Annotated in this window: 45 protein-coding genes (2 of these 45 only partly in view); 32 read left to right on the top strand and 13 right to left on the bottom strand. The window is 67.2% G+C overall.

What is annotated here, in order from left to right; translation table 11 throughout:
- The 8 genes from gspK to AC5P8J_RS05680 all read left to right on the top strand — a co-directional run.
- Positions 1 to 25 carry the 3' portion of a type II secretion system minor pseudopilin GspK gene (gene gspK / locus AC5P8J_RS05715; protein ID WP_031270524.1) on the top strand. 881 nt of this gene lie to the left of the window's left edge, so the window shows 25 of its 906 coding nt (coding positions 882-906); its start codon lies off the left edge, out of view; the stop codon is at positions 23 to 25.
- The gene (gene gspL / locus AC5P8J_RS05710) at positions 22 to 1,185 is read left to right on the top strand and encodes a type II secretion system protein GspL (RefSeq protein ID WP_227853841.1); all 1,164 of its coding nucleotides are present in this window, start codon (positions 22 to 24) and stop codon (positions 1,183 to 1,185) included. The genes gspK and gspL overlap by 4 nt, the downstream gene beginning before the upstream one ends.
- Complete coding sequence (locus tag AC5P8J_RS05705; protein ID WP_021203914.1) at positions 1,182 to 1,709, top strand: type II secretion system protein M; 528 nt, start codon at positions 1,182 to 1,184, stop codon at positions 1,707 to 1,709. Before gspL ends, AC5P8J_RS05705 begins: the two co-directional genes overlap by 4 nt.
- A complete protein-coding gene (gspD, locus tag AC5P8J_RS05700) occupies positions 1,706 to 4,087 on the top strand; it encodes a type II secretion system secretin GspD (RefSeq protein WP_021203913.1) in 2,382 nt (793 codons plus the stop codon). The genes AC5P8J_RS05705 and gspD overlap by 4 nt, the downstream gene beginning before the upstream one ends.
- Positions 4,084 to 5,517: a type II secretion system ATPase GspE gene (gene gspE / locus AC5P8J_RS05695; protein ID WP_021203912.1), complete on the top strand. Its 1,434-nt coding sequence runs from the start codon at positions 4,084 to 4,086 to the stop codon at positions 5,515 to 5,517. Before gspD ends, gspE begins: the two co-directional genes overlap by 4 nt.
- Positions 5,518 to 5,524: 7 nt before the next feature.
- Complete coding sequence (gspF, locus tag AC5P8J_RS05690; RefSeq protein ID WP_111098541.1) at positions 5,525 to 6,724, top strand: type II secretion system inner membrane protein GspF; 1,200 nt, start codon at positions 5,525 to 5,527, stop codon at positions 6,722 to 6,724.
- Between the two features lie 409 nt (positions 6,725 to 7,133).
- Positions 7,134 to 8,330, top strand: a complete 1,197-nt coding sequence (locus tag AC5P8J_RS05685; RefSeq protein ID WP_227853842.1) for a substrate-binding domain-containing protein — start codon at positions 7,134 to 7,136, stop codon at positions 8,328 to 8,330.
- Positions 8,331 to 8,536: 206 nt separating this feature from the next.
- Positions 8,537 to 20,929: a filamentous hemagglutinin family protein gene (locus tag AC5P8J_RS05680; RefSeq protein ID WP_494539921.1), complete on the top strand. Its 12,393-nt coding sequence runs from the start codon at positions 8,537 to 8,539 to the stop codon at positions 20,927 to 20,929.
- 344 nt (positions 20,930 to 21,273) lie between these two features.
- Here AC5P8J_RS05680 and AC5P8J_RS05675 read toward each other — a convergent pair whose 3' ends face one another.
- The 3 genes from AC5P8J_RS05675 to gspH are packed head-to-tail and all read right to left on the bottom strand — an operon-like array spanning position 21,274 to position 22,690.
- A complete protein-coding gene (locus tag AC5P8J_RS05675; RefSeq protein ID WP_134729060.1) occupies positions 21,274 to 21,888 on the bottom strand; it encodes a prepilin-type N-terminal cleavage/methylation domain-containing protein in 615 nt (204 codons plus the stop codon).
- Entirely contained in the window at positions 21,885 to 22,247 is a 363-nt protein-coding gene (gspI, locus tag AC5P8J_RS05670) for a type II secretion system minor pseudopilin GspI (protein WP_494539920.1), read from the bottom strand. The genes AC5P8J_RS05675 and gspI overlap by 4 nt, the downstream gene beginning before the upstream one ends.
- Entirely contained in the window at positions 22,244 to 22,690 is a 447-nt protein-coding gene (gspH, locus tag AC5P8J_RS05665; RefSeq protein ID WP_049409494.1) for a type II secretion system minor pseudopilin GspH, read from the bottom strand. Before gspH ends, gspI begins: the two co-directional genes overlap by 4 nt.
- A gap of 115 nt (positions 22,691 to 22,805) precedes the next feature.
- On the opposite strand from gspH, the gene AC5P8J_RS05660 reads away from it, so the two are divergent.
- Positions 22,806 to 23,255, top strand: coding sequence for a general secretion pathway protein (locus AC5P8J_RS05660; RefSeq protein ID WP_197575918.1), 450 nt, complete (start codon positions 22,806 to 22,808; stop codon positions 23,253 to 23,255).
- 90 nt (positions 23,256 to 23,345) lie between these two features.
- On the opposite strand, the gene AC5P8J_RS05655 is transcribed toward AC5P8J_RS05660, so the two are convergent.
- Positions 23,346 to 23,681, bottom strand: coding sequence for a hypothetical protein (locus tag AC5P8J_RS05655; protein ID WP_029550783.1), 336 nt, complete (start codon positions 23,679 to 23,681; stop codon positions 23,346 to 23,348).
- A gap of 201 nt (positions 23,682 to 23,882) precedes the next feature.
- Between AC5P8J_RS05655 and AC5P8J_RS05650 the strand changes: the two genes are divergently transcribed.
- The 6 genes from AC5P8J_RS05650 (at position 23,883) to AC5P8J_RS05625 (ending at position 30,666) form a co-directional block, all read left to right on the top strand.
- Positions 23,883 to 25,499: a ShlB/FhaC/HecB family hemolysin secretion/activation protein gene (locus AC5P8J_RS05650; protein ID WP_494539919.1), complete on the top strand. Its 1,617-nt coding sequence runs from the start codon at positions 23,883 to 23,885 to the stop codon at positions 25,497 to 25,499.
- A gap of 38 nt (positions 25,500 to 25,537) precedes the next feature.
- Entirely contained in the window at positions 25,538 to 27,322 is a 1,785-nt protein-coding gene (locus tag AC5P8J_RS05645; RefSeq protein ID WP_494539918.1) for a DUF2341 domain-containing protein, read from the top strand.
- A gap of 10 nt (positions 27,323 to 27,332) precedes the next feature.
- The gene (locus AC5P8J_RS05640; protein WP_005409874.1) at positions 27,333 to 27,746 is read left to right on the top strand and encodes an ExbD/TolR family protein; all 414 of its coding nucleotides are present in this window, start codon (positions 27,333 to 27,335) and stop codon (positions 27,744 to 27,746) included.
- A gap of 39 nt (positions 27,747 to 27,785) precedes the next feature.
- The gene (gene tolA, locus AC5P8J_RS05635) at positions 27,786 to 28,451 is read left to right on the top strand and encodes a cell envelope integrity protein TolA (RefSeq protein ID WP_021202284.1); all 666 of its coding nucleotides are present in this window, start codon (positions 27,786 to 27,788) and stop codon (positions 28,449 to 28,451) included.
- Between the two features lie 42 nt (positions 28,452 to 28,493).
- Positions 28,494 to 30,239, top strand: coding sequence for a putative porin (locus AC5P8J_RS05630; protein WP_021202285.1), 1,746 nt, complete (start codon positions 28,494 to 28,496; stop codon positions 30,237 to 30,239).
- 97 nt (positions 30,240 to 30,336) lie between these two features.
- The gene (locus tag AC5P8J_RS05625) at positions 30,337 to 30,666 is read left to right on the top strand and encodes a hypothetical protein (protein ID WP_005416760.1); all 330 of its coding nucleotides are present in this window, start codon (positions 30,337 to 30,339) and stop codon (positions 30,664 to 30,666) included.
- A gap of 110 nt (positions 30,667 to 30,776) precedes the next feature.
- Here the strand turns inward: AC5P8J_RS05625 and AC5P8J_RS05620 are convergent, their stop codons facing one another.
- The 4 genes from AC5P8J_RS05620 to AC5P8J_RS05605 form a co-directional block, all read right to left on the bottom strand.
- The gene (locus AC5P8J_RS05620) at positions 30,777 to 31,175 is read right to left on the bottom strand and encodes an OsmC family protein (RefSeq protein ID WP_021202286.1); all 399 of its coding nucleotides are present in this window, start codon (positions 31,173 to 31,175) and stop codon (positions 30,777 to 30,779) included.
- Between the two features lie 84 nt (positions 31,176 to 31,259).
- Positions 31,260 to 31,901: a hydrolase gene (locus tag AC5P8J_RS05615; protein ID WP_024956505.1), complete on the bottom strand. Its 642-nt coding sequence runs from the start codon at positions 31,899 to 31,901 to the stop codon at positions 31,260 to 31,262.
- Between the two features lie 53 nt (positions 31,902 to 31,954).
- Positions 31,955 to 32,635 carry an isochorismatase family protein gene (locus tag AC5P8J_RS05610; RefSeq protein ID WP_495216688.1) on the bottom strand — a complete coding sequence of 227 codons (681 nt, stop codon included), beginning with the start codon at positions 32,633 to 32,635 and terminating at the stop codon, positions 31,955 to 31,957.
- Between the two features lie 72 nt (positions 32,636 to 32,707).
- Entirely contained in the window at positions 32,708 to 33,574 is an 867-nt protein-coding gene (locus AC5P8J_RS05605; RefSeq protein WP_495216687.1) for a pirin family protein, read from the bottom strand.
- A 150-nt stretch (positions 33,575 to 33,724) separates the two neighbouring features.
- Between AC5P8J_RS05605 and AC5P8J_RS05600 the strand changes: the two genes are divergently transcribed.
- The 11 genes from AC5P8J_RS05600 (at position 33,725) to AC5P8J_RS05550 (ending at position 45,960) form a co-directional block, all read left to right on the top strand.
- Entirely contained in the window at positions 33,725 to 34,651 is a 927-nt protein-coding gene (locus AC5P8J_RS05600) for a LysR family transcriptional regulator (protein WP_134729068.1), read from the top strand.
- Positions 34,652 to 34,779: 128 nt separating this feature from the next.
- A complete protein-coding gene (locus tag AC5P8J_RS05595) occupies positions 34,780 to 35,280 on the top strand; it encodes an RNA polymerase sigma factor (protein WP_021202290.1) in 501 nt (166 codons plus the stop codon).
- Between the two features lie 85 nt (positions 35,281 to 35,365).
- On the top strand, positions 35,366 to 36,322 hold the full coding sequence (locus AC5P8J_RS05590; RefSeq protein WP_227853845.1) for a FecR family protein: 957 nt from the start codon (positions 35,366 to 35,368) through the stop codon (positions 36,320 to 36,322).
- A gap of 183 nt (positions 36,323 to 36,505) precedes the next feature.
- A complete protein-coding gene (locus AC5P8J_RS05585; protein ID WP_495216685.1) occupies positions 36,506 to 39,625 on the top strand; it encodes a TonB-dependent receptor in 3,120 nt (1,039 codons plus the stop codon).
- 27 nt (positions 39,626 to 39,652) lie between these two features.
- On the top strand, positions 39,653 to 40,408 hold the full coding sequence (locus AC5P8J_RS05580) for a HupA family protein (protein WP_495216683.1): 756 nt from the start codon (positions 39,653 to 39,655) through the stop codon (positions 40,406 to 40,408).
- Positions 40,409 to 40,467: 59 nt separating this feature from the next.
- Positions 40,468 to 41,232: a Slam-dependent surface lipoprotein gene (locus tag AC5P8J_RS05575; protein WP_019659846.1), complete on the top strand. Its 765-nt coding sequence runs from the start codon at positions 40,468 to 40,470 to the stop codon at positions 41,230 to 41,232.
- Positions 41,233 to 41,322: 90 nt separating this feature from the next.
- Positions 41,323 to 42,777, top strand: coding sequence for a porin family protein (locus tag AC5P8J_RS05570; protein WP_495216681.1), 1,455 nt, complete (start codon positions 41,323 to 41,325; stop codon positions 42,775 to 42,777).
- Positions 42,778 to 42,913: 136 nt separating this feature from the next.
- Complete coding sequence (locus AC5P8J_RS05565; RefSeq protein ID WP_019659844.1) at positions 42,914 to 43,318, top strand: response regulator; 405 nt, start codon at positions 42,914 to 42,916, stop codon at positions 43,316 to 43,318.
- 9 nt (positions 43,319 to 43,327) lie between these two features.
- Positions 43,328 to 44,914, top strand: a complete 1,587-nt coding sequence (locus AC5P8J_RS05560) for a sensor histidine kinase (RefSeq protein WP_019659843.1) — start codon at positions 43,328 to 43,330, stop codon at positions 44,912 to 44,914.
- A gap of 71 nt (positions 44,915 to 44,985) precedes the next feature.
- Positions 44,986 to 45,327, top strand: a complete 342-nt coding sequence (locus AC5P8J_RS05555) for a type II toxin-antitoxin system prevent-host-death family antitoxin (protein WP_010485378.1) — start codon at positions 44,986 to 44,988, stop codon at positions 45,325 to 45,327.
- A gap of 3 nt (positions 45,328 to 45,330) precedes the next feature.
- Positions 45,331 to 45,960, top strand: a complete 630-nt coding sequence (locus AC5P8J_RS05550; protein WP_180876758.1) for an ATPase — start codon at positions 45,331 to 45,333, stop codon at positions 45,958 to 45,960.
- Between the two features lie 96 nt (positions 45,961 to 46,056).
- Here AC5P8J_RS05550 and proP read toward each other — a convergent pair whose 3' ends face one another.
- The 3 genes from proP to AC5P8J_RS05535 form a co-directional block, all read right to left on the bottom strand.
- The gene (proP, locus tag AC5P8J_RS05545; RefSeq protein ID WP_332329642.1) at positions 46,057 to 47,544 is read right to left on the bottom strand and encodes a glycine betaine/L-proline transporter ProP; all 1,488 of its coding nucleotides are present in this window, start codon (positions 47,542 to 47,544) and stop codon (positions 46,057 to 46,059) included.
- Positions 47,545 to 47,804: 260 nt separating this feature from the next.
- Positions 47,805 to 47,933: a hypothetical protein gene (locus AC5P8J_RS05540; protein ID WP_256202341.1), complete on the bottom strand. Its 129-nt coding sequence runs from the start codon at positions 47,931 to 47,933 to the stop codon at positions 47,805 to 47,807.
- 85 nt (positions 47,934 to 48,018) lie between these two features.
- A complete protein-coding gene (locus AC5P8J_RS05535; RefSeq protein WP_019337747.1) occupies positions 48,019 to 48,246 on the bottom strand; it encodes a hypothetical protein in 228 nt (75 codons plus the stop codon).
- Between the two features lie 162 nt (positions 48,247 to 48,408).
- On the opposite strand from AC5P8J_RS05535, the gene AC5P8J_RS05530 reads away from it, so the two are divergent.
- The 3 genes from AC5P8J_RS05530 (at position 48,409) to AC5P8J_RS05520 (ending at position 51,602) form a co-directional block, all read left to right on the top strand.
- Entirely contained in the window at positions 48,409 to 48,825 is a 417-nt protein-coding gene (locus AC5P8J_RS05530) for a baeRF12 domain-containing protein (RefSeq protein WP_019337746.1), read from the top strand.
- Between the two features lie 5 nt (positions 48,826 to 48,830).
- A complete protein-coding gene (locus AC5P8J_RS05525) occupies positions 48,831 to 49,154 on the top strand; it encodes a thioredoxin family protein (protein WP_019659840.1) in 324 nt (107 codons plus the stop codon).
- 96 nt (positions 49,155 to 49,250) lie between these two features.
- A complete protein-coding gene (locus AC5P8J_RS05520; protein ID WP_495216678.1) occupies positions 49,251 to 51,602 on the top strand; it encodes a GH92 family glycosyl hydrolase in 2,352 nt (783 codons plus the stop codon).
- A gap of 143 nt (positions 51,603 to 51,745) precedes the next feature.
- On the opposite strand, the gene AC5P8J_RS05515 is transcribed toward AC5P8J_RS05520, so the two are convergent.
- A complete protein-coding gene (locus AC5P8J_RS05515; protein WP_478436843.1) occupies positions 51,746 to 53,119 on the bottom strand; it encodes a sensor histidine kinase in 1,374 nt (457 codons plus the stop codon).
- Complete coding sequence (locus AC5P8J_RS05510) at positions 53,112 to 53,786, bottom strand: response regulator (protein ID WP_111098529.1); 675 nt, start codon at positions 53,784 to 53,786, stop codon at positions 53,112 to 53,114. Before AC5P8J_RS05510 ends, AC5P8J_RS05515 begins: the two co-directional genes overlap by 8 nt.
- A 62-nt stretch (positions 53,787 to 53,848) precedes the next feature.
- Here AC5P8J_RS05510 and AC5P8J_RS05505 point away from each other — a divergent pair, with 62 nt between their 5' ends.
- The 3 genes in view from AC5P8J_RS05505 to AC5P8J_RS05495 are tightly spaced (each overlapping or abutting the next) and all read left to right on the top strand, a layout consistent with a single transcriptional unit that may run on beyond the window.
- Positions 53,849 to 55,096: a TolC family protein gene (locus AC5P8J_RS05505; protein ID WP_495216676.1), complete on the top strand. Its 1,248-nt coding sequence runs from the start codon at positions 53,849 to 53,851 to the stop codon at positions 55,094 to 55,096.
- On the top strand, positions 55,093 to 56,265 hold the full coding sequence (locus AC5P8J_RS05500) for an efflux RND transporter periplasmic adaptor subunit (RefSeq protein WP_495216674.1): 1,173 nt from the start codon (positions 55,093 to 55,095) through the stop codon (positions 56,263 to 56,265). The genes AC5P8J_RS05505 and AC5P8J_RS05500 overlap by 4 nt, the downstream gene beginning before the upstream one ends.
- Positions 56,262 to 57,671 carry the 5' end (the start) of an efflux RND transporter permease subunit gene (locus tag AC5P8J_RS05495; protein WP_495216672.1) on the top strand. It continues 1,668 nt past the right edge of the window, so only the first 1,410 of its 3,078 coding nucleotides appear in the window; its start codon is at positions 56,262 to 56,264; its stop codon lies off the right edge, out of view. Before AC5P8J_RS05500 ends, AC5P8J_RS05495 begins: the two co-directional genes overlap by 4 nt.

Here is a 57,671-nt window from a genome sequence, read left to right as displayed (position 1 = left end):
GGTGTGGACGAGGATCGGCGCATGACGGTGCAGCTTCGGGTGCGCCTGCCGCCGTTGGCGCACCTGCGCGCCGACAGCGCGGTGGACTGGGCGCAGCTGCACAAGGACGAGGTAGTGGCACACGGCCGCGACACGCTGGCCGCGCTGGGTCTGCGGCATCCGCGGGCCACAGTGCATGCCTGCCTTGACCCGAACGACCTGATCCTGCTGGAACTGCAGCTGCCACCGCTGTCCGGGCGCCGCCTGCAGGCGGCGTTGCAGGGCGAGGTGGAGGCCATGCTGCTGGATGACCTGCAGGACGTGGCGCTGGCCCACGGTCCGCAGGCGGCAGACGGTACGGTTCCGGTGGCCTGGCTCGGTCAGCAGGCCATCGCGCAGGTGCAGCAGCTGCTGGCCTCGTGTGCGCTGCAGCTGCAGGCGTTGTATCCGACGCCACTGCTGCTGCCTTGGCAGCGCGGCCACGCCACGCTGCAGGTCAGCGGCGAGCATCTGCTGGTGCGCAGCGGGCGCGATCGGGGACTTGTCCAATGGTATGGCGGACGTGACGCGTCCGCGGTGATGCAGGCGTTGGCCACCCGCCTGCAACAGGCCGGGGTGCGGGCCGTGCAATGGATCGACAGCGTACCGCCGGCGTGGCCGGACAGCCTGCCGGCCAGCGCCGTTGCGCATGAACAGCAGGCCTGTGGTCCGTTGCCGGGTTGGTCATTGCCGCTGCCCGGCGCAGGCCGTCAAGCGCCGCGACTGGCGATCGGCCTGGCACTGGCGGCGGTGCTGCTGGCTGCACTTGGCCTGCAGTGGCAGGTCTCGCGTTGGCGGATCGAGGGTGAGGCGCTGCAGCAGGGCATGGCACGGCAGTTCAGCGCACGCTTTCCGGAGGTCACCGATGTGGTGGACCCGGTGTTGCAGGCAAGGCGAGCGCTTGCGGTTCCACCGCCGACGCCGCCGTTGCCGGCGCTGCAACGTCAGGTCGCCAGCACGCTGCACGCGGTTCCGGAGCTGGCGGGTCAGGTGCACAGCCTGCACTACCAACCCGGGCAGGTGTACCTGGAGCTGGACGCCGGTGCCCAGGCATTGGCCGACGATCCACAGCGGCTTGAGCGCTGGCAGCAAGCGATGCAGGCGCAGGGACTGCAGCTGGCGCGCGATACCGGTGGACGCCTGCGGGTGAGCGGAGCGGGACAGTGACGACCCGAACCCTGCGGCTGGGCCAGGGGCTGGTGGGCCTGCAGCAGCGCTGGCAACGCCTGCCACCGCGCGACCGGCTGATGCTGTGGGTGATGGTGGTGGCGCTGCTGGTAGCGGGCCTGTGGTCGTTATGGCTGGAGCCCCTGCTGAAGCAGCGCACGCACTGGCAGGCCGAACTGCCACGGCTGCAGGCGCAGTCCCGCGCACTGGCGCCGCTGCTGCGCGCGCGTGAGCGCCAGCAGCTGGCGCAGGGCCAGCATCCGACCCTGGCCGGGCTGCGTGACCAGATCAAGGCTGCCGGTCTGGCCGACGGCCTGCACATCGAAGCGCGCGACGGGCGCTGGCACCTGCAGGTACGGGCCGTACCCGCCGATGCGCTATGGAACTGGCTGCTGCCGCTGCTGGCCGACCCGGCCATCGAGTTGCAGCAGCTGCAATTGACACGCACAGGGGATGCGAACATGCCGGCGGCACGGATTTCAGGACACATCGTGATGGTGGCAACTGCGGGTGCCCATCCATGAGGGCGATGCGCAGCCTTGCCTGCAGTGCCGCATTGGCACTGATCGTGTGCATGGGCCACGCGCCGGCACCCGTGCTGGCGCAGGACACCCGCGATGAGCCGGTGCAGTTGAACCTGGTCGACACCGACATCGGCGGCGTGCTGCGCATGGCGGCGCGCTTCACCGGGCGCCAGTTCCTGGTCGACCCACGCGTGACCGGCAAGATGACGGTGGTTTCCGATGGCCCGGTCAGCCGTACCCAGGCCTACCAGTTGCTGCTGGGCGCATTGCGCATGCGTGGCTTCGCCGTGGTCGAGAACGGCGGCGTCAGCCGGGTGGTGCCGCAGGCCGATGCCAAGTTGCTCGGTGGACGGGTGGGCAGCGGTGGTGCAGGGGGCGAGATCGCCACGCGCACCTTTGCGCTGCGCTATGAGAATGCGGCGGCGCTGGTGGCTGTGCTGCGGCCGATGATCAGCCCGGACAACCCGATCACCGCCAATCCAGGCAACAACACCCTGGTGATCACCGACTACGCCGACAACCTGGATCGCATCGCGCGGGTGATCGCCAGCGTCGACACGCCCGCCGGCATGGACACCGATGTGGTGAAGCTGCAGCAGGGCATTGCGGTGGACGTGGCGGCAATGGTCGCACCGCTGCTGGATGCGCAGGGTGCCGAGCCGGGCCAGAAGGTGGTGGTGATGGCCGACCCGCGCAGCAACAGCGTGCTGCTGCGTTCCAGCAGCCCCGGCCGCACCCGTCTGGCGCGGCAGCTGGTGGAGAAGCTGGACCGCGCCCAGGACGAGTCCGGCAACCTGCATGTGGTCTACCTGCGCAATGCCCAGGCCAATCAGCTCGCCGGCGTGCTGCGCGGCGTGGTTGCGGGGCAGAGCGATGCGCCGGCAGTGGGCAGCAATGAAGGCATCACGCCACTGCCTGGCGATGCAAGCCGTTCCGCACCGGCGCAGCCGTCGCAACCGCAGCAGGCCAAGACCGGAAGCAATGCGCTGGAATCGCAGCGGCTGGACCCGAGCCGGCGTGACCCGATCGATGCGGGAAGCACCGGCTTCAGCCAGAACGGCATCTCGGTGCAGGCGGACGTGGCCACCAACACGCTGCTGATCTCGGCGCCGGAGCCGGTGTACCGCAACCTGCGACGGGTGATCGACCAGCTCGACCAGCGCCGTGCACAGGTGCTGGTCGAGAGCCTGATCGTGGAGGTCAACCAGACCGATGCGGCCGAGCTGGGCGTGCAGTGGATGCTGGGCAATGGACGCACCTTTGGTGGCACCCACTTCGGTGGCGCCACCGGCGGCAGTGGGCTCAATACCGGTGCCCGCACCACGCTGGACGTGCTTCCCCGGGATGGCCTGAAGATCGGCGTGATCGACGGCACCATCAACCTTCCAGGTGTCGGCCAGATCCTCAACATGAAAGCGCTGGCCAACGCACTGCAGAGCAAGGGCGGCGCCAACATCCTGTCCACGCCGAACCTGATGACGCTGGACAACGAAGCGGCCAGCATCATGGTCGGCCAGACCGTGCCGTTTGTCAGCGGGCGCTACGTGACCGACGGTGGCGGCGGCAGCAACAACCCGTTCCAGACCATCGTGCGCGAGGACGTGGGCCTGAAGCTGCGCGTGCGCCCGCAGATTTCCGAAGGCGGCACGGTGAAGCTGGACATCTACCAGGAAGTCAGCAGCATCGACGCGCAGAGCGCGAACAGCACGGCCGGCATCATCACCAACAAGCGCGCCCTGGATACCAGCGTGCTGCTGGACGATGGCCAGATCATGGTGCTGGGTGGCCTGCTGGAAGACAGCGTCAGCCATGGCCGTGATGCGGTGCCGGGGCTGGGAAAGATCCCGGTGCTGGGCGCCTTGTTCCGCAGCGACACGCGCAAGCGCGCCAAGACCAACCTGATGGTGTTCCTGCGCCCGCACGTGGTGCGTGACCCGGCCGCCGGCCAGCGCCTGACCCGCGACCGCTACGACTACATGCGCAACGCGCAGGCGGGCGCGCAGCCAGTACAGAGCTGGGCCTTGCCGGCGCTGTCGGCACCGCAGCTGCCACCGCAGGACCTGTCTGTACTCGGCCAGGGCAATGCGCGCGATGGCCGGGGCCAGCCGTTGCAGAACACCAGCCTGGCCGCGTTGTATCCGTCCGGTGACGGCGATGCGCAGCTGGTGCAGTTCGCGCAGGGGCTGGACCCGGCGCGTGCCAGCCAGGGCGTGGCGCAGGTGCGGGCACTGGGCCTGCAGGCCTATGCTGAAGCGACGCCCGGCGAGAGCGGGCAACGCCTGCGCGTGCGATTGCCGCGCGATCCGGCGACGCTGGACCCTGCGCTGCAGCAGCTGCGCGGGCTGGGCTACACGCCGGAACTGGTGATCGGGCCGTGAGCGCTTCCGCGCCGCTGGCGTACGCCTGGGTGCGCAGCCATGGCGTAATGCTGTCCGAAGTTGGCGGCGAGCCCGTGTTGCTGGGCACCGCCGACACCGCAGCGTGGGCTGTGGCCGAGCTGCGCCGGCGGCATGGCCCGCTTCCGTTCCAGATGCTGGATGCGGCAGCCTGGCAGCAGCACTTGGGCGAGCAGTACCGTGACGGCGGCGATGCCGCTGCCGTGGTGGGGGCCGTCGAGAGTGAAGTCGATCTGGACCGGTTGATGCAGGACATGCCGGAGGTCACCGACCTGCTGGATGCGCAGGACGATGCGCCGGTGATCCGCATGATCAATGCGTTGCTGGCACAGGCTGCACGCGACGGTGCCAGCGATCTGCATATCGAGCCGTTCGAGACCCATTCGGTGGTGCGCTACCGGGTGGACGGCACGCTGCGCGACATGGTGCAGCCACGGCGCGCACTGCATGCAGCGCTGGTGTCGCGCATCAAGATCATGGCCCACCTGGACATCGCCGAGAAGCGGTTGCCACAGGATGGGCGCATTGCGATCCGCGTGGGCGGGCGGCCGCTGGACATCCGTGTTTCCACTGTACCGACCGGGCACGGCGAGCGCGCCGTGCTGCGATTGCTGGAAAAGGATGCCGGCCGCCTGCAGCTGCAGCGCCTGGGCATGGCCGATGACACCTTGGCCACATTCACCGGGCTGATCCGGCAGCCGCACGGGATCGTGCTGGTGACCGGGCCGACCGGCAGCGGCAAGACCACGTCGCTGTACGCCGCGCTGGGCCAGCTTGACAGCAGCACCAGCAACATCCTCACCGTGGAAGACCCAGTGGAGTACGACTTTGCAGGCATCGGCCAGATCCAGGTCAACGCGCGCATCGGCATGAGCTTTGGCACCGCGCTGCGCGCGATCCTGCGCCAGGATCCGGACTCGATCATGATCGGTGAGATACGCGACCTGGAAACCGCACAGATCGCGGTGCAGTCGTCACTGACCGGGCATGGGGTGCTGGCCTCGCTGCACACCAACGATGCGATCTCGGCGGTGACCCGCCTGGCCGACATGGGCGTGGAGCCGTTCCTGCTGGCTTCGTCGCTGCGCGGCGTACTGGCGCAGCGGCTGGTGCGCCGGCTGTGCACGCAGTGCCGGCGTGCCGAGGTGGATGGCGAAGGCCGAACCGTGTGGCGCGCGGTGGGCTGTGCGGCCTGTGCCAACAGCGGCTATCGGGGACGCACCGGCATCCATGAACTGTTCGTGGTCGATGACCGCGTGCGCGCATTGATCCATGAAGGGCAGGGCGAGCCCGCGCTGCGCGAGGCCGCGCGGCGCGCCGGCATGCGCACGTTGCGGCAGGACGGCCAGCGCTGGGTCGACAGCGGGGTGACCACGCTGGAAGAAATCCTGCGCGTCACCGGCGACGACTGAGACGACGATGGCACTGTTCGATTATCAGGCCGCCAACGCGCAGGGCCGCATCGAGAAAGGCCAGCTGGACGCCGACAGCCCGCGCGGTGCGCGTCAGCTGCTGCGCGGGCGTGGGCTGACGCCTGTGCAGGTCAGTGCGGCGCGCAGTGCCGGCAGTGGCTGGGGTGCTCGCCGGTTGTCAGCCAGTGAGCTGGCCTGGGCCACGCGCCAGCTGGCCAGCCTGCTGGCCGCCAGCCTGCCGTTGGAAGGTGCCTTGAGTGCGGTGATCGAGCAGGCCGAGCGCCCGCACGTAGCGCAGGCGCTTACTGCCGTGCGTGCGGATGTACGTGCTGGCCAGCGCCTGACCGTGGCACTCGCCGCGCGGCCTCGCGATTTCCCGCCGATCTATCGGGCCCTGGTGGGGGCGGGTGAAGACTCCGGCGACCTCGCGCGAGTGATGGAGCGCCTGGCCGACTACATCGAAGAGCGCAACGCGCTGCAGGCCAAGGTGCTGACCGCCTTCATCTACCCGGCGGCGATCAGCCTGGTGTCGGTGGCGATCGTCATCTTCCTGCTCAGCTACGTGGTGCCGCAGGTGGTGACCGCGTTCGTGCAGGCGCGGCAGACGCTGCCGATGCTGACCCAGGTGATGCTGGCGGCCAGTGCTTTCGTGCGCAGTTGGGGCGTGTGGGCGGGGCTGGGCATCGCTGCGCTGGTGGTGGCATGGCGACTGGCGCTGCGCCGGCCCGAGCTGCGCCTGCGCTGGGACGCGATGCTGCTGCGGCTGCCGATGGTCGGGCGTTTCGTGCTGGGTGTGAACAGTGCGCGCTTCGCCTCGACACTGGCGATCCTGCTGGATGCCGGCGTGCCGCTGCTGCGCGCGTTGGAAGCTGCCCGGCAGACACTGGGCAATGCGTTGCTGGCGCGTTGTGCCGATGACGTGTCCGCGCGCGTACGCGAAGGCGCTGCGCTGGGTGCTGCGTTGAAGGTACAGAAGGTATATCCGCCGATCCTGGTGCATCTGGTGGCCAGTGGCGAGAAGACCGGTTCGCTGGCGCCGCTGCTGGATCGCGCCGCGCAGACCATCTCACGCGAGATCGAACGTCGCGCGATGGCGCTGACCGCCCTGCTGGAGCCGACCATGATCCTGGTGATGGGCGGCGTGGTGCTGACGATCGTGCTGGCGGTGCTGATGCCGATCATGGAAATGAACCAGCTGGTGCAGTGATGCGCAAAGCGCATCACAGGTAGAGTCGACTGTTAGTCGACTAGCGCGCAGCGCGCGTGCTTCGTACTGCTGCTGCGTGTGAAGAGCAGTCGACTAACAGTCGACTCTACCCAGTCGATTCGATCCAGCCGATCCCATCAAATCGATTCGATCCAGTCGATTCCATCGAATCGATCCCATCCAGTCGATCGGACGGCGTCGTTGGAATGTGGCATGGGCCGATTCTCCACACAATCCTCCACACCTTTTTTCGATCTTCCACAGGTTTCTTAAGCGGCCTGTCATCGGTGCGGACCAGCATGGACACGTCGCCGCAGAGTGGGCTGGGAGGCCCTCGGCGGCAGCAGGCGTGTAGTGACCGTTCCTCCCTTGGCGTTTCCCTTCGCAGTAAACCCTTCAGGAGAAGATCATGAACAAGTACAAGACCCTGGCCGCGCTGGTTGCTACCGCGCTGCTGGCCGCTGCTGGTGCCGCTTCGGCCCAGACCGCCGTCACCGGCGGCGGCGCTTCGCTGCCGGCCGACCTGTACAAGGGCCAGGCCGACAGCATCCTGCCGGCCAACTTCAGCTATGCCGTGACCGGTTCGGGCACCGGCAAGAAGGCCTTCCTGGAAAACAATTCGGCGCTGTTCTCCACCACCGGTACCGTGCACTTCGCCGGTAGCGATTCGGTGCTGAACAGCACCGAGCTGAGCACCTACAACAGCACCTACAACGTGTCCGGCGACGCCAACCGCTATGGTGCTCTGGTGCAGATCCCGTCGGTGGCCACCTCGGTCACCATTCCGTTCAACAAGGCTGGTTCGGCGGTTGACCTGTCGGTCACCCAGATCTGCGGCATCTTCTCCGGCAAGATCAACAACTGGAGCCAGCTGGCGGGCCTGGGCCGTACCGGCGCCATCCAGGTCGTCTACCGCGGCGAAAGCAGCGGCACCAGCGAACTGCTGACCCGCTTCCTGACCAGCGCCTGCCAGCCGGCTGACGTGTCGGGTACCAACCTGAAGCTGACCAACGGCGTGCCGGCATTCTCGGTGCAGTCGACCTTCGCCAACCTGTTCACCAGCTTGCCGTCGAACTTCATCGCTGCCCCGGCCACCGGTGGCACCGCGCTGTACAACGCCGTCTATGCCGTTGACGGCCGCGTCGGCTATGTCGGTCCGGACGTGATCCCGAGCCTGACCGATGCCACCAAGATCGCCAAGGTCAAGGGCTTCTCGCCGGATGAAGTGAGTGTGCAGGCCACGCTGGAAACCGCTGCGCCGCCGACCGGTGCCGCCGCCGAGAACCCGGCGAACTGGGTGCCGGTGTTCGGCAACCCGAACGCGGGCTATCCGATTGCCGGGTACACCAACTTCGTGTTCGGCCAGTGCTACAAGAATGGCACTGTGGGCGCCAACGTGCGTGCCTTCCTGGCACGTCACTACGGCAGTGTCGTCGATGCCAGCGGCGTCGAGAAGGGTCCGAACGACGACGCGATCCGCGCGCACAAGTTCATTCCGCTGACCAAGACCTGGCGTGATGCGGTCCGTACCCGCTTCGCCACCGCCAGCAATGCCGGTGCGGTGAACAATCCGAGCACCTGCTCGGGCATCGGTCGTCCGCTGTAACTGCCATTGCTTCTGTAGTTGCAGGAAATGCACAAGGGCGCCGGCAGCAATGCCGGCGCCTTCTGCGTATGTCCGCTGCATGACAGTGATGCGCCTGTCGCCTTCACGCCGTCGCCACCGTCTATGAGGTGCAGGGCGTGCCTGGCGCAGGCCCATCCGTACACACGCCGCGGCCGACGCGGCCCATCAGGTTGACGAGGTCCCCGATGTCCCACCCGCATTCGACCACCGCCCGTTTCCCTGCTGCCCTGTGGCGCAGCCACCCGATGGCCTGGGCCGTCGCAGTGGCCCTGGGCAGCGTAGTGGCTCCGGCCACTCAGGCCCAACAGGCGTTCAGCCCCGGCTGGTTCGCCGAGCGCGGTGCGGCGCAGGGCGCGGCGGCACAGAGCGGGCGCATGCCCAACGGCGTGCCGATCCAGTTCCAGCTGCCCGCGCAGCAGCAGGATGCGGCACGGCAGAAGCTGCAGCAGTCGATCGACAACCTCGGCACGGCCGCGCAGGCCATCGCCCTGCAGCAGCGCCTGCAGGAGCAGGCACGGCAGGCGCGCCGCGAGGCGGGTTTCGTAGTGGCCGATGGCCTGGGCAAGGATGGCCTGAAGGTCGACGAGAATCCGCTGACCCGAGGCTGGATCAACGCCCGTGAGGCCATCCAGTCGCAGACCGCCGAGGGGCGGGTGCTGGTCAACATCGAGCAGACCGCCGACCAGGCGATCCTGAACTGGGAGACCTTCAACATTGGTGGCAACACCACGCTGAACTTCCTGCAGAACCCCGACTGGGCCGTGTTGAACCGGGTCAATGATCCCGCTGCAAGACCCAGCCAGATTCTCGGCCAGCTGAAGGCCGATGGCACGGTGTTCGTGGCCAACCGCAACGGTGTGGTATTCGGCAACAACAGCCAGGTCAATGTCCGCAATCTGGTCGCGGCGGCGGCGCGCATCAGCGATGCGCAGTTCCGCGAGCAGGGCCTGTACACTGCCGACGCGAACACCTCGGCGCTGACCGACGCCGTGGGCAAGGTCATGGTCGAACGCGGTGCGCGCATCACCACGCACGAACCGACCACGGCTACACGGGGCGGCGGTCATGTGCTGCTGGCTGGCCACAGCGTGGAAAACGCGGGCCAGATTGAAACCCGCAAGGGACAGGCCCAGCTGGCCGCCGGTGACAGTTTCGTGATCCGTCGCGGCGTGGGAACCGCCCAGAACACCGCGTCCACCACCCGCGGCAATGAGATTGCCCCGCGCTTCGTCGCTGACAGCACGGCGGGCAGTGTTCGCAACAGTGGTCTGATCCAGGCGCGCGAAGGCGATGTCACGCTGGCCGGCCGCACCGTCGAGCAGGCTGGAGTGGCCGTTGCTACCACCACGTTGAACCAGCGCGGTACGGTGCACCTGTTGAACTCGGCGTCCGATGCGGCCGGCAGCGTGACTCTGGCCGCCGGCTCGACCACGGCAGTACTGCTGGAGGACGATGGCAAGAGCACGGCGCTGGACAGCCAGCGCAACGCGCTCATCAAGGAATCGGCCGAGCAGGACAAGCTGCGTGGTTCCAGCAACAGTGGCACCTTCGATAATCTCTCGCGCCTGCAGGACCGCCGCGAGCAATCGCGCATCGAAGTCGTGTCCGGCGGCGATGTGAACTTCCAGGCCGGCTCGCTGGCAGTGGCCACCGGCGGCCAGGTGATCGCCGACGCCAGCCGGCGCAGCTATCTGGATGATGGCGCGCGCGTGGACGTCTCCGGTGCGGTGGGTGTGCAGGTGGCGATGGAAAGCAACAACGTCAAGGTGAAGGTGCAGGGCAACGAGCTGCGCGACTCGCCGGACAATCGTGACAGCGGCAAGCTGATCAGCAGCGAGGTGTGGATCGACCGCCGCCAGTTGACCGAAGTTGCCGCCGGTACCGGTGGCTATGAAGGCACGCGCTGGTATGCCGGCGGCGGCCTGCTGGAAGTGGGTGGCTATCTGGACAATCAGGGGCATTCGATCAGCGAATGGGCAGCGCAGGGCGGCACCGTCCAGTTGGCAGGCAAGGAAGTCGTCAGCCACGCCGGTTCGCACATCAATCTGGCCGGTGGCAGCCTGGATGTGCAGTCCGGCGTGGTGCAGCAGAGCTGGCTGCGTGGCCGCGATGGCCAGTTGTACCGCCTTGACGACGCGCCGGCGGAGATGCTGTACGAGGGCCTGTACCAGGGCTATGAAGTGAAGCAGGAACGTTGGGGGGTGACCGAATCGTTCCGCAATCCGCTGGTTGCCCCGGGCCAGCGCTTCGACAATGGCTACACCGTGGGACGCGATGCTGGCCGCCTGTTGATCTCGGCGCCCACGGCCGTCCTGGAGGGCCAGGTGGATACGTTGGCCTTCCAGGGCGCACAGCAGACGCGCCGGCCCGATCAGGGGCAGGAGGGCTATGCGCAGGCACAGACGGCGGTGGCCCGCAACGCCCAGCTGTGGCTCGGGCGTTTTGACAACAGCGGGCGCAGCGCGGTGTTCGACTCGAATGTCCGCATTGGAGCGCTCAAGGCCGATCCCCGGCCGTGGACGCTGCAGGCGCCGGTCGGGGAAGCACAGCGCAATACCGTGTGGTTGGACAGTGAGGTGCTGAGCGCCCAGCGATGGGGGCAGGTGGACCTCGCTTCGGCCGGCCGTATCGACCTCGATGGCACGCTCAGGTTGCAGGAGGGCGGCCGGCTTGGGCTCACCGCAAGCCGCGTCAGCTTCGGTGGAACGGTGCAGATTGCCGGCGGGCAGGTGGAAGCCGGAAATCTGCTTGCGGCGCTTGGCGGGCCCACGGCATTGCTGACGTCCGGACGTGGTGCGGTGGATGTCGCGGCCGGCGCGCGGATCGATCTTGGCGGTGGCTGGAGCAACGCGCTTGCAGCGCCGGAGGGCGGTCCCGCACAGGCGTGGATCGACGGCGGGCAGGTGCGCTTCAACAGCAGCCACGATATCGACGTGGGCCAGGCAGCAGCGATTCTGGTTGATGCCGGCGGTGCGATCGATGCCAACGGCAAGGGGCGCGTCGGCAAGGGCGGCAGCGTCAGTCTGCTCGCGGCCAGCACCGAGGTCGCCACCGACGGCAGCGGCCGGCTGGGCTTCGGCGAGGGCGCGCGCTTCAGCGCGCTCGGCAATGGCAGCGGCAACTTCATATTGGCAACCGGCGGTGCGGTGTCCATCGGCGTGCCTGGCACGGAAGCATCGGCAGCCTCGCTGCGATTGCAGGCAGCGCTGTTCAACAGCGGCTTCGCCGGCTATGACATCGCCGGTCACAACGGTTTGACGGTTGAAGAGGGCACCCCGCTGCAGGTGCAACGACCTGCGCTGCGCTTGGCCGACGGCGCAGCACAGGCTCTGGTCCGCGAGCAGGGCGTGCAGGCCTGGATGCCATCGTTGTACGAAGCCGATCCGAGCAGTGGTCGCGTGGCGCAGCGTGGCGGCGCGAGCCTGACACTGCGCGCGGGGCATCTGCTGTCCACGGCCGACCTGCGCGTTGGCAAGGGGGCCAGGATCGAGGTCGACCCGGGCCAGTCGATCGAACTGTCCAGCGCCGGCAACCTGAGCGTGGCCGGTCATCTGAGGGCAGCCGGCGGCCGCATCCGCCTGGATGAGGCGTTCGATCCATCCGGTGTACGTGGTGATGCACGCCGCGAGCGCCAGTGGACGATCGCCGATGGCGCGCTGCTGGACGTGAGTGGCGATACCGTTTCGCTGCGCGACGCGCGCGGGACGTTGCGCGGGCAGGTGCGCAAGGGCGGAACGATCGAGATCGGGGGCGCGCTGGACTGGGAAGACCAGGACAACGTACGCCACCTGCCACCCGATACCTTCGTGGTGGTGGAGCGTGGGGCGCGCCTGGATGCCTCCGGTGCGTCGGCGCTGCTCGATATCGATGGCAGCGGGCGCACCCGCGTGGACAGCGATGGCGGCAGCATCGTGCTGCGCAGCGGCAATTCCCTGTACCTGCAGGGTGAACTGAACGCAGCGGCCGGCGGCGACGGCGCGCGCGGCGGCACCCTGGGGGTTGCCTTCGGTGGTGGCACCTACGGCAGGACGGCAGACGGCAAGGACGTGCTGGCACCGCGGATGATCTCACTGACCCAGCACGCCGCGCAGACGGCGGACCTGCCTGCACGCCTTGAGTACGGCCATGCGGCACTGTCGGTGGAGCAGATCGAGGCCGGTGGTTTCGATCATCTGGCCCTGTTCGGTGACATCCGTGCGCAGGGGGATGTCAATCTGCGCATGGACCAGAGCCTGCGCATCCAGGGCTCGAACGAGCGTTACCTCGGCTTCGTCCCGGGTGGCAGCGAGGGCGGGCACCTGCAACTGGCCGCGCCGTATGTCCGCCTTGCGCAGGGCCGCTGGTGGCAACCGGCCGGCGAAGGCACGTTGCGCCCGCTGGAGGCGCCCCTCGACGCCGGCCGGCAGCATCGCCTGGAGGTGGGCGCCGATCTGATCGACCTGCGCGATGTGACCTGGCTGGCGGGCTTTGATCAGGTCGCGCTGCGCAGCCGCGGTGACATCCGCTTGCTGGCCCCGGTCGCCAGCAGTTCGCTGGTCTCCACGCTGGCAAGCCCGGGGTCTATCGACATCAGCGCCGCACGCCTGTACCCGGCAGCCCGGGCCAAGGGACGCATCGTGGCCGGCGTCCCCGACATCGGACCTTCAGGCGAGCCGTTCTGGCAGAACCCCGACGCCGTGCTGCGCATTCATGGCATTGCAGGCGGCGCGCAACCGGCACCGGATTCTGCGTTCGGAAGCCTGGAGCTGGTGGCGGCGACGGTGGTGCAGGGCGGCAATGTGCAGGTGCCGTGGGGCCATGTGCAGCTCGGCGGCCGGAAGTTCAACGCCGATGTCGCCGGCCGCGTCGACCTGCTTGCAGGCAGTGTGACGTCGGTGAGCGGAGCGGGCCTGCAGCTGCCGTTTGGCGGCACCGTGGATGGTGTTGGCTGGCGCCGCAACGGTGCCGACTTCGATGTGCTGGGCCCCGGCTCGAACAACATCCCGATCGGTATCGACATCGTGGCCAACGCCTTCAATGGCGTGGCGGGCAGCGTGCTGGACATGTCCGGCGGCGGCGAGCTGTCCGGCGCTGCATTCGTGGCCGGACGGGGTGGCTCGGTGGACGTCCTGCGGCATGCGCTGGCGGATGCGAACCCGCGCTACCGCTTCAGCGGCAGTGACAATGCGGTCTACGCGATCATGCCGGGACGCTCGGGCACGCAGGCGCCGCAGGCGCTCGCTGACGGCAGCGCCGATCCGCGCGTTGGCCAGCAGATTGTCATCCCTGCCGGGGTTCCAGGCCTACCGGCGGGAACCTACACGCTGCTGCCGGCCAGCTACGCACTGCAGAAGGGCGCATTCCGCGTCGAAGTCGGGGCTGAAAGCGCCGTCGGCAGCCGACAGCCAGTGGCGACCGGCACCGGTTCCTGGCGCGTCAGTGGACACCAGGCGCAGAGCCTGGGGGGTGGAGTCTCATCGCTGCTCACTGATCTGGTGCTGACGCCGGCGGATGTGGTGCGCCGCCATGCCAGCTACAACGAGACCTCCTACAGCGCGTTCGTACAGGGCGTGGCCGAGCGGCGTGGTGAAGCGCTGCGCTGGCGGCCAACGGATGCCGGCAACCTCAACCTGGTGCTGGGTGATGGCGCCGGACGTTCGAGCGTGCCAGCCGCGATCTTCCAGGGCGTGTCACGCTTCAACGCCGGCAGCAATGACGGACGGGGCGGCACGCTTTCGGTCAATCTGCTCGCTTCCAATGAGGCGATGCTGGAGATTGCCACCCAGGGCGTTAGTGCCGGCAGTGGAAGCGGTGCCACCCTCTTCGATTCGGCGCTCAATGCGTTCCGCCCGGAAACGATGCTGATCGGCGGCGTGCTGCGACGTGACGCGACGACGTATTCGCTGGAGGGCAGCGCGCAGCACATCGTGGTGCGCAACGGCGTCACCCTGACGGCGCAGGAAGTGCTGCTGTCGGCTGCGTTCGGGGGCAAGGGGATCCTGGTCGAGCAGGGCGCTTCGATCGATACCTTGGCCGCAGCCGATCCCTCGCGCGTGGCGCAGCCCACGGCGCCCTATCTGGTGTCGGGCGGCCTGCTTGCCGTGTCCAACCAGCGCTTGACGGCGCTCAGTGCGCAGGGCGGCAGTGCCGCCGGTCCGGTGGCGATCGACATCGGCGGATGCGAGGTGGACTGCAGTGGCCAGACCCGGTTGCTGTCGGCAGGCAGCATCAATGTGGTCACCGACGGCGCCTTGAACATTGGCGACGCAGTGAGCTATGGCACGCGCCAGCTCGGCCTGGGCATGTCGGCCCTCAACCTCGGTAGTGCCGAAGCCATTGCGACGGCAGCGGCAGCTGGTGGCCTGCCGGCCGGCATGACCATGAACCAGGAGGTACTGCAGCGATTACTGCGCGGAAACACCGCCACCGGCGCGCCGGCGCTGGAGGCGCTCAGCCTGACCGCGCGCGATGCCATCAATGTGTTCGGCAGCGTGGACCTGGATACGCGTGACAGTGCGACCGGCCGCAGCAGTCTACGCAGTCTGGTGCTGGGTGCCCCTGCCATTCACGGCTACGGCAGCGCTACCGACCGCGCGCGCATCTACGCCGATACGCTGGTCTGGGACGGTACGCTGGCCGGCACCGCATTGGCCGGCGGTGAGCAGACCCAACCAGCCGGCGAGGCGATGGTGGGCCGGCTTGGCCAAGGGCAGCTGGAGATCAATACGCGGGTGCTGGAGCTGGGGCGTGCGCCCTTCACCCGGTCCAGCTCGACGGTGGCCGCAGATCGCCAGGTGCTCGGCTTCGCCGGCGTAACGCTGGCGGCGTCGGATCGCATGCTGTTCTCCGGCAAGGGCAGCCTGGACGTCTTCCAGCGCCAGGGCGACTACGGGGCAGGCAGCGGCTGGCAGTTGAATGGCGGCGCGCTGGATATCGTCACCCCGCTGCTGACCGGCAACGCGGGTGCGCAGCTGGCCATCCGCAATGGAGGAACGGTGCAGCTGCGCGGTGCTGCGGCGACCACGGGCAGCGATGCGTTGGGTGCAGAGTTGTCGATCACGGCCGAACGGATCGGCATCGACAGCCGCGTGGCGCTGGCGTCCGGCCGGTTCGAAGCCAATGCCCGCCAGGGCATGACGCTTGGCAGCAACGCGGTGCTTGACATGGCCGGCCGCAAGGTCAGCCTGTTCGACGTGGACAAGTACAGCTGGGGTGGCGACGTGGCGCTGACGAGCCGCGAAGGTGACATCGTTGCCGACGCCGGGTCGCGTATCGATCTTTCCGCCCGCAACAACCGCGGCGGCCGCCTGACCGTTGCTGCGCTGGGCCCGCAGGGCGGCCGTATCGATCTGGCCGGGACCCTGCTGGGCGGCGCCAGCGGTCGCTACGATGCCGGTGGAACCGAAGTGCCCTATGACGGTGGCGAGCTGGTGGTGCGTGCACGCCAGTTGCAGGACTTCTCCGGCCTGAACGCTCGGCTTACCGCCGGTGGCATCACCGGTGGCCGGACCTTCCAGTTGAGTGAAGGCGACCTGGTGATCGGCGATGAGGTGAAGGCCCGAAACGTTGATATCAGCGTCGATGGCGGCAGCCTGCAGGTCAATGGCCGCGTTGATGCCAGTGGCGAACAGGTCGGCAGCATCCGCCTGTCCGCCCGCGACGTGCTGCGTATCGATGGCACATTGGACGCGCATGGCAGCGGCCTGCGCGTGGACAGCTACGGCAAGATCATCGACAGCCCGAACCGGGCCATGATTGAACTGACCTCGGCCAACGGCAGCCTGCAGCTGGGTGCGGCTTCCTCGATGGACCTGCGCGCCGGTACGTCGGTGGCGACCGGTAGCGGCCCGGGCCAGAACGACGGCCGCGCACGCGGCAGCGTCAAGCTCAACGTGCCCCGCGTGGGCAGCAACGATGCAGCAATCGAAGTGGCCAGCGGCATCCGTATTGCCGGCGCCGGCGACCTCCAGGTCAACGCCTTCCGCAGCTACGATTCGGCGCCGCTGGCCAGCGCTCCAGACGTGCACGGCCATCGTCCGCAGGTGATCAACCAGCAATGGCTGGATACGGTGGTGGACCCGGACAACAGCCTGTGGATGAACGCCGCGCTGGCCAATACGGGATTGCAGCAGCGCACCGCCGCCCTGGGCAGCTACCGCCTGCGTCCCGGCGTGCAGCTGGTGGCGCGGAGCAGCAGTGACAATCCGCGTGGCGACCTGGTGGTGGCCGGTGATATCGATCTGTCCGGCTACCGCTACGGACCGCAGTCGAACCGGACTGATCCAGCGCGCCGTGGCTTCGGTGAATCGGCCGCGCTCGTGCTGCGCGCCGAGGGCGATATCAACGTCTACGGCAGCATCAACGACGGTTTCGCACCGCCGCCTGCCAACCCGGATGAGGACGGCTGGGTGCTGTTGGAAGGGCGGAGCGCGGGCTCGCCGAACACCGCATTTGGTGGCGATCTGATCGTGCCCGGCGAGGGCGTCAAGCTCCAGATCGGCACTGAGTTCCGCGCCGGTGCGACACTGAATTACGACCTGCCGTTCCAGGCGCTGACATTGCCGTCGGGTACGGTGCTGCCGGTGGCCATGACACTTTCCGCAGAGCTCACGCTGCCCGCCGGCAGTGTGCTGGGGGCGGCGGTGACCACCGATGGCGGCCAGGTGCTGGCAGCAGGCACCGTGCTGGCCCAGGCGCTCACCCTTCAGGCAGGCGCACGGCTGGGCGCCGGCTTCCGCCTGCGCAGTCCGGCACCGGTGGCGGCCCAGGTCTGGCCTGCCGGAGTGGCGTTGCCGATGGTGATGCGGCTCTCCGGCGCGCTGGATCTGCACGCCGGTGCCATCATCCCCTCGATGACCAAGGTGGAACTGGCCGGCGACGCTCCGGTGAAGCTGCGGGTGGCCGACGCCAGCGGCCGACAGGGGCGCAATTGGGCGTTGGCCTCGATGTTGCCCGAAGGGACCACGTCATGGGACCTGACTGCGGTGGCTGGTGCAGATACAGCGTCTGCCGATCCGCGCACGCGTCGCTGGGGCAGTGACGGCAGCATCGTGCTCGCCGACAGCCACTACAGCACCATCGGTACAGTGACCACCACGACGGAATGGAAAGGCGATCGTGTCGTCAACCTGGAAGGTTCGCTGTTCTGGTGGGGGGACGACAGTCTGGTCGGCAAGTCGCCCCGGGAGGCGGCTGAAATGCTGGGTGTCGCCGAAGGTGACATCTGTGAACTGGGACCGTTCTGCGGCGCGGCGCCGCGCCTGGTGGACAAGGAGGGTTCGCTGATGTGGTGGGGGGACGAGTCCTGGGTCGGCAGGCCTGCGTCGGAACTTGGCGCCGAGATGGGCATGTCCGAGGAAGATATCTGTGCAGTCACCGGTTACTGCTACGGCGGCGGCACGCTTACCGAAGTCACTACCTACGGCAAGCGCCTGGGCTCGCCGGCCTGGAGCGTGTTGCGTACCGGCAAGGGAGACCTGGCGCTGCTGGCGGCGCAGGACGTGCGCATGAAATCCGGCTTCGGTGTCTACACCGCAGGTACGCCCACCCATCTGGGTGATGGCAGCGATCCGCGCTTCAACGCGGCGCGTGCGCCGAAGCCGGAGAACACCTTGCTGCTTGGTTCGACCCAGGCCTCCGGGGCCTACGACGCGGCCCTCGCCAGCTATCAGGCGTGGTATCCGGACCAGGGCGGCAATCTGCGCATCGAGGCGGGGCGCGACATCATCGGCGATACATGGAGCTTCCGCGCGGAATCGGGCACGGTCCAGCGCGACCAGGCTGGCCACTCAAGCGCAGCGGTGGGCAACTGGTTGTGGCGGCAGGGAACGGGCACCACCGGCGGTGTCGTGCAGACGCCGACCAGTTGGTGGATCAATTTCGGAACCTACAGCACGGTGAGGCCCGAACTGGATGCAACCCCCCGCCTGGTGGGCTTTACCGGGTTCGGGACGTTGGGGGGCGGCAATCTGAGCCTGGACGCAGGCCGCCATATGGGCATGCTGGACAGCATGGGCAACGCGCTGGGATACGAGATCTCGCCGCATTCGAGTGCGCTTTCGGTCGCGGTCGGATCAACCGGGCGCGTGGTCGATGGCCAGTTGCATGTCACCGGCGGTGGTGACATGGCCCTGCGCAGCGGGGGTGCACTGAATCCGGGCCTGCGTGCCAGCAGTCGTGGCAGCACATCGGATCAGCAGGACCTGGACGTCAATGGCGTGGTGACCAATGTTCGTGGCAATACCCGCATCGACGCTGCGCGCATTGGTGGCCTCAGTACAGTCCAGGCCAGCTATGGGCAACTGGGCCTGAAGGATCCGCTGGTGGCCGACAGCCCGGTTGCGATGGCCGGACCGGTGCTGGTGCTGGGCGACTCAACCGCGCAGTTGCAGGCGCGCGGCGACGTGGTGCTGGGTAGTGCCGCCGATCCAGGCCGGGTTCCCGTGGCCAATTTCAACACGATCGTGCTGGATGATGGCAGCCGCGCGTCTGGCACGAGCTGGTTCTCGCTATGGACGCCGCGCACCGCGCTGGACCTGTTCTCCGCCGGCGGGAATCTGTCGCCGGGCCTGGTGGGCACGCAGCATGCGAGCGGCAGCAATCAGGCCAGGGAGGTGGTCGAAATCAACGCCAGCAATGGCGACATCTATCTCAACTACTGGTTGTATCCCTCCCGGTTCACCGCCATTGCAGCCTCGGGCAACATCAATCTCGCCAATCTGCGCAGCGGCAGTGTGCCTGATGCCCAGGACGTCATCCTGCTGGCGCCCTCGGCGTCGGGACGGCTGGAGGTGCTGGCGGGAGGATCGATCCTGGCCGCCAACCGAGCGACACAGATCGCGCGCTCCAGCAGTGATGCCCGCATCCCTGGTCCGTTCGATCCCGGCTTCATCGCGCAGGGGCCCGGAAACGCGGGAACGGTGCGCAGCAATGTATCCGTCGATGGGAACGCCGCCAGCCCTGACACCGTGCTGCCGTATTTCGCGTTCGGTCCCAATACCGCGCTTGGTGCGTCGTTGTCGGCTACGCCGACGGCGGTCAGCCGGTTCTATGCCGTGGCCGGCGATATCATCGGGCTGGGCAGCGGCAGCAGGCGGCAGCTCTCGCGCAATGGCCAGAATGGCGGACGTACCGTATTTGACTGGTTTGAGGCGGGCTCGGCGGTACGGCTGCGCGCCGGCCGCGATGTCATCAGCGCCGATGTCACCGCGCTCAACACCCGCGGAACCGATATCAGCGGGATCGAGGCGGGCCGGGACATCATCCGCAGCAATCTGACGGTGGCCGGCACGGGCAATGTCGAGGTCAGCGCCGGTCGCCAGCTGCGCCAGGAAGAGGCAGGAAGCATCGTCAGCCTGGGCGGCATCGTGCAGGGCGATACGCGCCCGGGCGCAAGCATTGCCTTGACGGCGGGCAATCAGGCCATTGATTTCGATGCACTGCGCACGCGCTACCTGGATCCGGCCAACCTCGCCGATCCCTCGCAGTCGTTGGCTGCGCAACCGGGCAAGGCGGTGAAGATCTACGACAAGGAGTTGAGGGAGTGGCTGCAGCAGCGCTTCGGTCTGGCGGTTGGTGGCGCCGAGGCCCTGGCGGCATTCGACCGGCTGCCGAAGGAACAGCAGCGCATCTTCCTGCGCCAGGTCTACTACGCCGAACTGCGTGAAGGTGGGCGCGAGTACAATGATCGGAATGGGCCACGCGTTGGTTCTTACCTGCGCGGCCGCGAGGCCATCGCCACGCTGATGCCGGACAAGGACGCTGCCGGAACGGCCATCGACCGTACCGGCGATATCCTGTTGTACGGAAGCTCCGGCGTGCGTACCGAAGCCGGCGGCAACATCGAGCTGATGGCGCCGGGCGGACAGATCGTGGTGGGTGTGCAGGGCGTGGTGCCGCCGGCCAGTGCCGGGCTGGTGACCCAGGGGCAGGGTGACATCCGGCTGTTCAGCCAGGACAGCGTGCTGCTGGGCCTGTCGCGGGTGATGACAACGTTCGGCGGTGACATCCTGGCCTGGTCGGAGCAGGGTGACATCAATGCCGGCCGTGGTTCGCAGACCACCTTGTTGTACACGCCACCGCGCCGCGTCTATGACGGCTGGGGCAATGTGCTCCTGTCGCCGCAGGCCCCGGCCAGTGGTGCAGGCATCGCAACGTTGAACCCCATTGCCGAAGTGCGGCCGGGCGATGTCGACCTGATCGCGCCGCTGGGCACCATCGATGCGGGCGAAGCTGGCATCCGCGTCTCGGGCAACATCAACCTGGCCGCGCTGCAGGTGCTCAACGCCGCCAACATCCAGGTACAGGGTGAAAGCAAGGGCCTGCCCGTGCTGGCCACGGTGAACGTCAACGCGCTGGCCTCGGCCAGTGCAGCAGCCAACAGCGCCAGCCAGGCGGCACAGGATGTGATGCGCAAGAGCCAGGATGATGCGCGGCGCAACCAGCCATCGGTGATCAGCGTGCAGATCCTCGGTTTCGGCAGCGGCACCAGCAGCATCAACCCGCCGGCGCGTGGCAATACTGCCAACGCTGGCTATGACGCCAACAGTGCCTTCCAGTTCCCGCAGGCAAGTCGCGACGAGGGCACGCAGCGCCGGTAGGCCTCTTGCAACGGTGCCGATCAACGGTCGGCACCAAGGTAGATCCACGCCATGCGTGGATGCGATCGGGCCGGAAGAACGGACAGCATCGGGCCAGCCGCCAAGGAGCGGTGGCGGCCCCAGCCAGGACGGCACGGAGGGCAGGGAACGGCCATCAGCGGTGAGGACCACCGACACAACGCCGCCGGGTGCAGGAGAGTGCCCGGCGGCAGGCGGGGGGATCCATGCAATGCGCGGATTCCGGAGCCAACAACAATGCCGACCAACGGTCGGCACCCACCAAGGCACGGTCGGCACCCACCGTAGATCCACGCCGTGCGTGGATGCTTTGCCTGGGAAGAATCCTACAGCTCCAGCACGCGCCGGTAACTCAACGGCCCACGCCCATCACGCAGGCCCAGCCGCAGTTCCAGCCCGGTGGCCGGCAGCACTTCGCCTTCGCTCGGCAACGGCGCCCAGCCGGCACCGGACTGCCATGCCCACACCTCGAACCGCTGTACCTCGCGCGCCACGGCAATGCCCTTCGACAGATCCGGCGCCGGCAGGGGATACCGATCCGTCGCTGCGCCGCTGGCCCGCCAAAGCGTACTTCCCTGCCGCCACCAGCGTACCCGTTGCCAGTGCAGCCCATCGCTGCCGACACTGCGGGTGATCTCCAGCGCGAAGCTCCCATCTGGGTGCCGCTCGCTCACCAGCGACGGCGGTAGCAACCGCTGCGGTTGATCGGCCGGCCGCACTGCGCCATTCATCAACGCATCGTCTGCGCGCATTTCGATATCACGCTGGAACTGCTGCAGCACGCGCAGCGCCGTCGTGGTCTCGGCATCGGCCTGGCGCAGGCGCTGATTGCTGTTGGCCACGCTGTCGAGCGCCCGCCAGCAGATCAGCGCCAGTACGCCCATGATGGTGATCGCAATCATCACCTCGATCAGGGTGAAACCGCGCACGGCGCGCGTCATTGCGCCGCCGTCCATGGCAACTGCATCCGCGCCAGCGACTGCCGGGGTGCATCTTCGGCAACCACACTCAGCTCCAGCTGCGGCTGGCCGTCGCTGCCCGTGCCCAGATGCTGAAGCACCAGGAAGCTGCTGCGCCCCTGCACGCAGCGCTGCCGGTCATCCTGCGGTGCCTGTCCGCTCAGACGCAGTTCCTGCCAGCGATCCTGCGCACACAACAGTGCCAGGCGACGGTCACGCAGCCGTGACTGATCGTCGGTCGCCACTGCCACCGAGCGCATCAACGCCGCCAGTGCAATCGATACGATCGCCAATGCGATCAGCACTTCGATCAGGGTGAATCCGCGTGCCGCCTGCTTCATTGCACGACCTGCAACTGTCCGCTGCCATCATCACGAAGACGCAGTTTGCGACCATCCAGCGACAAGCCAAGCTCCCAGGCGATACCGATCCACTCCGGGCTCAGCTCAATGGGGTTGGCGGGCTGCACCGCAATGCCGGTTGCCTGCCACTTCTGCGGACGCAGCAGATCATCGTGTTCAACGGTCACCCAACCGCTGCCTTCGCGGCGGCTGAAACGATAGCCGTTGGCGTCGGCCTGCCAACGCAGGGGGCGGCCATCGATGCGCGCCTCATCGCGCGCCACCTGCAGGCGCTGCGCCAACCGCTCGGCTTCCTGTCGCAGCTGCCGGCCCGGGTCGAGCAGGCTGCCCAGGCCCAGCCCGATTCCGGCCGTGCAGATGCCGATGATCACCAGCACCACCATCAGTTCCAGCAGGGTGAAACCACGCGGCACGCGCTGCATCGACGTTGCCTCCTGTCCGGGTCGATACCTGCCAGCGTAGGCCGGCATGATGAAACAAAAGCGTCAGCCACAGCTGCTAGCGTAGGCGGACACGAACGTGGCGGTGGTGCGGAACATGGATGGCAGGCGCTGGGATCGCAATCGCATACTGACCCTGCTGGCGGCGACGCTGCTGCTGGCCGTGGTGGCCTATTGGAGTGTCACCCTGTCTGCCGTGGCGCCAGCGGCCGCGGCCAGTGAGGCGAAGGCCGTGGCGCCGGTACGGCCGATGTTCGATGCAGTGGCCAGCCTGCCGCTGGTGCGGCTGCTGTCCCCCGGTGCAGTGCAGACCGAGGTGGTGGTGCTGGGCGTGATGGCCGGTGACCATGCGCCATTGGCCCTGCTCTCGGTGGATGGACGCCCGGCGGAAGCGTATGCGCCCGGCCAACGGCTCGGACCTTGCACGGTGCTGGCCAGCATCAGTGCCAGCGCGGTGGAACTGAACCAGGCCGGGCAATCGCGCAGCTTGCCGGTGCCTGAGCTGCCGCCGGTGCCGATCGATGGCATCGTGCCCGCGGCACCGTAGAGCCGAGCCTACGCTCGGCTGCGCCTGCGCGGCATCGCCGATGAATGCAAAGACAGCCGAGCATGGGCTCGGCTCTACAAAGGCGCTGGCTCAGCGCGCAGGTCGCTGCGGCACCACCGAGCGCCCGAACGCATCGCCCATGCGCTGTCGTGTGCCTTCCAGGTTGTACTGCATCAGTTGGTTGCCGGGCTGCCGCATCAGGCGTTCGGCCTCCGGCAGCGCCGGTGATTTCGCCGTTTTCGATGCCGGCGCAAGTTTGCGCTGCAGGCAGTCCCAGGCCGGAATGCGCTCGCCATTGACCTGTACTTCGATGCAGGGCGCGGCGCCTTCCTGCTTCTTCGCCTCGTCGGCGCGAAGCGGGGCCAGCACCAGCAGCAACGCAAGGGTGAGGGCAGCGCGCAGCTCCATTATCAATGATTCACGCATCTCGAACTTCCCGCAGCAATCGACGTTCTGCAATGAAGACGTGTGGCGAAGGCAGGGTCCGCCTGCGTGCGTTGCGGCGCTGTCAAAAGATGACAGTGCTGTCATAAAACTGTTGGCGGTTTTGACGCGACGTGCACGTCCTGTTGGTAGACCCACGCGCCGCTCCATGGCCATTACCTTCGATACGACGCGATGCCTTCGATGACTCCTGTTCCGTGCCGAGCCGTCCGCCTTCCCTTGCGCCTGCATCCCTTGGTGCTGGCCCTGGCCGCGATGCCGCTGCCGTTGTTCGCGCAGGAGGCAGCGCCTGCGCCCAGCGTGAACATCAATGAATACATCGTACGTGGCAATACCGTTCTCGATCCGCGCCAGATCGAGCGCGCGGTCGAGCCCTTCCTCGGCCCGGGAAAGACCCTGGCCGATGTCGAGAAGGCACGCGATGCAGTCAATGCGCTGTACCAGCAGGCGGGCTACCAGTCGGTCTATGTGGAGCTTCCCGAGCAGCAGGTCAGTGGTGGCGTGGTGCTGCTGAAGGTACAGCAGACACCGATCGGCCAGCTGCGGGTCGTGGGAACGAAGCACGAATCGCCCAAGCGCATCCGCGAACGCGTACCAGCGCTGGCGGAAGGCAAGGTGCCGGACTTCGACCAGGCCCAGAAAGAACTGACCGCGCTGAATGAGGGCGGGCGTCGCCAGGTGATGCCGCTGGTGCGCGAAGGCCAGGTGCCGGGCACGATGGATGTGGACCTGCAGGTCGAAGAAAAGTCGCCGTGGCGTGCCAGCGCGTCACTCAACAACGACCACAGCGCCGACACCGAGAAGCTGCGCCTGAGTGCATCGCTGGCCTACGACAACCTGTGGAAGCGCGGGCACAGCGCCAACATCGGCGTGTACCTGGCACCGGAAGACACCAAACAGGCCAAGGTGTTCTCGGCCTCGTACACGATGCCGTTTGAAGGTACCCCATGGAGCCTGGAAGCGTCTGGCTACAAGTCCGACAGCCGTGTGCTGAACGCAGGTGGGCAGGGCGGCGCCGGCAGCGGTACCAATGTGATCGGCAATGGCCATTCAATCGGTGTCAAGCTGAATTACCGCCTGGCGGGCAGCAGCCAGTGGTGGCGCCAACTCAGCCTCGGTGTGGATTTCAAGGACACCGAGGAAGACACCCAGATGGGCAAGGACAGCCTGAAGACGCCGCTGAAGTACGCGCCTATCACGCTGGCCTTCGTGGGTGTGCGCCAGGGCGAGCAGGATCAGTTGAGCATCAACACCCAGCTGGTGGCCGGTACCCGCCGCCTGTTCGGCTATGGCAGTGACGCCACCGCCTTCGGCCAGAAGCGCTACTGGGCCGATCCGAGTTTCGTCGCCTTCAAGGCCGACGTGGCCAACACCCACACCTTCAGCAGTGACTGGCAGTGGTATGCGCGTGGCGCGCTGCAGGTAACCGATGCGCCACTGGTGTCGGCCGAGCAGTTCGCTGCTGGCGGCATGTACACCGTGCGTGGCTACCTGTCGGCCGAGGCGATCGGCGACTACGGCGGCCTGGCCAGCCTGGAATGGCGGACCCCGGCGTGGTCGCTGTGGAGCGGTACCGACCTGCGTGTCTACAGCTTTGCCGACGCGGCCTACCTGCGCCTGCGCCAGCCGCTGCCCGAGCAGCGCGACAAGTACAACCTGGCCTCGGTCGGCCTGGGCGCGCAGCTGCGCCTGGGTGAACACCTGCAACTGCGCCTGGACTACGCCTGGCCTTATGCCGATGGCCCGGTCACGCGCAAGGACGACCCGCGCCTGCATTTCAACATCAGCACCAGCTACTGACCCTTCCCTTGAACATGCGTTCTCCGGAGACCCTTCGCATGGACCGTTTGCTTTCCCGAGTGTTGTTGCTGCTGGCCGCGCTGGTTGCGCTGCCGGCCGCTGCGGCCGATGCCAATTGGTGGCAGGCCGAATGGAAGTACCGCAAGCCGATCACTGTCGACGCCGGCCCGCAGGGCGCGGGCCTGGCCGGTGACCCGGGTCGCACGCCGCTGCTGCTGCGCCTGCATACCGGCAACTTCGGCTTCGACGGCACCCAGGATGCGGGCAACGACCTGCGCTTTGTCTCGGGTGATGGCCGCACCGTGCTGGCCCACCAGATCGAACAGTTCGATCCCAAGCTGGGCCTGGCGCTGGTCTGGGTGGACGTGCCGGCGGTCAGCGCTGCGGCACCGCAGACGATCTGGATGTACTACGGCAATGAAAAGGCCCCCGCCAGCGGCAACGGCCAGCAGGTGTTCGATCCGGACTATACGCTGGTCTATCACTTCGCCGAGGCCAATGCGCCGGCACGCGACACCACCGCTTATGGCAACAATGCCGGTGCCGTGGTGCCGCCATCGGAAGGCTCGGTGATCGGCCGCGGCGTTCAGTTGGGTGCAGCCCCGCTGCCGCTGCCGGCCAGCGCATCGCTTGCGCAGGAGGCGGGCGCGCCGCTCACTGTTTCGGCCTGGATCAAGCCAGGCAGCAACAACGCTGCACAGGCGATCTACGCCCGTCGCGACGGTGCGTCCGAACTGGTGCTGGGCATCGAAAACCGGGTGCCGTTCGTGCAGCTCAATGGCCAGCGCAGCACGCCGGCGCAGCCGATTCCGGAAGGGCAGTGGGCGCATGTGGCGCTGACTGCGGAGAAGGGCGCACTGCAGTTGTACCTCAATGGCCGCGTGGTCGCCCAGCTGAGCGGCGAGCTGCCAGCGCTGACCACCGCGCCGGTGGTGGGCGCTGATGCGCCGGGCGCGGTGCAGCCGCTTGCCAATTTCGAGGGCGCACTGGATGAGCTGCGTATCTCGCGCGTGGCACGACCGGCGGCACTGCTGTTGGCCGATGCCACCGCACAGGGCGCCGACTCGCGCCTGATCAGCTACGGTGCCGACGAGCAGTCCGCCGGGCAGAGCCACTTCGCCTTCATCCTCAAGGCGATGCCGTTCGACGCCTGGGTGGTGGTCGCTATCCTCGGCCTGATGATGCTGCTGTCGTGGGCGATCATGATCGCCAAGGGGCGGCACTTCGGCCGTACCAGCAAGGCCAATGCAGTGTTCACCGAGAGCTTCGGCAAGCTGTCCGGTGTGCCGCTGCGCACCCTGTCCGACATGGACCGCCAGGGCAAGGCACCCACCGCGATGTACGACGGTTCGCTGTGGCGCATCTACCAAGTGGCCATCGATGAAATGCAGCAGCGCCACCAGCGCGATGGCAACAGCGGTTACCTCAGTGGCGCCACCATCGCCGCGATCCGCGCCTCGATGGATGCGGTGATGGTGCGCGAGCAGGAAGCGATGGCACGGCGCATGAACTGGCTGTCGACCACCATCGAAGGCGCGCCGTACGTGGGCCTGTTCGGTACCGTGATCGGCATCATGCTGGTGTTCGTGGTGGCGGCGATGGCCGGCGCGGTGGACATCAATTCGGTGGCACCGGGCATGGCCGCGGCGCTGCTGTGTACCGCAGCCGGCCTCGGCGTCGCGATTCCGGCGCTGTTCGGCTACAACTACCTGGGAGCACGTGCCGAGGCGATCGGCGCCGACATGGCGGTGTTCATCGACGAGTTCGCCGCGCGCCTGGCCGAAGAGCAGGACGGGCGCGGCCCGGCCGCGGTCCAGGGCTGAGGGGCGCGCCATGGGCCAGAAGGCGAAGTTCGGCATCAAGAAGCGCGAGAAGGGCATCAACGTGACGCCCTTCGTCGACGTGCTGCTGGTGGTGCTGGTGATCTTCATCCTGACCAGCAACGCCTCCATTCCCGGCATCGAGGTCAACCTGCCGAAGGCCAGCAACAGCGTCGCGCTGGAGAAGCCGAAGACCAAGGCGATCACCATCGACCCCAGTGGTCAGGTATTCCTGGATGCCTATCCGGTGACGATGGCCGAGCTGGAAGATCGCCTGCGCACCGAGCGCGCGACCACGCCGGATTTCCCGGTGATCGTGCGCGGTGACGCGCAGGTGCAGTACGCCCGTGTGGTCGAGGTGCTGGACCTGCTGCGGCGGCTGGAGCTGGCCCAGGTTGGCCTGGTCACCGGCAAGGCGCAGGGCTGAGGCATGACGGCCCATCAACCCCCTCGGCCGGAGCCCGGCATGCGCGGACGCCAGTTGCTGGTGACCTTCGCGTTGGTGCTTGCCGCTTTGCTGGTGCTCGGCATCGCCGTGTGGTGGATGCTGTTCAAGGACACCGCCAGCACCCGCAGGCCGGTGGTGCAGCCGCCGATGCTGGCATTGCCGCCCCCCCCTCCGCCGCCGCCACCGCCGCCGGAAAAGCCACCGGAGCCGGAGACGCCGCCGGAAGAAACGATGCCCGAACCGGAGCCGCTGGATCAGCCGACGCCCGCTGAAGAGCCCACACCGACGCCGGACAATGCAGACCCGGTGACGATGAATGCCGATGCGCAGGCCGGTGGTGACAACTTCGGCATCCAGTCCGGCAGTGGCGGCGGTTCGTCCGGCGTCGGCCGTGGCGGCGCCGGCAATGCCACCTATGGGCGCTATCTCGGCTACCTGATGCAGCAGGCGATCTCGCGCGACGACAAGGTCAAGCGCCTGGCGTTCCAGCTGCAGGTGAATGTGTGGCTGTCCAACGATGGCCGCCTGGAAAAGGTCGAGCTGGTGCGTGGCAGTGGCAACGGGGAGGCCGACGCGGCCGTGCTCGATGCGCTGCGACGCATCGGCAAGGTCGACCAGGCACCGCCGCCGTCGCTCGATTTCCCCGCCCGCGTGCTGATCCAGGGCCGCCGTCCCGGGGCCTGATTCCCGACTTCCGTGATTTCCCTTCTTTGGATGAGAACCGTGATGAACGACCACGACCGCGCACGAACCGACTCCCGCTGCTCGCGGCCGGCCCGACGGGCGCTGCTGTGCTGCGCCGTGCTGCTCAGCCTGGCCGCCCCGGCCGGTGCGATGGCCGCAGAAACCACCATGGTCAAGCTGATCAAGGGCCTGATCGCCAGTGGCGCGCTGAAGCCCGAAGACGGCCAGGCATTGCTGGTGCAGGCCGAGGCTGAAGCAGCGGCCGCGTCGCGCACCGCGACCACCGTACCTTCGGCCGCCAGCGGTGGCGTGGCCCTGGAGGCCGGCGACGTGCGCGTGCCCTACGTGCCGCAGAGCGTGCGCGACGGCATCCGTGACGAAGTGCGCCAGGACGTGATGGCGCAGGCCAGGTCCGAGGGCTGGGCGGCACCGAACGAAGTGGCTGAGTGGACCAAGCGCATCAAGGTCACCGGCGACATGCGCGTGCGCAGCGAGTCGCGCTTCTTCTCCGAACGCAACAGCGACATCGTGAGCAACTGGTCGTCGATCAATTCCGGCAACGGCTTCGACACCAACACCAACACCAACCTGCAGCTGCCGCCGCTGCTGAACACCCGCCAGGACCGCCGCAACCTGTGGCGCATCCGCGCTCGCCTGGGCATCGAGGCGACCATCGGCCAGCACACCACGGCCGGCGTGCGCCTGGCCAGCGGCAGCAGCAATGGCCCGGTGTCAACCACCGAACAGCTGGGTGGTGGCCTGAGCAAGAAGGACGTGTGGCTGGACCAGGCCTGGCTGGCCTACAGCCCGGCCGATTGGGTGACGGTGCGCGGCGGCCGCTTCGGCAATCCGTTCTGGACCAGCGATACGCTGTTCTCCAACGACCTGAACTTCGACGGCCTGGCCGCCAACCTGAAACACGACTTCAACGGGGGAGATCTCGAGCTGTTCGGCAACCTTGCGGTGGTACCGCTGGAGTACACCTCCGACAGCTCGCCCAGCCAGAGCCGGGTCAAGACCCCGAACGAGAACAAGTGGCTGTCCGGTGCACAGGTCGGCATGAACTGGCGCTTCAACGACGACAATGCGCTGCGTGCCGCACTGGGCTACTACGATTTCAAGAACATCAGCGGCCGCCTGTCCTCGCCGTGCGCGCTATATGCGGGCGCGGTGGGCTGCGATACCGACTGGTCGCGCCCAGCGTTCATGCAGAAGGGCAATACCCTGATGCTGATCCGCGACATCGCGCGCAATCCGCTGGACCCGGCCAACACGCCGACCCCGCAGTATGTCGGCCTGGCCTCGGCATTCCGCCTGGCCACGCTCAACCTGCGCTGGGATACGCAGTTGGCTCAGGGCATCGGCCTGCGCCTGGATGGCGACTACATCCGCAACCTGGCCTACGACAAGCAGGCCATGTTCAGCCGCGCCAACAACGGCATCGTCAACAACTACGGTGCCGGTGGCGCCGCCAGCATCGATACCTTCCGCAGTGGCGACACCGCATGGATGGTGCAGGCCACCTTCGGTGCCACCGACCTGAAGGAGAAGGGCCAGTGGCAGGCGCTGCTGGGCTACAAGCATATCGAGGCCGATGCGCTGCCCGATGCCTACAACGACCCGAACTTCCACCTCGGTGGCACCAACGCCCGCGGCTACTACGTGGGCGGCGCCTACGCGCTGGACGCGCGCAGCTGGATCAGCGGCAAGTGGATGGCGGCCAAGGAAGTGTCCGGTGCTCCACTGTCGATCGACGTGTTCCAGCTGGAGTTCAATTCCGGGTTCTGAGTGACGGCGTGATGTGGATCAGGTAGTGCGTGGCGGGGGCGCAGTGATGCGCCCGTCTAGGGAAAGGAGACCACGCGTTGCACATATGGAGGAGTGGATGAGCCGTCGCAAGCTGTTTGAAAGTTCCGAACCGTCCAGTCGATCGCTGGGCATCGGGCCGGCCTATGTCTCGGTGGAGGGGCTGCGCCAGCACTTGGCGGAGTTCCTGCTGTATGCAGGCCGGCCGGTGGTGATCATGCGCGGGCGCAGCGAAGTGGGTTACTTCCTGCCGGCGCGCTGCTGGCGCCAGCGTGACGACGATCCGCTGGCGGCGGCCGCCGCCGACCAGCTGTTGGACGCGGCCGGGTTCCAGGCCGAGGATATCCAGCAGGTGGAGCAGGAATTCAACGCGATGCGCCAGCGCACCGTGCTGCATTCACGGCGCTGAGCGGCCGCCGGGCATGGCCCGGCGCTACCCGATGGCCCCGCGCCGCTCCGGTAGCGCCGGGCCATGCCCGGCTAGCGTCGTCTGTAGATCCACGCCATGCGTGGATGGGGCTACGCTGCGGCCCCACGCTCACTGGTGATGCGTGCACCTTCGCGCATCACCAGGGTCACCGGGGTCTTTTCCACCACCTCCAGCAACCGCTGCCACTGCGCATCGCTCAGCGCGGCGCTGGCATGCAGCACGCGGTGCACGTGGAAGCGTCCATCCGCGTCACGTTCCGAGCGCAGCTCGGCATGGAACTCGCCCAGTTCCCAGCCCTTGCGCTGCGCATACATGCGCAGGGTGATGGCGGTGCAGGCCGCCAGCGAGGCCAGGTACAGGTCGAACGGTGCGAAGCCCTTGCCCTGGCCGCCCAGCGAGGCAGGCTCGTCCGCATCCACATCGAATGTGCCGTTGCTGATGTGGTGCAGGTAGTTGTCGGCGGTCGAAACAATGCGTGCGTAGGCCATCACGTTCTCCATCTGTCTATAGCGTCGAGCCATGCTCGACCGTTCCCAAGGGCGGCGCCAGCCAGGGTCGGCGCCGCCACGCAATCACTCGGTACGATCGTACGAGAACTGGATGCCCGCCGTACCGCCGGTTTCAATGAAGAGGTTCATGAAGGCCGGCACCGTTTCCGAACGTGCCCAGTCGCGCTGCAGCTCGCAGAACAGCTGCGGCACGCTGATCAACTGGCCACCGGCCTGTTCGATTCGGCGCAGCGCGGCATCGTGCGCGGCCAGCGAGGTACCGCCGACGGCGTCGACCACCACATACACCTCATAACCTTCCTTCAACGCATCCAGCGCCGGGAAGGTCAGGCAGGCCTCGGTCCACAGCGCGGTCATGATCAGCTTGCGGCGTCCGGTGGCTTCCACCGCCTTGCGGAACTCGACGTCCTCCCAGGAGTTGATGGTGGTGCGGTCGTAGGTGGGATAGTCGCCCAGCACCTTGCGCAGCTGCGGAATCGGCGGTTTGTTCAGGCCGGTCTTGACGTTCACCGTCGAATGCACGATCGGCAATCCATAGGCGACGGCGGCCTTGGCGGTGCCGACGATGTTGTTGACCAGCAGCTGGCGGTCCATCGAGGCGATGGAGTTCACCTGCACCGGCTGGTAGTCGATGATGATGAAGGCGGAATTCTGCGGGGTCAGCAGGTGGTCGCTGACCGGGTCGCGGATCGGTTCACTGGACATGATGGGTCTCCTGGTTCGGGGAAGTGCCGGCGGTCGGCCGGCACCGGGACAGCTCAGCTGCGTTGAGAATCCAACGGTTCGTGGCTCTTCTGCACCTCCTGCGCCTTCAGGTAGCTTTCGATCAGCAACTGGTAGTTCGGGAAGGTCTTCGTGTAGACCTCGGCCCATTGCTGGGCATCGTCGCGGTTCCAGGTGCGCTGGATCTCCGAGGCCACCGCGGCGGTGTCCATCGGTACCACGCCGGCCTGCACCACGCGGGCCAGGGTGATCTCCTCGGCCATCTTCGAATAGGTGCCGGACGCGTAGATGACTGCGAACACCTGGTAGCCATCGGCAACGGCGGCGATTGACGGGAAGGCCATGCACACGCTGGTGATGGTGCCGGCAATGATCAGCTGCTTGCGGCCGGTGGCCTTCACTGCGGCAACGAATTCCGGGTTGTCCCAAGCGCTGATCTCACCCTTGCGCGGCACGTACTGGGCATGCGGGGCTGCGTCGTGGATCTCCGGGATCAGCGGGCCGTTCGGGCCCTGCGGAACAGAGGCGGTGGTGATCACCGGCATCTTTGCCAGCGTGGCCATCCTGGCCAGTGCGGTGGCGTGGGCGCGCACGCTGGTGAACGGCATGTCACCGATGGTCTGGAACAGGCCGCTCTGATGGTCGATCAGCAGCATCGCGGCGTTGTCCGGATCGATCACCGGGCGGGCACCGTTGAAGTTGGCGGGGGTACACATGGTCAGTCTCCTGGAGAAGGTGGGCGATGGCCCGGAAGGTGCGGCGGGCCAATACCCGCAGCATTGAAACGATCAGTGCGCGATCTGGCCGAAGCGGCCGCTGTTGAAGTCGTTGACCGCCTGCGCGATCTCGGCCTGGCTGTTCATCACGAACGGGCCATAGCCCACCACCGGCTCGTCGATCGGTTCACCGCTGAGCAGCAGCACGGTGGCGTCGCTATCGGCGTCGACGAACACGTCCTCGCCGCTGCGGTCGAAGGTGACCAGCTGTGCCTCGCCGACCGGCTGGCCGCCGTTGATCCGCACCGAGCCCTTCAGCACCACCAGCGCCAGCGTGCGGCCATCGGCCACCGGCAGTTCGGCGTGGTGGCCCTGCCGCAGGCGGATGTCCCAGACATCCATCGGCGTGTGGGTACGCGCCGGGCCGGCATGACCGTCGAAGCGGCCGGCGATGACACGCACGCGGCCGGCACCATCGGGCAGATCCACCGAGGGGATCTGTGCGTCGAGCAGGGTCTGGTAGCCCGGTAACCCCATCTTGTCGCGCGCCGGCAGGTTCACCCACAGCTGGACCATGTCCAGCGTGCCGCCGCGTTTGCTGAATTCCGGCGTGTGGAATTCCTCGTGGAGGATGCCGGAGGCAGCGGTCATCCACTGCACGTCACCCGGGCCGATGGTGCCGCCGGCCCCGGTTGAATCGCGGTGGGCGACCTCACCTTCATAGACGATGGTGACGGTCTCGAAACCGCGATGCGGATGCTGGCCAACGCCACGCGGGGTATCGCTGGGAGCGAAGGTGTAGGGGCCGGCATAGTCCAGCAGCAGGAACGGGCTCAGGTGCTGGCCGTGGGTGTTGTAGGAAAACATCGAACGGGCGGGGAATCCGTCGCCCACCCAGTGCGGGCGGGGGGCGCTGTAGGAACCGGTGACACGCTTCATGGCGATCTCCTGGCCGGGGCTGCCGGCCGCTGTTCTTCGTTGCGAAGACGATATCGCCGCGACAATGAGGCCAGTAGGCGCCAATATTTGCCGTCATAGTCCTATCTGGTGAACAATGGTCGCAGGCCGTGGGCCGCAGGAGATCGCCCCGTGTTCATCGCAGATATCCGCCGTTGTGACCTCAACGACCTGTTCTACTTCGCCATGGTGATCGAGCACGGCGGCTTCTCGCAGGCAGGCCGGGCGCTGGCCATGCCGAAGTCGAAACTGAGCCGGCGTATCGCGCTGCTGGAGGAACGGTTGGGCGTGCGCCTGATCCAGCGTTCGACCCGGCGCTTCTCGGTCACCGAGGTCGGCCAGGACTACTACCGCCATTGCAAGGCCATGCTGGTCGAGGCCGAAGCGGCCGAAGAAGCAATTGCGATGTCACGCGCCGAGCCGCGCGGCACGATCCGCTTGGCGTGCCCGATCGCGATCCTGCATGCACGCATCGGCACGATGTTGGCCGATTTCCTCGCCCTGCACCCGCAGGTGACGGTGCAGCTGGAGGCCACCAACCGGCGCGTCGACGTGGTGGGCGAGGGTGTGGACGTGGCGATCCGCGTGCGACCGCCGCCGCTGGAGGACAGTGACCTGGTGGTACGCGTGCTGGCGCGCCGGGTCTGGTGCACCAGTGCCAGCCCGGCGCTGTTGCAGCGGCTGGGCGCGCCGCAGGTGCCGGCCGATCTGGCGATGATGCCGACCGTCGATCTGGCGTCGCCCAGCCAGCAGCATGTCTGGGAATACACCGGGCCGGACGATGTGCTGGCCAGCGTGCACCATCGCCCGCGGCTGGTCAGCGATGACATGATCGCGCTGCGCACCGCCGCGGTGGCCGGGGTGGGCCTGCTGATGCTGCCGCGGATGATGATCAGCGGCGAACTGGCCAGCGGTGCGCTGGTGCCGGTGCTGCCCGAGTGGGTGCCAAAGCATGGCATCGTGCACGCGGTGTTTCCATCGCGACGCGGCCTGTTGCCTGCAGTGCGTGCGCTGATCGATTACCTCGCCGAGCGCTTCGAGGCGCTGGAGGAACCCTAGGTCTTCCAACCACACCATGCGTGGATGATATCGGGGCCTCTGCTTGCCGCCTGCGGCCGCGCAGCCCACAATCCACGTCCGGACCGTCGCCATCACGCCCATCATTCCCCGGTCCGGCCTTGGCACCTATGTCTCCCAATGCCCTGGCGCTGGTCGAGCTGCTGATCCGCGAGCGCCGTGCGTTGTCTCGCTTCATCGCGCGCTATCTCGACCCGGCCAGTACCGAGGACACCCTGCAGAACCTGTACCTGAAGGCCAGCAGCGTGCCCGGCGATCCGCCCATCCTCGAGCCGCGCGGCTATCTGTACCGGATGGCCTACCACCACGCGCTCAACCGCAGCAAGTCCGACGCCCGCGAGCGGCGTGCGATGGCCGAGTACGCCCTCGACATGGCCGAGGCCAGCCGCGATGGCGAGGCGCAGGCGCTGGACCAGGCGCAGCTGCGCGAGATCACTCATACCATCCTCGCGCTGCCGGCCCAGGTGCGTGAGTGCTTCGTGCTCAACCGCTACCTGGGCCTGAGCGAGCGCGAGATCGCCGCCAGGCTGGGTATTTCCAAGAGCCTGGTCGGCAAGAATGTGCTGCGGGCGGCGCTGTTGATCCAGCAGCATCAGCAGGGAGTGCATTGATGAGCTGCGATTGCCGTGGGCAGATCGCGCCCGCCGTTGTCACAACAGGAAGGCGCACCCGTTCGTGGTGCGGCAGGCCACAACCATGAACACGTCCGAACCCTCGCCGCGTCAGGCCAGGCAGGCGTTGCGCTGGGTGATCCGGTGCAGTGCAGGCCCGCTGCCGGAACGTCAGCAACGAACCCTGCAGCGCTGGCTGCAGGCCGACCCTTGCCATGCGCTGGCCTGGCGCCAGCAGCAGGCCTTCTGGCAGGGCTTGGATGCCGCCGGGCCAGAGGTGCTGGCCGCGCTGCCAGGGCTGACGGCTGATCGCGAAGGGTGGCGCCCGATCGCACCGCGCCGCCGCCTGCCGTGGCTGTTGGCCAGTGCCGCCGCCGTGGTACTGGTGGTCGCGGCCGCACCGCAGGCGTTGCTGCTGGCACGCAGTGACCTGCGCAGCAGCGATGCACCGCGCGTGGTGCAGCTGGAGGACGGCAGCACCGCCGTACTCGATGCGGGCACCGCATTGGCGGTTGAGTTCGATGGTCAGCGGCGGCACCTGCGCCTGCTGCGCGGCCAGGCCTGGTTCCAGGTGGTGCATGAACAGCGACCGTTCCAGGTCGAGGCCGGCGGTGGCCAGATCCGTGACATGGGCACCGCCTTCAGCGTGTCGATGCGGGACACCACGGTCGTGACTCAGGTCAGCGAGGGCGTGGTCGATGTGCGCCCAGGCGATGGCAGCGTGCAGCGCCTGCATGCTGGGCAGGCACGGGTGTTCCGTGACGGTCGCTGGCTGCGGCCGGTGCAGCTGGAAGATCTCGAGACGATGGCGCCGTGGCGGCGTGGCGAGGTAGTGATCGACGATCAGCCGGCCGCGCAGGCCATCGCTGATCTCGCGCGCTACCGTCGTGCACCGGTCTGGGTACTGGGCGGGCAGGGCGCGGACTTACGGGTCAGTGGTCTGTTCCATCTGCAGCAACCGGAGGCCGCCATCGATGCGGTGGCCGCGCAGGCAGGGCTGCGTGTGCAGCGCTTGCCCGGCGGCGCGCTGTTGGTGTGGTGAGGCTCGCGCAATGCCCGGATGAACCGGTCGCATAAAAAAAAACATGAAAAAACCGTGGGCAATCGCCACATCGCCCTGTCTATAGAGGTATAGCCAGAGCGAAACACCGTTTCTCCTCAAGCCAGACATGCCACCGGCACCGGATGTGCCCGTGGTTCCGCCACGCTTGAGGAGTTCCTGTCCATGCCGTCCACGGCATCCGCCTGTCATAGTCGCGTCACCGCCCTGGCCCTGGCCATCTCCACTGCATTGCTGCCGCTGGCCTGGGCGCCGGGCGTGCAGGCGCAACCGGCGGTCGTCGCGCCGTTGCGCCAGTACACGATTCCGGAACAGCCCCTGGCCGACGCTGTGCGTGCCTTTGGCCGCCAGGCCGATGTGCAGGTGGTGTTCCGCAGTGACCTGGTGGAGGGCCGCCGCTCAAGTGCGGTGAAAGGCGAGTACAGCCAGATGCAGGCGCTGCAGCAGCTGTTGCGCGGGAGTGGCGTGCGCGCACAGCGCGGCATGGACGGCACCTGGAGCCTGCGGGCCGCAGTGGAGGCGGGTGAAGGGGAAGGGGTGCGGGTAACCGAGACTCTGGACGTGGCCGGTCGCCTGCAGTCGGAAGGGGGCGAGGCGCGTGACCGGCGCGGCTACGATGATGTGTTCGCGCTGGACCTGACCACGGCGTATTCGGGGCGCGATCGGGTGGAGCGCTACCGCGGCTCCAACCCGGCCGACGTGGTCAAGGATCTGGTCGGTGTGTTCAGTGGCGATGCGCGCAACAGCGGCGCACTGGACATCAACATCCGCGGCATCCAGGGTCCGGGGCGGGTGCCGGTCAGCATCGACGGTGGCGAACAGGCGCTCACGGTCTGGCGCGGCTACAACGGCGTCAGCAACCGCAATTACATCGATCCCAACCTGATGGGTGGCATCCAGGTCATCAAGGGGCCAGGGCTGGTGCGCGATGTGCACAGCGGGATCGGTGGCGCGCTGGTGATCAAGACCATCGACGTCGATGACATCGTGGAAACGGGTGAGCGCTTCGGCGGGGAGCTGAAGATCGAAGGCAGCAGCAATGCGGTGGCGCCACGCCTGCCGCGGCTGCACACCGGCGAGGATTACCGCACCGTGCCGGGGTTCCCGCAGGGCTCGCCGAACTCGCCCTACGACGACCGCACCCTGGTGGTGCCGGTGAAATCGCGCAGTGGCAACACCCCCTTCGATGGCGAGGACCAGGCCTGGCGCCTTGCGCTGGGCGTGCGTGGGGACAACGTCGACCTGATGGCCGCCTATGCCTGGCGCAAGCGCGGCAACTACTTCTCCGGGTCCAACGGTAGCGCCTACTACGACCAGGACCGGCGCGAGCAGTTCGAGTACCAGGGCATCGACTACATCACCACGCTGGCGCGCTACTTCAAGCCCGGCGATGAAGTGCCCAATACTTCCAGCGAACAGGAGTCCTGGCTGGTCAAGGGCAGCTGGCAGATCAACGATGACCAGCGGTTGAAGGCGACCTGGCGGCGAACGCTGTCCCACTATGGCGAGATCATGCCGTCGCGCATCCTGTCGGCACCGGACTATGGGCGCATCCAGTGGCCGCTCAGCCGGGTTGCGTCCGATGCCTGGAACCTGGAGTACCGCTTCCAGCCGGCCGGCAGCCGCTGGCTGGACCTCTACGCCAACCTGTGGCGCACGGAGACAGACAGCGATACCTACACTGCAGGCGGCTTCCCGAACTTCGCGCCAGGCAACCCGGCATGGAACCCGGACGCCAGCCCGATCCTGCGCAACACCGCGTTGGCCAATGCGCGCAACGACCGCACCGGTCTGACCCTGAGCAACCGCTTCGCGCTGCATTCCACCCTCGACCTGACCGTGGGTGGCAACTGGCAATACGAAAAGCTCGGCTCGCGCGACCCGTATTTCGGCCCGTCCGACGGCTGGCGCATGTACCCGCGTGCCGGCCGTCGCCAGGAGGGCGAGGGCTACCTCACTCTGGAATGGCGTCCGGTCGACTTCCTGACCCTCAATGCCGGCGTGCGTTACAGCCGTTACTGGGCGTTCGACGACTTCCTGCAGGCCCACCCGGAACTGCAGACGACCTCGATCGTGCCGCGCGAAGCGCAGTACCGGGTGAATGAACTGCCGCCGCGGCCGGACAGCCTGCAGGGCGAGATCGACGCACTCGAGAGTGAGCGGGAATTCTGGGACAGCATCGGCATGGGCTGGATCGTCGATCAGTCGCTGGCCGACCTGCTGCGCAAGTACGAGACACCCAGGGAGGTCCAGCACGGCATTCCCTGGTTGCCCGATGCAAACGGTAACTACAGCCGAGCCACCAATCCCTGCCTCAACGGCCAGGTCGCCGCCATCCCCGGGCTGCTGCCGATGGTCCTCGGCACCGACATCCGCTGCAGGATCGGGGGCGGGGCGATGCAGTCGGTGGCCGGGCGCAACGAACGGCACCGCGATCACGCCTGGTTGCCGACGTTCTCGGCGACTGTGCGTTTCTCGCCGGCCGCTCGTGCCTATCTGCGCTACAGCGAGGCGGTGCGCTTCCCCAGCATGTTCGAAAGCACCATTGCGTTCTCCAGCAGCCTCAATCCGCTGTATCCACTCAAGCCGGAGCATGCCTACAACTACGAGCTGGGGTACGTGCACAACCTTTCCGGGCTGTTCGGCAACACCGCCGATGCCGACGTCAAGCTGGCCTACTACGTGCACAAGACCCGCAATGTCATCGAGCGTGATGCGTACTTCATGTTCGACAACATCGACAAGCAGACCATCCGCGGCATCGAGCTGCAGGCGCGCTTCGACAACCGGCGCTTCTTCACCGATCTGGGCATCAGCCGCATCCTTGAAAACGAAGTCTGCGATGAAAGCTCGGCGGTACGGCTGGATGCGGACCAGGGGCGGGTGCCCAACTGCGTCCAAGATGGCTTCGTCAGCGGCTATCTGCTGACCCAGGCCACGCCGAAGCTGTCGGTGAACTGGTCACTCGGCACCCGCCTGTTCGATGAGCGCCTGGAGCTGGGCAGCCGCATCGTGCACTACCAGCGGCACGACAATCCGGACCTGCAGGCCTACCGCGACCGCCTGATCGCCGGGGGCAGCAGCCTGCTCTGGCAGAACGTGCCCTTCACCTGGGGAAACATCACCACGGTGGATGCCTACGCCCGCTGGCGTTTCAACCAGCACGCCAGCGTCGAGCTGGTCGGCAGCAATCTCGGCAACCGCTATTACGTCGACCCGGCAACACGCTCAACGCTTCCGGCACCGGGCCGCACGATCAAGCTTGGCATCACCGCACGCTTCTGAGTCCGCATTCGACAGGGAGAATCAACCGTGAAACAGCCCCGCACCCTTGTACTTTCGATCGGCCTGCTGGCTTCCATGCCGGTCATGGCTGCCGACATCGCTGGCGGGCAGAGCCCGGCCCAGGACGGCGTCCATTACATCAACGCAGGCGAATCGACACTCAATGCCGGTCCGCACCGTTCCGGTCGCGCAGGCATTTCGTTGGGGCCGTATGCCAACGCGGCGCGAGTGGACGTGGCCAGCCTTGTGCCCTACGCCACCACGGTGGTGCGTGGCGCAACCACTGTCCGCACGCTGGGCCCGGACGCAGGCCTGCCGTTCGCCACCGCTGGCGTGGGCCACTTCAGCTTCGTGCAGGTGGGCAATGCAGATGTCTGGTTCGGTGAATGGTCATCCAGCGGCGCGCAGGCGGGCTTCAATCACCGCCAGGTGTTCTTCGTCGGTGACCGTGCCGGTACTTCGCTGCCAGCAGGCATCGTGACCTACGCCTTGGCTGGCATCAACCGCTTTGATGGCAGCGGCGTGCTGGAAGGCGCACTGCGGGCGAATTTCGATACCGGCACCGTCACCGCCGGCCTGGTCGGGACCGGATACAGGCTCGCCGCGAGCGGCACGCTGGATCGCGCCACCGGTGCGTTCAGCGGTTCGGCCATCGCCAATGGTTCGATCATCGGTACCAGCAGCGGCCAGTTCTTCGGCGCCGGTGCCAGTGCGGTGACCGGCATCGCAACCTTTGCCGGCAACAGCCAGTTCGATACGTCCTTCGGCGGTCAGCGCAACTGATCCGCCGCCGTTCCTTTTTGTGTTGTACCCGTAGTTCCCTCAACCCAAGGAGCAATACCATGAAAATGATCAACCGTTCCCTGTTGGCCGTCGCCGCTGCACTGGCCCTGGCCGGCACTGCGCAGGCGGCCGACATCGTCGGCGCTGCCAGCCCGGCGACCGATGCGCAGCTGTACGTCAAGGTGGGTGCGTCGGAAGTCAACGGCGGCCCGCACTCGGCCGGCAAGGCCGGTATCGGCGTTGGCACCGTGTCCAATGCCAAGCCGGTCGATTTCCAGGGCCTGGCGGCCTACTCGGCCCCGACCACCGTCAATGGTGTCACCGTACGCACGCTGGCCATGCCGATCACCGGTACCCCTGGCAGCCATTCCGGCATGGGCCACTTCAACTTCGTGAAGGTCGGCAGCGGCGATGTGTGGTTCGGCGAGTGGTCCAAGGATGGCGCCGCTGGTGGCTTCAACAACCGCCAGGTCTATTTCGTCGGTGACCGTGCCGGCACCACGCTGCCGGCCGGCGTGGCCACCTACAGCGTGGCAGGCCTGAACAAGTTCAATGGCAGCAACCTGCTGTCGGGTACGTTCCGCGCCAACTTCGGCAATGGCACCCTGCTCGGTGGCCTGAGCGGTGGAGGCCTGTCGATCAACGTCAACGCCAACATCAACAGCGCCAACGCCTCGTTCGCCGGCACCGCCACCGCCAACGGCAGCGTTGCCGGCACCACCCAGGGCCAGTTCTTCGGCGCCAACGCGGCCACCCTGGCCGGTATCGCCACCTTCAGCGGCAACAGCCAGTACGACACCGCCTTCGGCGGCAGCAAGAACTGATCGCCACGCCCCTGACGGGGCAGGGCAGGGACAAGCCGCGATCCGCCAGTCCCTGCTTCGGCCCGCTGCATGCATCACCACGGATCGACCATGCGCCATTCCATCTTCCTTGTCGTACTGCTGTTGGCCGCCACCGATGTGCGCGCCCAGCAGGACGATCTTCGACGCGTGCTTGAACAGGGCACTGAGCTGCGCCACCAGCAGCAGGACCAGCAGCGCCTGCAGCAGGCCGAGTCGGAGCGGCCAACCATCACCATCGACGGCCAGACGCTGCGCGTGGAGCGCACCGTCGATGATCTGGGCCAGGCTCTCTACCAGTCTCTGCAGCATCAGCAATGGCAGGCCGCCGCTGCGTTTCTCGACGAGTACATCGAACTGCCTGGGCATGATCCCCTGCTGCGCCACCATGCGCAGGGAGCGCTGGCACGGGTGGCCGGCAACCATCGTCGCGCGGCGAAGGAGTACGAAGCCCTGCTGGCTGCGCAGCCGGATTTTCTGCCAGCCCGCCTCGAGCTGGCGCGTGTCTATGCGGAAGACCAGCGCGATCGCGATGCGGTCGCGCTGTTCACGGCCATCGCTGCAGGCATCAATGCCGATGATCCGGCCACGGCCGGCGTCCGCGCGCGCGTGGACGGCTACCTGGGTGCCCTGCAGGCGCGCCAGCGCTGGAAAGGCGCGTTGTCCGCCGGCCCGGCATGGAGTGACAACATCAACCGCAGTTCGGCCAGTCGCACCTGCCTGTTCGGCGTGGGCGACGCCTGCATCATCGAACGGAAACTGCCGGACGCCCAGCGCGCGGCGGGCCTCGACTACGACGCCAGCCTGGAACGGCGCTGGGTGCTCGGCGGGCATCATGGGCTGTACGTGCGCGGTCTCGCCTTCGGCCAGACATGGCGCGGGCACAGTGCGTACGACGAGCTCAATGCCAACGTACAGGCGGGTTACAGCTGGCGTAGTGCACGGCAGACCGTGATGCTCGCCCCCAGCTATGACTACCAGGCCCTGGGCAACCATGCGCTGCAGGGCGGCAGCGGCGTGCACGCGGAATGGCAGTACGCCCTGGATGCACGCAGCCTGCTCAAGCTGGAGGCTGACTGGAAGCGCCAGCGCTATCGCCAGCAGGGCCTTGCCAGCAACTACGACGGCGAGCTGGCATCGCTGTACGCCACCTGGTTCCGCGCTCTCAATCCACGCTGGACGGTCTTCGCCGGGCTGGATGTCACCGACAGCAGCGCAGCCGACCCGGCCAACGGCTACCGCCAGCGCGGCCTGCGGCTGGGCGCGGCGCGGCAGTGGAGTGGCACCACGGCCACCGTATTCGTGTCGCTGCGCCAGCGCGACTACGACACCTGGAGTCCGTTGCTGGAGGCGCGCAGGCAGGACGACGAACAGAACCTGATCGCCATCGTGCGCAGCGAGCGCTTGGCCGTGGCCGGGCTGGTACCCAGCCTGAGCCTGCGCTACGCGCGCATCGACAGCAACGTCGGCTGGCTGTACAGCCACGACCGCAGCCTGCTCAGCCTGAAGTGGGAACGGGCCTTCTGAACGCGGCGTTGCAATGCCGCGGTGAACGCGCCGTGGCCGCGACCTTCATCCATCATCACGCGCTCTTGTAGCCCGGTTCGCGCATCCTGCGGGCGTTGCGGCAGAGGTGGGCCGCGTGTATCGAGGAGCGCCGGTCGTGCTGGAAGCGGGCAACAAACCAGAGGGCCTGAAAGGGCTGCGTGTACTGGTGGCGGAGGATGAATTCGCCATCGCGATGTTCCTGGTCGACTATCTGGAGCTGAAAGGCGCACAGGTGGTGGGGCCTGCCGGTGACCTGCAGGCGTTGGGGCAGCTGGTCGATACCCATCCCATCGATGTGGCGTTGCTGGACATCAACCTGGGCGGTGAGCAGGTCTATCCGCTGGCCGATCGGCTGGCCGAGGCGGGTACCCCCTTCCTGCTGACCTCCGGTTACGACGACAACCTGCCCAGCCGCTTCGCCAGCGCGCCGCGCTGTACCAAGCCGTATCACATTGAAGCCCTGGTGCAGCAGCTGGCCGGGCTGGTGGCGACGCCGCAGGTCTCTGCGGGCATCGCCTGATCGCGCGGCATGTCGCGCCGTCCTGAAGGCATCCGCGCCACCGAGCTGTGTGGCGGCATGCCACCTGCAGCGCACCCGCACGGGCGCCACGATGGCATGGCTGCGCGGATCGCCCGCCATGACTGGTCATCCACGCCGCTGGGAGCGTATGAGCGGTGGCCGCCACACCTGCGCGCCACCGTCGACCTGATGCTGGCGCATGGTTTCCCGATGATCGTGCTGTGGGGCGAGCAGCTGGTGCAGCTCTACAACGATGGCTATGCCGAGATCCTGGCCGACAAGCATCCCGGCGGACTCGGCCAGCCGACCCGTGAATGCTGGCCCGAGGTGTGGCATATCAACGGGCCGATCTACCAGCGCGTCTGGCAGGGCGAAACCATCACTTACGAGGACAAACTCTATCCCCTCGCGCGCCGCGGGCGGTTGGAGGATGTGTGGTTCACCATTACCTACAGCCCCATCCGTGGCGAAGAGGGGCGCGTCAGCGGCGTGCTGGTCACCATGTTCGAGACGACGGCGGCGCATGTGGCCCAGTCGGCCCGCGAACGCGAAGAGCAGAAGCGGCGGGAGGCGGACCGCCGCCTGGCATTGGCCTTCAAGGTACTGCCGGTGGGCGTCTGCATCGTCGATGCCGAGGGGTGCCTGCAGCTCTCCAACGACCAGATGCGCACCTACCTTCCCACCGGCAAGGTGCCCTCCACGGATCTGCCCAACCACCACCGCTGGCAGGGATGGCACCCCGACGGCTCGCGCATCGAACCCAGGGATTTCGCCATAGCCAGGGCCTTGCGCGGTGAGACGGTAGTGCCCGGGCTGGAGTTCCAGTTCAAGCATGACGACGGGCGCGCGCGCTGGACCCGTGTGGCCGCCGCGCCGCTGCGCGATGCAGACGGCGAGGTGACGGGCGTATTCGCCATCGCTGTGGACATCGACGATCTCAAGCGTGCCACCGAGCGCCAATCGGTACTGCTGGCCGAACTGCAGCACCGGGTGCGCAACATCATGTCGACCATCCATGCCATTGCCTGGCGGACCCGTGAGTCGGTCAGCAGTGTGGATGATTACGCTGAACGGTTGTGCGGACGATTGATGTCGCTGGCGCGCACGCAGAGCCTGCTTACCCGTGGCGCCAATGCCGGGGTCTGCCTGCGTGGCATGCTCGATGAGGAGATCGCAGCGCAGACGCCGGTCACCGCCGCCTATCGCCTGCAGGGCGAGGATGTACTGCTGCCACCGAAGGCGGCCGAAGTGCTGTCCCTGGCGATCCACGAATTGGCGACCAACGCCCTGCGGCATGGTGCGCTGACCCATGAAGATGGCCGGATCGACGTGTCCTGGCACCTGCAGGTGCAGGACGGACAGCCATGGCTGGGCCTGCACTGGTGTGAACGCCATGCCGCCGTGGAAGACTGGGAGCTGCCGCGCCAGCGCGGCCTGGGCCGTGCGCTGATCGAGCAGCGCGTGCCCTATGAGCTGGCCGGCAGTGGTGAACTGCACTTCGATCCGCAGGGGCTGGATGCCTGGATCCGCTTCCCACTGCGCGAGCGTGACAGCCTGCTGCAGACCGATGCGCCACAGACCGGCTCCGGCGCGTGAAACGTCATTTATATCCAATTTGGCCAAATTGGGTATAGTGGCCATTATCCACTTCTGCCTGGAGCCGTGCCATGACCCTGCCACTGGATCTGCCTGGACTTGAGAAGGCCCCGGCCTCGTCTGTGAAGACCAGGGGCTGGCCGAGCCTGATGCGTACCGTGCGTGAGAAGCAGGCGCTGGTCATCACCAACCACAACCACCCCGAAGCGGTGATCGTGGATATCCGCACCTACCAAGAGCTGTTGGCCAAGGCTGCCGGCAGCGATGCCGGTGAGCGCAGTGAAGAACTGCTGCGCCTGCGCGGCGAATTCGACCAGACCCTGGCTGGCCTGCAGCGCGGTGAGGGGCTGGGCAAGGTGCTGGGCCAGCCGATCCGCCGCGGCCGCAAGGTCACCCTCGGCCGTCCGCTCTGACCGATGGGGCGGATCCTGGTGCTGGCCGGCGTCAACGGCGCCGGCAAGAGTTCGCTGCTGGGAACCTGGCTGGAAGCCGAAGGGCTGGGCTGGTTCAACCCCGATTCGTTCACCCGCCGCCTGGTAGAGGCGGGCTGGCCGCTGCCCGACGCCAATGCCGAGGCCTGGCAGGAAGGCACCCGCCGCCTGCGCCAGGCCATGGCCGATGGCACGGACTTCGCCTTCGAGACCACGCTGGGCGGCAACACCGTTCCGCGCCTGCTGCGCGAGGCCTGCGAGCACCATCACGTCGCGATCTGGTTCTGTGGCCTGGCCACGGTGGACCTGCACATTGCCCGTGTTGCAGCGCGGGTGGCCGCCGGCGGCCATGACATTCCGGTGGAGAAGATCCACGCCCGCTTCGATTCGGCACGCGAGAACCTGCTGGAACTGCTGCCACACCTGGCCGAGCTGCATGTCTACGACAACAGCGCTCCCGCCGGCGCCGACGGCTGCGTCGAGCCGCTGCCGGTGCTGGCGATGGCGCACGGCCAGCTGCAGTACCCGGTCTCGGTGGCCGAGCTGCTGCACACGCCGGACTGGGCCAAACCCATCGTAATGCGTGCGATGGAGTTGAACGCTGCGCGCGATTGAGGGCGCGTACGTTGTAGAGCCGAGCCCACGCTCGGCTGATCCCCCGAAAGGCAGCCGCGCGCGGGCTTGGCCGTACAACGCCGGCTTCGGCGAGCCTCAGGCCGGCTTCACCTGCTCGGGCTCCGCAACGTCCGGCAGCGGCGGCAAGATCGGGTCCACCGTCACCGGCACATCGCTCTTCAGCAGTGCGGCGGCTTCCTTGTCGCTGCCGACCGCCGGCGGTGAACCGCGCAGCGGCAGGCCAGCGGTCTCCTTCACGAACAGCATGGTGACCAGGCCGATCACTGCCGCGCCCATCAGGTAGTAGGCCGGCACCAGCGGATCGCCGGTACGTTCCACCAGCCATGCGGTCACCAGTGGCGTGGTGCCACCGAACAGCGACACCGACACATTGAAGGCGATCGACAGTGCGCTGTAGCGCACCGGGGTATAGAACAGCGCCGGCAGCGTGGACGGCATCGAGCTGGTGAAGCACACCAGTGCCAGGCCCAGCAGCATCAGGCCGAGGAAGATCAGCCAGTCGTTGCCGCTACCGATCAGCAGCAGGCAGGGTACGGCCAGCACCAGCAGCGCGATGCAGGCACCGATGATCATCGGGCGACGGCCAAGCTTGTCACTGAACAATCCGCCGACAATGTTCAGCGGCATCATCACCAGCATCACGATGATGATCAGCAGCAGGCCCTTGCTCTCGGCATAGCCCATGGTGACGCTGAGGTAGCTGGGCATGTAGGTCAGCAGCATGTAGTCGGTCACGTTGAACACCAGCACCAGGCCCATGCAGACCAGCAACTGGCGGCCATGTATCTGGAACAGCGCGGCGAGCCCGGGCCGGTCGTGCTCGCGCTTCTCGGCTTCCTCGGCGAAGGCGCGGAAGGCCGGCGTTTCCTCCAGTTTCATGCGCATGTACAGGCCGAGCAGGCCCAGCGGCCCGGCCACCAGGAATGGAATGCGCCAGCCCCAGTCCAGCATCTGTTCGCTGCTCAACAGCATGTGCAGCGCGGTCACGGTTCCGGCGCCGGCGATGTAGCCGCCCAGCGTGCCGAACTCCAGCCAGCTGCCCATCAGGCCGCGGTTGCGGTCGGTGGAATACTCGGCGATGAAGGTGGCCGCACCGCCGTACTCGCCGCCGGTGGAGAATCCCTGCACCACACGTGCCAGCAGCAACAGCACCGGTGCCCAGATGCCGATGCGCTCGTAGGAGGGAATCAAGCCGATCGAGAACGTGCCCAGCGCCATCAGGATCATGGTGAACGCCAGCACTTTCTGGCGCCCATAACGGTCGCCGAGCGGGCCGAACACCAGGCCGCCGAGTGGACGCACCAGGAATGCCACGGTGAAGGTGGCGAAGGCGGCGATCACCTGTGCCGTGGGGTTGCTGGACGGGAAGAACACCTGGCCGATGGTGACGGCCAGATAGCCGTAGACACCGAAGTCGAACCACTCCATGGCATTGCCAAGTGCGGCGGCGCCCACGGCGCGCTTGAGCATGGGCTTGTCGACGACGGTGATCTCATCGACCTTCAGGTGGCGGCGGCGTTTGAACCAGCCGAAGTGGGCATGGGAATCGGGCGTGTCCTGCATAGGGGCTCCCTTGTAGGTATGGAATAGGGGAATGGGTGCTGTGGTGTATCCCGGAAATCGGAAACGGCGATGCAGGCGCAAGTGGCGCAGGGGCATCGGAAGGCGGCGTGGGGGCCGGGGAATGTGTGCAGGCGCAACGCCACGCGCACGGCAGAGCACCGCCGCAGGGGCGGAGACGCGAAAACGGGATCACAGCGGCCGAGCAGTCAGCGGCCAGGTATCACATCAGCGTAGGGGTGCAGGCAGAGCGCCTGCTGGCGTCATCCGCCGGGATCCAGCGCGAGGCGATGGAAATGCAGGGCGGGAGCATTCGTGGCAAGCGAAGCGCCGGTCGGCAGTGCTTCCCACGTAACAGGTGCGCCCGTCACGTAGTGGGTCGTGTCGATCATCCTTTCATCATAACGGCATCGGCGTGAGCATGCAGCGAAGCAGGCCGATCTGCACGCTGTGTTCCACCTCGCCTGTTCAGAAGGCTCAGGCCGACTTCGCCACCAAACCGAACACCGTGCAGGCCATCGCCAAGGCGCCCGGCAGTGCCAGTTTCCGCGTGACCAGTGCGGCGCCGATCATGGTGAGCACCGAGAGCATGATGGCCAGGGCGAAGAACGGTTGGCCCTGCAGGAACTGGTGGATGCAACCGGCACAGCCGGCAATGGCCAGGCTGGTGGCAAAGCAGACGTGGAACAGTGAGCCAGCGTACACAGAGGTTCCTCGCGATGATGGAGGCCATAGCGGCAGGCAGGCGGACAAATTTAGCGCTGATTGCAGATTGCGATGACGGGATCACATCCTGTACCCGCTCTGGTGACATCGGCGTGCATAAGGTGGAGCGCACACCCACTTTCCGGATTGATGGAGGATGCAATGGCGCGGACGATTCCCGAAGGAACCCTGATCGTGGTAGCCGACGGTGGTTCGGCGCGGGTGTTCACCAACGTGGGCAGCAACCACCAGTTGACCCTGAAGCAGGAAGGCGAACTGCGCCTGCAGGACATCAGCGAGCAGGGTGTATCCGGGCAGGGGCCTGCGGGTGCCGTGCCGAAGGACATGTCGGTCTCGCAGCTCAATGAGGCCACGTTCGCCAAGCAGGTGGCCGAACAGCTCAACGAAGATGCCTTGAAGAACCGCTATGCGCACCTGGTATTGATCGCCGACCCGACCACGCTGGGCCGCATTCGTCCGCTGCTGCATAAAGAGGTCCAGGCGCGATTGCTCGGGGATATTGCCAAGGATCTGACCAACGCGCCGCTGGAAGACATCCAGAAGGCACTGGCGGCGTAGCGCTCATGCCGTTCATGCGTGATCACCTTGCGAACGAGCCCACCTCTGCGGAGGTGGCGGCGCAGCCTGGCTGGCAGGTGCTGGAGTTCGGTGCGCCCTGGTGTGGTCATTGCCAGGCCGCGCAGCCCGCGTTGCAGGCTTTTGTCGAAGCGAACGATCTGCCGCATTGGAAGATCGAGGATGGCAAGGGAAGGCCATTGGGGCGAGCGTTCAAGGTGAAGCTGTGGCCGACGGTGGTGCTGCTGCGCGATGGAGAGGAGATCGCGCGGGTGGTAAGGCCGTTGGACAGCGCGGATCTCATGTCGTTGCAGAGCGCACTTCCCGGTTGAAGAGTGAACCCGGTGCGGGACACCGGGCAGTCGCACTGCAGCATGCGGCGTGACAGGCCCGGTGCTAGGATCCCGCTATCACCTGAATCGATCCAAATGCCGATGCCCACGCTGGACCGTCGTCTCCTGATCGCTGTCGCCGCCACGGCGATGTTCGCTTCCGGCCTGGCGTCGGCCGCGCCTGCCAGAACCGCCGCCGACAAGGCCTATGCCTCGGTCGACCCGTTCATTGGTACGGGTGGTGAAGGCCACACTTACCCGGGTGCCACGGTGCCGTTCGGCATGGTCCAGCTCAGCCCGGACACACGCATCCAGCCACGCGAAAAGGCCTATGGCTGGGCAGCCGGCTACCGCTACGACGACAGCAGCATCGTCGGCTTCTCGCACACGCATTTTTCCGGCACTGGCCATTCCGATCTGGGCGACATCCTGCTGATGCCGTTCACCGGCAGTCCCGGCCTGGAGCGTGGCGATCCTGAGAAGCCGGGCAGCGGCTATGCCTCTCGCTTCCGCCATGACGATGAGAAGGCCGAGCCGGGCTACTACGCCGTCACCCTGGACGACTACAAGGTGCGCGCCGAGCTGACCACCAGTGCGCGCGTGGGCGTGCATCGCTACGCCTTCCCCAGGGGCGCCGACGCCAAGGTGCTGCTGGACATGCGCACCAGCATGTACGACTACCCGGGCAAGGTGCTGTGGTCGCGGGTGCGGGTGCGCGCCGATGGTACCGTGACCGGCTTCCGGGAGACGCGCGGCTGGGCGCCGGGTCGCCAGCTGTACTTCGCGATGCGTTTCTCGCGGCCGCTTTCCGGGCATGAGCTGCACAACACCGAGCAGGACATCGTCTACAAGGGCTTCCCGCCGCCGGGCGAGAAGGATCCAGCGCAGCGCGCACAGGTCGAGGGCCGCCAGCTGGTCGGTACCTTCGCATTCGGCAAGCTGGATGCACCGCTGGTGGTCAAGGTCGCGGTCTCGCCGGTCAGCGAAGCCGGCGCCATTGCCAACCTCGACGCGGAAGTGGCCGACTTTGATTTCGACCGCGTGCGTGCGCAGGCGAAACAGGAATGGACGCAGGCGCTGTCGGTGCTCGATATCGATGCGCCCGAGCACGCCCGCCGCAGTGCCTATACCGCGCTGTACCACACCCTGCTGGGGCCGACGCTGTTCATGGATGCCGATGGCCAGTACCGCGGGCCGGACAATGCCGTGCACAAGGCCGAGGGCTACACAAACTATTCCACGTTCTCGCTGTGGGACACCTACCGTGCGCTGCACCCGTTGCTGACGCTGGTGCAGCCGGAGAAACGCAACAGCGACTTCGTCAATTCGATGCTGGCGCACCATCAGCACAGCCCGTACGGCATGCTGCCGGTGTGGTCGTTCCATGGCCTGGAAGACTGGTGCATGATCGGCTACCACGCCGTGCCGGTGATTGCCGATGCCTACGTGAAGGGCATTCGTGGCTTCGACGCCGACAAGGCACTGAAGGCGATGATCGAGACTGCCAACTACGGCCCCTATGACGGCATCGCGCAATACCGCGAGCTGGGCTATGTGCCGATCGACGAGGAAGGCGAGGCCGCCAGCAAGACGCTGGAGTACGCCTTCGATGACTGGACCATCGCGCGCATGGCGCAGGCGATGGGCAAGACCGATGTGGCGGCGACCTTCGACAAGCGTGCCGGCAACTGGCGCAATGCCTTCGACAAGGACACCGGCTTCATGCGTGCGCGCAAGCGCGATGGCAGCTTCCGCACTCCGTTCGACCCCAGCGCCAGCGGCTATGGCACCGACTACACCGAAGGCAACGCCTGGCAGTATTCGTGGTACGTGCCGCAGGATGTTGCCGGACTGGCAGCAGCGCACGGTGGCAGCGACAAGCTGCTCGCGCGCCTGGACGATGTATTCAACGCCAAGGTGGATCCGTCCATCTTCGAGCACATGGAAGACATCACCGGCCTGATCGGCTGGTATGCGCATGGCAACGAGCCCAGTCACCATGTGGCCTACCTGTATTCGTACGCTGGCCAGCCGTGGCGCACCCAGGCGCGCCTGAAGCAGATCATGGACACCCAGTACGCCGATCGCCCCGATGGCCTGGCCGGCAACGATGATGTCGGCCAGATGTCGGCGTGGTACGTGTTCACCGCCCTGGGCTTCTATCCGGTGGCCCCGGGCTCGGGCGAGTACATCCTCGGCCGCCCGTTCCTGCCGAAGACCGCGATGCGCCTGCCGAACGGCAAGGCGTTCACCATCGTGGCCGATGGGCTGGATGACAGGCACACCTACGTCGGCAACGTGAGCCTCAACGGCAGGCCGCTGCAGCGCACCTTCCTGCGCCATGACGAGATCCTGGCAGGTGGCGAGCTGCGTTTCACCATGCAGGCCGAGCCGGACAAGGACTGGCCGGGGCAGGGCGCGCAGGCGCCCTATTCGATGAGCCGATGACGCGCACTCGGTAGGTGCCGACCTTGGTCGGCACGCTTCACGGGTGACCAGGAACCTGTAGAGCCGAGCCCATGCTCGGCTCAGGTATCGCGTCAACGGCAGCCGAGCATGGGCTCGGCTCTACAAGGGCAATTCGACAAAGGTCAGCGAAACCGCAACCCCACCCGCGCACCGCCGATCGGGGCGGTATCAATCATCAAGGTCGCGCCATGCCGCTGCGCGATCTCGGCCACGATCGCCAGCCCCAGCCCGCAGCCGTCGCCCTCGCTGCTCGCCCGATAGAAGCGTTCCGTGACGCGCGCGCGTTCGGCTTCGGCGATGCCTGTACCGTCATCGTCCACCCATACCTGCACGCCGCCCGCGTCCTGCCGAACGCCGAGGGTAATCACACCGGGCGCCGCGCCGTAGCGCAGCGCGTTGTCCAGCAGGTTGCCCAGCGCCTCGCGCAGCAGCTGCGGATCACCTTGCACCTGCACACCGTCGTCGGGTCCGTCGTAACCCAGGTCCACGTCGGCCGCCAACGCACGGTCGGCGTAGCGCTCGACCACGCCCCGCGCCAGCGCGGCCAGATCCAGCGGCTGCAGCGGCAGTGCGCTGCCATGTGGATCTTCCGATCGGCTGAGCATCAGCAGTTGGTTGACCAGGTGCTGCAGCCGCGCCAGCCCGGCCAGCGTGCCGGACAGCGCCAGTTGCTGGGCGTGCGGATCGTGCTGGCGCAATGAACTCTCAAGCTCCACCTGCATCGCTGCCAGCGGCGTGCGCAGCTGGTGCGCGGCATTGCTGACGAAGCGCCGCTGTGCATCCTGCATCGCGTCCAGGCGCTGCAGCAGCGCGTTGTAGGCCTCCACCGCCGGCCACAGTTCGCGCGGAGCTTCCTGCGCCGGATCCAGCGGCGCCAATGGATCCGGCCGCGGGCTGGCCAGCTTCCGCGCAACCAGGTTGGCATGGCGTGCGGCAGCGCCTGTACCGGACCAGGCCAGCCATGCCGCCAGTGCCAGGATCGCAGCCTGGAACGGAACGCTGGTCAGCAGCAGCTTGCGCTCCAGCCGGTGCCGCTTGCGCAGTGTCTCGGCCACGCGCAGCCGGATGTCATGACCCGGCCCGGCGCTGACCACCACTTCGACCATGCGCACGGCCTGCCCACGCAGCCGCGCATCATAGTAGACCGGGTCGTCGCTGCCGGCGGACATCGACGGGCGTGGCAATGCCTCGGGCAGGTCGCCATACAGGCGCCCACCCGCGGCGTCGACCACCTCGCCATGCACTTCGTCGGCGGTGTCCCAGGTGAACATGCGCGACACCGCCGGGGTGATCTCGATGGACGCGCGGCCGTCCTGCACCGTCACCAGCTCGGACAACGACATCGCCGAGTCCAGCAGCCAGCGGTCATAGACCTGCCCGGCATAGAAGCGGGCCAACGTGAATGAACCGACCGCGCTGCACAGCAGCAGCACCAGCAGGGGCAGCCACAGGCGGCGCAGCAGCAGCCCACGCAGGCTGTGCACACGCTCAGTCACCGCCGGCTTCCAGCCGATACCCCAGGCCACGCAGCATGCGGATGCCGACGCCGGCGCGCGCCTGTTCCAGCTTGCGGCGCAGGCGGCTGACATGCACTTCGATCACTGACAGGTTGGCCTCGTGGTCCCAGCTGTACAGCGCGTCGAACAGACGCTGCTTGGTGACGGTGCGGCCGGGATGCTGCATCAGTGCCTCGACCAGCGACAGCTCGCGCGCGGTCAGTTCGATGCGCTGGCCTTCCACCTGCACTTCATTGCGGATGCTGTCGAAGCACAACCGGCCCAGCCGCTTCTTTGCCGGTGCGTCGCTTCGGCGGCGTGACAGCGCACGCAGGCGCGCCTCCAGCTCACCGAGTGCAAATGGCTTGGCCAGGTAATCGTCGCCACCCCGGTCGAGGCCGAGGATGCGGTCCTCCACACCGTCGCGCGCGGTCAGGATCAGCACCGGCAGGGTGACACCGTCGTTGCGCAGGCGCGAGAGCAGGTCGAGGCCATCGACGTCGGGCAATGAAAGATCGAGCACCATCACGTCATACGGCGCGCTGGCCAGTGCAGCCGGCGCGTGCAGCCCGCGCGAGAGGTGGTCGCACAGATGGCCGGCGCCCTGCAGGGCGCGGATCAGTCCATCGGCCAGCGCGGCGTCGTCTTCGATCAGCAGGATTCGCATTGCAAGCTTCGTGCAAGGTTGGGGCAAGTTTGGCGCAAGTGCATCACCTTACCGTGACGTGCATGAATTTCTCCCCTCGTTTTGCGGCCGTGCTGGCCACTCTTCTGTGCGCGCCCACCGCTTCGGCGCTGTCCCTGCAGGAAGCGCAGCGCGCCATGGAAGCACACAACCCGGACCTGCGTGCGGCGGCACTGGAGCTGCGCGGCGTGCAGGGCGATGTGCAGACGGCGGCGTTGCGCCCGGCCACCGAGTTGTCGATCGGCACCAGCAAGATCAGCCCCAAGCATGGCATCGGCTCGGGACGCTGGCAGGACAAGCGGGTGGACAGCACCGTGGGCCTGGGCTGGACCTGGGAGCGCGGTGGCAAGCGTGCGTTGCGTATCCGCCAGGCCGATGCGCTGCTGGAAGTGGCCGGGCTGGAGATGCTCGATGCGCGGCGCCGCCAGCAGGTGGCGCTGCATGAAGCCTATTTCGCTCTGAAGGGCGCACAGGAGCGGGCGCAGATTGCCGATGCCAACCGCCAGAGTTCGGCCGAGCAGATGGCGGCGGCGGACAAGCAGGTCGCCACCGGGGCGATGGCGCCGGTCGACCGCGCGCGGCTGGCAGTGGACGACCTGGCGGTGGCCGATGCGGCGCGCGAGGCGTCGCTGGATCTGCGCGATGCGCGGCATGCGTTGGGGCTGCTGCTCGGCCGCGACGACAGCCATGACCTCAGCGCCGATGATCCTTGGCCGGAGGCCAGCAGCGTGGCCGGCGTGCGTGCGTTCGATCCGCAGCAGCGTGCCGATCTGCGCGCGGCACGTTCGCGCCTGGCCGCGGCCGACGCCGGTGTGGCACTGGCGCGCAGTGAGCGCCATCGCGACATCCAGCTGGGTGTGGAGGCCGAGCGCGAGCCGACCGACATCAGCGGTGTCACCTGGGGAGTGTCATTGACCATCCCGCTCGGCGGCCCGTCACGTGCACGCGGCGCGATCCAGCGTGCCGAGGCCGACCGTGACAGCGCCGCGCTGGAGCTGCAGGTACTGCAGCGCGAAGCACGCGCCGAGCTGGACCAGCTGCAGGCCAGCGCGCAGTCCGCCGCACAGCGCCGCAGCGACTATGAGGGACTGCAGTCCGACGCCGCACGCAAGGCGGTGCAGGGCATCGAACTGGCGTACCGGCGCGGCGCCGCCAGCCTGACCGATCTGCTGGATGCGCGCCGCAGCTGGCGCGACTTCGAGACGGCGCTGATCGATGCGCGTGCCGACCATGCCATTGCCCTGGCGCGCTGGGAAGCGGCCACATCCGTTGCTGAAGGAGAGTCCCGATGAAGTCCACCGTCGCTTATCGACCGCAGGCGCGACAGGCCGTGCTGCCGGCCTTGCTGGCGCTGGCCCTGCTGGGCGGCTGCGGCCGCGAACCGGCGTCGTATACCGAGGACGGGCCGAAGGTCAGTGCTGGCCAGATCCAGTTTCCTGCCGGTAGCCGCCAGCTGGACGTGCTACGCAGCGAGGCGGTCACCGCCGGCGCCAGCGCCAGCCTGCAGCTGCCGGGCCGGGTGGTCTGGGACGAGACGCGCTCCAGCGCGCTGCGTACGCCGTTGGCCGGGCAGGTGGCGCGTATCGAGGCACAGCCGGGGCAGAAAGTGAAGGCGGGCCAGGTGATCGCCTGGATCACTTCGCCCGAATTCGGCCAGGCCCAGGCGGAGGGCGTGCGCGGCCGCGCCGAGCTGCAGCAGGCGCGCAAGGAGCTGGAGCGCACCCGCGAGCTGCATGCGGCGGGTGTGGCGTCGGGCCGCGAACTGGACGAGGCCGAGGCCAACTTCGCCGGCAGCCAGGCCGATCATGCGCGTGCAACCGCCTTCGCCAAGGCCTATGGCAATGGCCAGCACGTCGATCAGCGCCTGCCGCTGCGCGCGCCGATCGATGGCGTGCTGGTGGAGCGGCGGATGAGCCCGGGCATGGCGGTCAGCCCCGACAGCGAACGGCCATTGGCGGTGATTGGCGATCCGGACCGCCTGTGGTTGCAGCTGGATGTACCGGAGGGCCTGGCCGGACGTTTGAAGGCGGGCATGCAGGTGAGCGTGCCCGGGCCCGATGGACAGCCGCTGCAGGCGACCCTGCAGCACGTGGATGACTTCGTCGACAGCGAACGCCGCGTGGTGCAGGCGCGCGCCGAGCTGGACAACCGCGCACGCGGTTTCAAGGCGGGGCAGTACGTGCGCGCCCAGGTGGCGTTGCCGGCCGAAGGCGGTGTCTCGCTGCCCGATGCGGCCGTGTTGTTGATCGACGGCAAGCAGGTGGTGTTCGTGGAGGAGGGCAAGGGCCGCTTCGTGCGTCACGCGGTGCATGCCGAGGAGCTGGGCGATGGCCGGCTGTGGGTGCGTGAGGGCCTGGCCGCAGGCGCCAGGGTGGTGGTAGAAGGCGGCCTGCTGCTGCAGCAGCTGGCGGACAGCGCACCGGCCGCCGCCAGCACCGGCACGGGGCACGCCGCCCCATGATCGATCGCCTGATTGCCTACTGCCTGCGCCAGCCATTGATGGTGATGCTGGCACTGCTGCTGTTCATGGGTGCTGGCATTGCCGCGTTCCGCGTACTGCCGGTGGAAGCCTTCCCGGATGTATCCGACACCCAGGTGACAGTGGTGTCGCTGCACCCGGGCCGTGCCGCCGAAGAGGTCGAGCGCGAGGTGACGATGCCACTGGAGGTGGCGTTGTCCGGCATCCCGCATTCTGTGCGGGTGTTCTCGCATACGCAGTTCGGCCTGTCGATGATCATCCTGACCTTCGACGACAAGGCCGATGACTACTTCGCACGCCAGCAGGTCCTGGAGCGCCTGCAGGGCGTGGAGCTGCCGGAAGGGGTGACCCCGGAACTGGAGGCGATGAGCTCGGCGGTAGGTGAGATCTACCGCTATGTGCTGAAAGGCCCGCACATGACGCCAACCCAGCTGCGCACCGTGCAGGAATGGACGATGGAGCGTAGCCTGCGCACCGTGCCGGGCGTGGCCGATGTGATCAGTTTCGGCGGCTTCGCGCGTACCTTCCAGGTCAAGCCGGACCTGGACAAGCTGCGTGATCGCGGCATCAGCCTGGGTGAGTTCGCCGAGGCGCTGGAGAGGGGCAGCTCGAATGCCGGCGGCGGCTACGTGGAACGCGGCCAGCAGCAGTTCCTGATCCGTGGCGTGGGCCTGATGCGCTCGCCGGCCGACGTCGGCAACGTGGTGGTGGCGCAACGCGGAGGAACGCCGATCCTGGTACGCGACTTGGCCGGCATCGCCGATACCGGGCTGCCCCGGCAGGGCCTGGTCGGCCAGGACGACAACGACGATGCGGTGTTCGGCATGGTGCTGATGCGCAAGGGCGAGAACCCGTCCGACGTGCTCGACGCCCTGCATGCGCGCATCGCTGAGATCGAGGCCAACCAGTTGCCGGCCGGGGTCAGCATCGAGCCGTTCTACGACCGCTCGTGGCTGGTCTCGACCACGCTGAATACCGTGTTCCGCAACCTGCTGGAAGGCGCGGTGCTGGTGTTCCTGGTGCTGTGGCTGTTCCTGTACAACGCCCGGGCCGCGCTGATCGTGGCGGCGATGATGCCGCTGGCCCTGCTGTCGACCTTCCTCGGCCTGCATCTGTGGGGTGTGCCGGCCAACCTGCTGTCGTTGGGTGCGATGGACTTCGGCATCATCATCGATGGCGCGGTGATCGTGACCGAGCACATCGTCTCGCGATTGTCGAAGCTGCCACCTGCGGCAGACCGGAAGACACGGTTCTCGACCATTCTCTCGGCCGCATCGGAAGTGGGGCGGCCGACGTTCTTCTCGATGCTGATCATCATCGCCGCGCATATCCCGATCTTCACCCTGCAGCGCCAGGAAGGACGCATGTTCGCGCCGATGGCGTACTCG

The organism is Stenotrophomonas sp. YJH_SMC_37 (genome assembly GCF_059370035.1).
Note: the sequence above shows the minus strand (reverse complement) of the source record. Positions and strands in the feature narration are given on the sequence as shown.

Excerpts from the sequence above, each read along its gene's own strand:
- gspL (WP_227853841.1), top strand. The coding sequence starts at position 22 with ATGACGGTGCAGCTTCGGGTGCGCCTGCCGCCGTTGGCGCACCTGCGC.
- gspD (WP_021203913.1), top strand. The coding sequence starts at position 1,706 with ATGAGGGCGATGCGCAGCCTTGCCTGCAGTGCCGCATTGGCACTGATC.
- gspF (WP_111098541.1), top strand. The coding sequence starts at position 5,525 with ATGGCACTGTTCGATTATCAGGCCGCCAACGCGCAGGGCCGCATCGAG.
- AC5P8J_RS05685 (WP_227853842.1), top strand. The coding sequence starts at position 7,134 with ATGAACAAGTACAAGACCCTGGCCGCGCTGGTTGCTACCGCGCTGCTG.
- AC5P8J_RS05680 (WP_494539921.1), top strand. The coding sequence starts at position 8,537 with ATGTCCCACCCGCATTCGACCACCGCCCGTTTCCCTGCTGCCCTGTGG.
- AC5P8J_RS05675 (WP_134729060.1), bottom strand. The coding sequence starts at position 21,888 with ATGACGCGCGCCGTGCGCGGTTTCACCCTGATCGAGGTGATGATTGCG.
- gspI (WP_494539920.1), bottom strand. The coding sequence starts at position 22,247 with ATGAAGCAGGCGGCACGCGGATTCACCCTGATCGAAGTGCTGATCGCA.
- gspH (WP_049409494.1), bottom strand. The coding sequence starts at position 22,690 with ATGCAGCGCGTGCCGCGTGGTTTCACCCTGCTGGAACTGATGGTGGTG.
- AC5P8J_RS05660 (WP_197575918.1), top strand. The coding sequence starts at position 22,806 with ATGGATGGCAGGCGCTGGGATCGCAATCGCATACTGACCCTGCTGGCG.
- AC5P8J_RS05655 (WP_029550783.1), bottom strand. The coding sequence starts at position 23,681 with ATGCGTGAATCATTGATAATGGAGCTGCGCGCTGCCCTCACCCTTGCG.
- AC5P8J_RS05650 (WP_494539919.1), top strand. The coding sequence starts at position 23,883 with ATGACTCCTGTTCCGTGCCGAGCCGTCCGCCTTCCCTTGCGCCTGCAT.
- AC5P8J_RS05645 (WP_494539918.1), top strand. The coding sequence starts at position 25,538 with ATGGACCGTTTGCTTTCCCGAGTGTTGTTGCTGCTGGCCGCGCTGGTT.
- AC5P8J_RS05640 (WP_005409874.1), top strand. The coding sequence starts at position 27,333 with ATGGGCCAGAAGGCGAAGTTCGGCATCAAGAAGCGCGAGAAGGGCATC.
- tolA (WP_021202284.1), top strand. The coding sequence starts at position 27,786 with ATGCGCGGACGCCAGTTGCTGGTGACCTTCGCGTTGGTGCTTGCCGCT.
- AC5P8J_RS05630 (WP_021202285.1), top strand. The coding sequence starts at position 28,494 with ATGAACGACCACGACCGCGCACGAACCGACTCCCGCTGCTCGCGGCCG.
- AC5P8J_RS05625 (WP_005416760.1), top strand. The coding sequence starts at position 30,337 with ATGAGCCGTCGCAAGCTGTTTGAAAGTTCCGAACCGTCCAGTCGATCG.
- AC5P8J_RS05620 (WP_021202286.1), bottom strand. The coding sequence starts at position 31,175 with ATGGCCTACGCACGCATTGTTTCGACCGCCGACAACTACCTGCACCAC.
- AC5P8J_RS05615 (WP_024956505.1), bottom strand. The coding sequence starts at position 31,901 with ATGTCCAGTGAACCGATCCGCGACCCGGTCAGCGACCACCTGCTGACC.
- AC5P8J_RS05610 (WP_495216688.1), bottom strand. The coding sequence starts at position 32,635 with ATGTGTACCCCCGCCAACTTCAACGGTGCCCGCCCGGTGATCGATCCG.
- AC5P8J_RS05605 (WP_495216687.1), bottom strand. The coding sequence starts at position 33,574 with ATGAAGCGTGTCACCGGTTCCTACAGCGCCCCCCGCCCGCACTGGGTG.
- AC5P8J_RS05595 (WP_021202290.1), top strand. The coding sequence starts at position 34,780 with ATGTCTCCCAATGCCCTGGCGCTGGTCGAGCTGCTGATCCGCGAGCGC.
- AC5P8J_RS05590 (WP_227853845.1), top strand. The coding sequence starts at position 35,366 with ATGAACACGTCCGAACCCTCGCCGCGTCAGGCCAGGCAGGCGTTGCGC.
- AC5P8J_RS05585 (WP_495216685.1), top strand. The coding sequence starts at position 36,506 with ATGCCGTCCACGGCATCCGCCTGTCATAGTCGCGTCACCGCCCTGGCC.
- AC5P8J_RS05575 (WP_019659846.1), top strand. The coding sequence starts at position 40,468 with ATGAAAATGATCAACCGTTCCCTGTTGGCCGTCGCCGCTGCACTGGCC.
- AC5P8J_RS05570 (WP_495216681.1), top strand. The coding sequence starts at position 41,323 with ATGCGCCATTCCATCTTCCTTGTCGTACTGCTGTTGGCCGCCACCGAT.
- AC5P8J_RS05560 (WP_019659843.1), top strand. The coding sequence starts at position 43,328 with ATGTCGCGCCGTCCTGAAGGCATCCGCGCCACCGAGCTGTGTGGCGGC.
- AC5P8J_RS05555 (WP_010485378.1), top strand. The coding sequence starts at position 44,986 with ATGACCCTGCCACTGGATCTGCCTGGACTTGAGAAGGCCCCGGCCTCG.
- AC5P8J_RS05550 (WP_180876758.1), top strand. The coding sequence starts at position 45,331 with ATGGGGCGGATCCTGGTGCTGGCCGGCGTCAACGGCGCCGGCAAGAGT.
- proP (WP_332329642.1), bottom strand. The coding sequence starts at position 47,544 with ATGCAGGACACGCCCGATTCCCATGCCCACTTCGGCTGGTTCAAACGC.
- AC5P8J_RS05540 (WP_256202341.1), bottom strand. The coding sequence starts at position 47,933 with ATGATCGACACGACCCACTACGTGACGGGCGCACCTGTTACGTGGGAA.
- AC5P8J_RS05530 (WP_019337746.1), top strand. The coding sequence starts at position 48,409 with ATGGCGCGGACGATTCCCGAAGGAACCCTGATCGTGGTAGCCGACGGT.
- AC5P8J_RS05525 (WP_019659840.1), top strand. The coding sequence starts at position 48,831 with ATGCCGTTCATGCGTGATCACCTTGCGAACGAGCCCACCTCTGCGGAG.
- AC5P8J_RS05520 (WP_495216678.1), top strand. The coding sequence starts at position 49,251 with ATGCCGATGCCCACGCTGGACCGTCGTCTCCTGATCGCTGTCGCCGCC.
- AC5P8J_RS05510 (WP_111098529.1), bottom strand. The coding sequence starts at position 53,786 with ATGCGAATCCTGCTGATCGAAGACGACGCCGCGCTGGCCGATGGACTG.
- AC5P8J_RS05505 (WP_495216676.1), top strand. The coding sequence starts at position 53,849 with ATGAATTTCTCCCCTCGTTTTGCGGCCGTGCTGGCCACTCTTCTGTGC.
- AC5P8J_RS05500 (WP_495216674.1), top strand. The coding sequence starts at position 55,093 with ATGAAGTCCACCGTCGCTTATCGACCGCAGGCGCGACAGGCCGTGCTG.